51 protein-coding genes and 1 tRNA gene (1 of these 52 only partly in view) are annotated in these 56,285 nt (G+C 63.8%); 26 read left to right on the top strand and 26 right to left on the bottom strand.

The window, feature by feature from the left end; genetic code table 11:
• On the top strand, window positions 1-600 hold the 3' portion of the coding sequence (locus tag WH367_RS11720) for a VC_2705 family sodium/solute symporter (protein WP_339536212.1). 1,437 nt of this gene lie to the left of the window's left edge; 600 of the gene's 2,037 nt are visible here — the last part of the coding sequence; its start codon lies beyond the left edge, outside the window; its stop codon occupies window positions 598-600.
• A 96-nt stretch (window positions 601-696) separates the two neighbouring features.
• Here the strand turns inward: WH367_RS11720 and WH367_RS11715 are convergent, their stop codons facing one another.
• The 5 genes from WH367_RS11715 to dnaG form a co-directional block, all read right to left on the bottom strand.
• A complete protein-coding gene (locus WH367_RS11715) occupies window positions 697-1,050 on the bottom strand; it encodes an FKBP-type peptidyl-prolyl cis-trans isomerase (RefSeq protein WP_116925004.1) in 354 nt (117 codons plus the stop codon).
• Window positions 1,051-1,163: 113 nt separating this feature from the next.
• Entirely contained in the window at window positions 1,164-1,469 is a 306-nt protein-coding gene (locus tag WH367_RS11710; RefSeq protein WP_027010615.1) for a winged helix-turn-helix transcriptional regulator, read from the bottom strand.
• Between the two features lie 307 nt (window positions 1,470-1,776).
• Complete coding sequence (gene fdhD, locus WH367_RS11705; RefSeq protein ID WP_052329793.1) at window positions 1,777-2,607, bottom strand: formate dehydrogenase accessory sulfurtransferase FdhD; 831 nt, start codon at window positions 2,605-2,607, stop codon at window positions 1,777-1,779.
• A 139-nt stretch (window positions 2,608-2,746) separates the two neighbouring features.
• Window positions 2,747-5,212 (bottom strand): RNA polymerase sigma factor RpoD, encoded by a 2,466-nt coding sequence (gene rpoD, locus WH367_RS11700; RefSeq protein ID WP_339536210.1) that lies wholly within the window; start codon window positions 5,210-5,212, stop codon window positions 2,747-2,749.
• A 352-nt stretch (window positions 5,213-5,564) separates the two neighbouring features.
• Window positions 5,565-7,628, bottom strand: a complete 2,064-nt coding sequence (dnaG, locus tag WH367_RS11695; RefSeq protein ID WP_339536208.1) for a DNA primase — start codon at window positions 7,626-7,628, stop codon at window positions 5,565-5,567.
• Between the two features lie 136 nt (window positions 7,629-7,764).
• Between dnaG and WH367_RS11690 the strand changes: the two genes are divergently transcribed.
• A complete protein-coding gene (locus WH367_RS11690; protein WP_339536206.1) occupies window positions 7,765-9,411 on the top strand; it encodes an acyl-CoA synthetase in 1,647 nt (548 codons plus the stop codon).
• Between the two features lie 76 nt (window positions 9,412-9,487).
• On the opposite strand, the gene WH367_RS11685 is transcribed toward WH367_RS11690, so the two are convergent.
• Window positions 9,488-11,305: a glutamine--tRNA ligase/YqeY domain fusion protein gene (locus WH367_RS11685; RefSeq protein WP_021025117.1), complete on the bottom strand. Its 1,818-nt coding sequence runs from the start codon at window positions 11,303-11,305 to the stop codon at window positions 9,488-9,490.
• Between the two features lie 207 nt (window positions 11,306-11,512).
• On the opposite strand from WH367_RS11685, the gene WH367_RS11680 reads away from it, so the two are divergent.
• From WH367_RS11680 to gsiD, 8 genes are all read left to right on the top strand, one after another.
• Window positions 11,513-11,860, top strand: a complete 348-nt coding sequence (locus WH367_RS11680) for a hypothetical protein (RefSeq protein WP_027010469.1) — start codon at window positions 11,513-11,515, stop codon at window positions 11,858-11,860.
• A 157-nt stretch (window positions 11,861-12,017) separates the two neighbouring features.
• Entirely contained in the window at window positions 12,018-12,479 is a 462-nt protein-coding gene (gene aroQ, locus WH367_RS11675; protein ID WP_021025119.1) for a type II 3-dehydroquinate dehydratase, read from the top strand.
• An 8-nt stretch (window positions 12,480-12,487) separates the two neighbouring features.
• Window positions 12,488-13,369 carry an alpha/beta fold hydrolase gene (locus tag WH367_RS11670; RefSeq protein ID WP_339536204.1) on the top strand — a complete coding sequence of 294 codons (882 nt, stop codon included), beginning with the start codon at window positions 12,488-12,490 and terminating at the stop codon, window positions 13,367-13,369.
• Window positions 13,370-13,421: 52 nt separating this feature from the next.
• The gene (locus WH367_RS11665; RefSeq protein WP_339536202.1) at window positions 13,422-14,441 is read left to right on the top strand and encodes an isoaspartyl peptidase/L-asparaginase family protein; all 1,020 of its coding nucleotides are present in this window, start codon (window positions 13,422-13,424) and stop codon (window positions 14,439-14,441) included.
• A gap of 328 nt (window positions 14,442-14,769) precedes the next feature.
• Window positions 14,770-16,674: a dipeptide ABC transporter ATP-binding protein gene (locus WH367_RS11660; protein WP_052329684.1), complete on the top strand. Its 1,905-nt coding sequence runs from the start codon at window positions 14,770-14,772 to the stop codon at window positions 16,672-16,674.
• Between the two features lie 101 nt (window positions 16,675-16,775).
• The gene (gene gsiB / locus WH367_RS11655; protein WP_027010471.1) at window positions 16,776-18,308 is read left to right on the top strand and encodes a glutathione ABC transporter substrate-binding protein GsiB; all 1,533 of its coding nucleotides are present in this window, start codon (window positions 16,776-16,778) and stop codon (window positions 18,306-18,308) included.
• Between the two features lie 3 nt (window positions 18,309-18,311).
• Window positions 18,312-19,232, top strand: coding sequence for a glutathione ABC transporter permease GsiC (gene gsiC, locus WH367_RS11650; protein ID WP_021025124.1), 921 nt, complete (start codon window positions 18,312-18,314; stop codon window positions 19,230-19,232).
• A 15-nt stretch (window positions 19,233-19,247) separates the two neighbouring features.
• On the top strand, window positions 19,248-20,210 hold the full coding sequence (gsiD, locus tag WH367_RS11645) for a glutathione ABC transporter permease GsiD (protein ID WP_339536200.1): 963 nt from the start codon (window positions 19,248-19,250) through the stop codon (window positions 20,208-20,210).
• A 78-nt stretch (window positions 20,211-20,288) separates the two neighbouring features.
• On the opposite strand, the gene WH367_RS11640 is transcribed toward gsiD, so the two are convergent.
• The 3 genes from WH367_RS11640 to gloB form a co-directional block, all read right to left on the bottom strand.
• Window positions 20,289-20,621 carry a hypothetical protein gene (locus WH367_RS11640; protein WP_339536198.1) on the bottom strand — a complete coding sequence of 111 codons (333 nt, stop codon included), beginning with the start codon at window positions 20,619-20,621 and terminating at the stop codon, window positions 20,289-20,291.
• A gap of 113 nt (window positions 20,622-20,734) precedes the next feature.
• Complete coding sequence (locus tag WH367_RS11635) at window positions 20,735-22,282, bottom strand: transglycosylase SLT domain-containing protein (protein WP_339536196.1); 1,548 nt, start codon at window positions 22,280-22,282, stop codon at window positions 20,735-20,737.
• On the bottom strand, window positions 22,282-23,055 hold the full coding sequence (gene gloB / locus WH367_RS11630; RefSeq protein ID WP_339517579.1) for a hydroxyacylglutathione hydrolase: 774 nt from the start codon (window positions 23,053-23,055) through the stop codon (window positions 22,282-22,284). Before gloB ends, WH367_RS11635 begins: the two co-directional genes overlap by 1 nt.
• Here gloB and WH367_RS11625 point away from each other — a divergent pair.
• Complete coding sequence (locus WH367_RS11625; protein ID WP_339536195.1) at window positions 23,054-23,917, top strand: class I SAM-dependent methyltransferase; 864 nt, start codon at window positions 23,054-23,056, stop codon at window positions 23,915-23,917. The genes gloB and WH367_RS11625 overlap by 2 nt on opposite strands.
• 105 nt (window positions 23,918-24,022) lie before the next feature.
• Window positions 24,023-24,472 (top strand): ribonuclease HI, encoded by a 450-nt coding sequence (rnhA, locus tag WH367_RS11620; RefSeq protein WP_027010474.1) that lies wholly within the window; start codon window positions 24,023-24,025, stop codon window positions 24,470-24,472.
• Window positions 24,473-24,656: 184 nt separating this feature from the next.
• On the opposite strand, the gene WH367_RS11615 is transcribed toward rnhA, so the two are convergent.
• The 3 genes from WH367_RS11615 to WH367_RS11605 form a co-directional block, all read right to left on the bottom strand.
• Window positions 24,657-25,370, bottom strand: coding sequence for a Crp/Fnr family transcriptional regulator (locus tag WH367_RS11615; RefSeq protein WP_339536194.1), 714 nt, complete (start codon window positions 25,368-25,370; stop codon window positions 24,657-24,659).
• Window positions 25,371-25,704: 334 nt separating this feature from the next.
• The gene (locus WH367_RS11610; protein WP_339536192.1) at window positions 25,705-26,583 is read right to left on the bottom strand and encodes a DMT family transporter; all 879 of its coding nucleotides are present in this window, start codon (window positions 26,581-26,583) and stop codon (window positions 25,705-25,707) included.
• A gap of 236 nt (window positions 26,584-26,819) precedes the next feature.
• Window positions 26,820-27,455, bottom strand: a complete 636-nt coding sequence (locus WH367_RS11605; RefSeq protein WP_021025133.1) for an FMN-dependent NADH-azoreductase — start codon at window positions 27,453-27,455, stop codon at window positions 26,820-26,822.
• A gap of 191 nt (window positions 27,456-27,646) precedes the next feature.
• On the opposite strand from WH367_RS11605, the gene WH367_RS11600 reads away from it, so the two are divergent.
• Both WH367_RS11600 and WH367_RS11595 read left to right on the top strand, forming a co-directional pair.
• Window positions 27,647-28,573, top strand: coding sequence for a LysR family transcriptional regulator (locus WH367_RS11600; RefSeq protein WP_021025134.1), 927 nt, complete (start codon window positions 27,647-27,649; stop codon window positions 28,571-28,573).
• A 90-nt stretch (window positions 28,574-28,663) separates the two neighbouring features.
• The gene (locus WH367_RS11595; RefSeq protein ID WP_339536189.1) at window positions 28,664-29,350 is read left to right on the top strand and encodes an RBBP9/YdeN family alpha/beta hydrolase; all 687 of its coding nucleotides are present in this window, start codon (window positions 28,664-28,666) and stop codon (window positions 29,348-29,350) included.
• A 247-nt stretch (window positions 29,351-29,597) separates the two neighbouring features.
• Here WH367_RS11595 and WH367_RS11590 read toward each other — a convergent pair whose 3' ends face one another.
• From WH367_RS11590 to WH367_RS11580, 3 genes are all read right to left on the bottom strand, one after another.
• Complete coding sequence (locus WH367_RS11590; RefSeq protein ID WP_021025136.1) at window positions 29,598-29,795, bottom strand: CsbD family protein; 198 nt, start codon at window positions 29,793-29,795, stop codon at window positions 29,598-29,600.
• A 156-nt stretch (window positions 29,796-29,951) separates the two neighbouring features.
• Window positions 29,952-31,178 (bottom strand): GNAT family N-acetyltransferase, encoded by a 1,227-nt coding sequence (locus WH367_RS11585; protein ID WP_339536187.1) that lies wholly within the window; start codon window positions 31,176-31,178, stop codon window positions 29,952-29,954.
• 43 nt (window positions 31,179-31,221) lie between these two features.
• Window positions 31,222-32,295 (bottom strand): threonine aldolase family protein, encoded by a 1,074-nt coding sequence (locus WH367_RS11580; RefSeq protein WP_339536185.1) that lies wholly within the window; start codon window positions 32,293-32,295, stop codon window positions 31,222-31,224.
• A gap of 196 nt (window positions 32,296-32,491) precedes the next feature.
• Between WH367_RS11580 and WH367_RS11575 the strand changes: the two genes are divergently transcribed.
• The 3 genes from WH367_RS11575 to WH367_RS11565 all read left to right on the top strand — a co-directional run bounded on the left by WH367_RS11575 (window position 32,492) and on the right by WH367_RS11565 (window position 36,393).
• The gene (locus tag WH367_RS11575; RefSeq protein ID WP_339536183.1) at window positions 32,492-34,147 is read left to right on the top strand and encodes an NAD+ synthase; all 1,656 of its coding nucleotides are present in this window, start codon (window positions 32,492-32,494) and stop codon (window positions 34,145-34,147) included.
• A gap of 304 nt (window positions 34,148-34,451) precedes the next feature.
• Window positions 34,452-35,909: a SulP family inorganic anion transporter gene (locus WH367_RS11570; protein ID WP_339536181.1), complete on the top strand. Its 1,458-nt coding sequence runs from the start codon at window positions 34,452-34,454 to the stop codon at window positions 35,907-35,909.
• Between the two features lie 145 nt (window positions 35,910-36,054).
• Window positions 36,055-36,393, top strand: a complete 339-nt coding sequence (locus tag WH367_RS11565; RefSeq protein ID WP_021025141.1) for a P-II family nitrogen regulator — start codon at window positions 36,055-36,057, stop codon at window positions 36,391-36,393.
• 84 nt (window positions 36,394-36,477) lie between these two features.
• Here the strand turns inward: WH367_RS11565 and WH367_RS11560 are convergent, their stop codons facing one another.
• On the bottom strand, window positions 36,478-37,092 hold the full coding sequence (locus tag WH367_RS11560) for a helix-turn-helix domain-containing protein (protein WP_339517588.1): 615 nt from the start codon (window positions 37,090-37,092) through the stop codon (window positions 36,478-36,480).
• Window positions 37,093-37,291: 199 nt separating this feature from the next.
• On the opposite strand from WH367_RS11560, the gene WH367_RS11555 reads away from it, so the two are divergent.
• Complete coding sequence (locus WH367_RS11555) at window positions 37,292-38,260, top strand: ornithine cyclodeaminase family protein (protein WP_339536179.1); 969 nt, start codon at window positions 37,292-37,294, stop codon at window positions 38,258-38,260.
• Window positions 38,261-38,333: 73 nt separating this feature from the next.
• On the top strand, window positions 38,334-39,629 hold the full coding sequence (locus WH367_RS11550; RefSeq protein ID WP_021025144.1) for an MFS transporter: 1,296 nt from the start codon (window positions 38,334-38,336) through the stop codon (window positions 39,627-39,629).
• A 111-nt stretch (window positions 39,630-39,740) separates the two neighbouring features.
• On the opposite strand, the gene WH367_RS11545 is transcribed toward WH367_RS11550, so the two are convergent.
• From WH367_RS11545 to WH367_RS11520, 6 genes are all read right to left on the bottom strand, one after another.
• Window positions 39,741-40,337 (bottom strand): LOG family protein, encoded by a 597-nt coding sequence (locus WH367_RS11545; protein WP_021025145.1) that lies wholly within the window; start codon window positions 40,335-40,337, stop codon window positions 39,741-39,743.
• Window positions 40,334-40,780, bottom strand: a complete 447-nt coding sequence (locus tag WH367_RS11540; protein ID WP_339536177.1) for a diacylglycerol kinase — start codon at window positions 40,778-40,780, stop codon at window positions 40,334-40,336. Before WH367_RS11540 ends, WH367_RS11545 begins: the two co-directional genes overlap by 4 nt.
• A gap of 127 nt (window positions 40,781-40,907) precedes the next feature.
• Window positions 40,908-41,477, bottom strand: a complete 570-nt coding sequence (locus WH367_RS11535) for an RDD family protein (RefSeq protein WP_339536175.1) — start codon at window positions 41,475-41,477, stop codon at window positions 40,908-40,910.
• Between the two features lie 10 nt (window positions 41,478-41,487).
• Entirely contained in the window at window positions 41,488-42,423 is a 936-nt protein-coding gene (locus tag WH367_RS11530) for a DUF3106 domain-containing protein (protein WP_339536174.1), read from the bottom strand.
• Window positions 42,420-42,854: a DUF3619 family protein gene (locus WH367_RS11525; RefSeq protein WP_021024894.1), complete on the bottom strand. Its 435-nt coding sequence runs from the start codon at window positions 42,852-42,854 to the stop codon at window positions 42,420-42,422. Before WH367_RS11525 ends, WH367_RS11530 begins: the two co-directional genes overlap by 4 nt.
• Complete coding sequence (locus tag WH367_RS11520) at window positions 42,851-43,414, bottom strand: RNA polymerase sigma factor (RefSeq protein WP_182345611.1); 564 nt, start codon at window positions 43,412-43,414, stop codon at window positions 42,851-42,853. The genes WH367_RS11525 and WH367_RS11520 overlap by 4 nt, the downstream gene beginning before the upstream one ends.
• Before the next feature lie 305 nt (window positions 43,415-43,719).
• Between WH367_RS11520 and WH367_RS11515 the strand changes: the two genes are divergently transcribed.
• From WH367_RS11515 to WH367_RS11485, 7 genes are all read left to right on the top strand, one after another.
• Complete coding sequence (locus WH367_RS11515; RefSeq protein WP_339536172.1) at window positions 43,720-45,510, top strand: acetolactate synthase 3 catalytic subunit; 1,791 nt, start codon at window positions 43,720-43,722, stop codon at window positions 45,508-45,510.
• Window positions 45,511-45,652: 142 nt separating this feature from the next.
• Window positions 45,653-46,144 carry an acetolactate synthase small subunit gene (gene ilvN, locus WH367_RS11510; RefSeq protein WP_021024891.1) on the top strand — a complete coding sequence of 164 codons (492 nt, stop codon included), beginning with the start codon at window positions 45,653-45,655 and terminating at the stop codon, window positions 46,142-46,144.
• 353 nt (window positions 46,145-46,497) lie between these two features.
• Window positions 46,498-47,514, top strand: a complete 1,017-nt coding sequence (gene ilvC / locus WH367_RS11505) for a ketol-acid reductoisomerase (RefSeq protein WP_230773062.1) — start codon at window positions 46,498-46,500, stop codon at window positions 47,512-47,514.
• A gap of 205 nt (window positions 47,515-47,719) precedes the next feature.
• Window positions 47,720-48,607: a CDP-diacylglycerol--serine O-phosphatidyltransferase gene (gene pssA, locus WH367_RS11500; RefSeq protein WP_312990404.1), complete on the top strand. Its 888-nt coding sequence runs from the start codon at window positions 47,720-47,722 to the stop codon at window positions 48,605-48,607.
• Window positions 48,608-48,828: 221 nt separating this feature from the next.
• Window positions 48,829-50,553, top strand: a complete 1,725-nt coding sequence (gene leuA, locus WH367_RS11495; protein WP_339517596.1) for a 2-isopropylmalate synthase — start codon at window positions 48,829-48,831, stop codon at window positions 50,551-50,553.
• Window positions 50,554-50,707: 154 nt separating this feature from the next.
• Window positions 50,708-52,246, top strand: coding sequence for a 2-isopropylmalate synthase (locus WH367_RS11490; RefSeq protein ID WP_021024887.1), 1,539 nt, complete (start codon window positions 50,708-50,710; stop codon window positions 52,244-52,246).
• 117 nt (window positions 52,247-52,363) lie between these two features.
• Window positions 52,364-53,491 carry a serine hydrolase gene (locus WH367_RS11485; RefSeq protein ID WP_027010406.1) on the top strand — a complete coding sequence of 376 codons (1,128 nt, stop codon included), beginning with the start codon at window positions 52,364-52,366 and terminating at the stop codon, window positions 53,489-53,491.
• A gap of 69 nt (window positions 53,492-53,560) precedes the next feature.
• Here WH367_RS11485 and WH367_RS11480 read toward each other — a convergent pair whose 3' ends face one another.
• From WH367_RS11480 to WH367_RS11465, 4 genes are all read right to left on the bottom strand, one after another.
• On the bottom strand, window positions 53,561-54,358 hold the full coding sequence (locus WH367_RS11480) for an IclR family transcriptional regulator (protein WP_021024885.1): 798 nt from the start codon (window positions 54,356-54,358) through the stop codon (window positions 53,561-53,563).
• Between the two features lie 54 nt (window positions 54,359-54,412).
• On the bottom strand, window positions 54,413-55,171 hold the full coding sequence (locus WH367_RS11475; RefSeq protein ID WP_339536169.1) for an arginyltransferase: 759 nt from the start codon (window positions 55,169-55,171) through the stop codon (window positions 54,413-54,415).
• Window positions 55,164-55,964 carry a leucyl/phenylalanyl-tRNA--protein transferase gene (gene aat, locus WH367_RS11470; RefSeq protein ID WP_445228104.1) on the bottom strand — a complete coding sequence of 267 codons (801 nt, stop codon included), beginning with the start codon at window positions 55,962-55,964 and terminating at the stop codon, window positions 55,164-55,166. The genes WH367_RS11475 and aat overlap by 8 nt, the downstream gene beginning before the upstream one ends.
• A gap of 131 nt (window positions 55,965-56,095) precedes the next feature.
• Window positions 56,096-56,171, bottom strand: a tRNA-Asn gene (locus tag WH367_RS11465).
• Window positions 56,172-56,285 lie beyond the last annotated feature (114 nt).

Below are 56,285 nucleotides of genomic sequence, written 5' to 3'. Positions count from 1 at the left end.
TGGGGCGAGATCCACCTGGGCGCCGACCTGATCATGCTGGCCACGCCCGAGCTGGGCGGCCTGCCATTTGTAGTCTCGGGCCTGGTGGCGGCCGGCGGGCTGGCCGCTGCGCTATCGACGGCCGATGGTCTGCTGCTGACCATCAGCAATGCGCTGGTGCGCGATCTCTACCTGGTCGAGCGGGGCAAGTCGGTCACGCCGCAGCAACGCGTGATTCTGTCCAAGTTCACCTTGCTGCTGGTGGCGCTTGCGGCCGCGGCCGTCGCCTCGGTGCGCAGCTCGGGCATTTTGGTGCTGGTGTCGGCCTCGTTCTCGATCGCTGCTGCGGCCTTTGTGCCGGCCATGCTGCTGGGCCTGTACTGGCGCGGCGCGACGCGGCGGGGCGCCGTGTGCGGCATGGCTGCGGGCCTGGGCATCACCTTGTACTACATGGTCGTCAATATGCCGATCAACAGCCTGGCGCCCGGGGCGCAGGCCTCTGCCCATCTGTGGTGGGGCATCCAGCCCACGCTGGCGGCGGTGTTTGGCGTGCCGCTTGGCGTGTTCGTGACCTGGGTGGTCAGCTGCTGCACCAGGCAGTCCGCGCCCCTGGCCAAATAGCCTCCACCAGGCGGGCCCGGATATGAAAAAACTGCACAGGCTGGGCGCCATGTGCAGTTTTTGGGAAGGTGGGGCAGGCCAGGGGCCCTGCGTCGCTTAGACCTTCAGCAGTTCCACGTCAAACTTGAGCGTGGCGTTGGGAGGAATCACGCCGCCTGCGCCGCGTGCACCATAGCCCAATTCAGCGGGGATGATCAGCGTGCGCTTGCCGCCCACCTTCATGCCCTGCACGCCTTCGTCCCAGCCCTTGATGACCATGCCGGCGCCCAGGGGGAACACGAAGGGGTCATTGCGGTCCTTGCTGGAGTCGAACTTGGCGCCTTGCTCGCCATTGTTGAAGAGCCAGCCGGTGTAGTGCACGGTGACTTGTTGGCCCTTGGCCGCTTCGGCGCCGGTGCCAACTTCCGTGTCTTCGTACTGCAGGCCGGAGGGGGTGGTGACGGTGGTCATGTAAATCCTTTGTGAGTGCTTTGCTACCAGCAGCGATCATACCCGTCTGCCAAACACAGAGCCCGCACAAGGCGGGCTCCAGGGGGCAAAAAAGGGCCTCGGCGGGCGGGAATTTACTTCTTGGTCTGCGCTGCCACCCAGCGCGTGGCAAAGGCCTGCACATCGGACAGGCGCTTGAGCAGGTCCTGCCCCGAGGGGGTAACGGTGTAGCCGTCGCTGTTGTGGTCGAGGAAGCCGGCCTCGCGCAGCTCCTTGATGCGGGTGTTGAGCGTGTTGGGCGTAATGCCGCCCACGCTGTCTTGCAGCAAGCGGAAGGTCTGGGGATGTCCGTCCCGCAATGCCCAGAGCACACGCAAAGCGTAGCGGCACTCCAACCGCTCGAAGAGCTGGTTGATGGCGGTGTTTTCCTTGGCGCTCATGTAAGGGTCTCCTTGCGCTGTGTTGAGGAGCGAGGCCCAGGCCTTCGCATGCAAATCCACTGAGAGGGTGCGATCAGCGTCGCGGCAACATCTGCTACAAGTTTAATAGCTCTTCATCCACGATGTATAGGCGCAGCTGACGATTGGACCCAGGCGGCAGCGGAAGTGTTGTTCAATTGCTACGGTTTTTGAGTGTGCAAAGGCCGTCCGCAAGGCGCTGCAGCGCAGAAGTGGCACCTGTGCGCAGCCGGGCCGGCGCCCGGTTTTATAGCGGTCTGGCAGCTGTCTGGTGCCAGTCTGGAACTTGTCAGAGGGCGCTGTAGCGCACCACACGGGGGCCCCGGCACAGGCCAAACAGGCGCATGCCGGCCTGGTTGGCCACCTGGATGGCGAGCGTGGTGGGCGCGGAGATGGTGGCCAGCACCGGCAGGCCCATGCGGGCGCATTTGCGCACCAGCTCGTAGCTGGCGCGGCTGGTCATCACCACCAAGCCGGGCTGGCCCAGCATCTGCTGCTGCGCCATATGGCCCAGCAGCTTGTCCAGTGCGTTGTGGCGGCCTACGTCCTCCAGCGCCACCTGCAATTGCCCAGCCGGCGTGGCCCAGCCGGCGGCATGGACGGCGCCGGCCTGCTGGTTGAGCAGCTGCAGCTGGGGCAGCTGAGAAAACGCCGTCTGCAAGGCCGCCAGATCCACGCGCTGGGCCCAGTCGGGCAGCTGCGGCAGGGGCTCGGGCACCAGATCGAGGGCGTCCATCGAATCGATGCCGCAGATGCCGCAGCCGGTGCGGCCGGTGAGGGCGCGGCGCCGTTCCTTGAGGCGCACAAAGCAGCGGCTGGCGATCTGCATCTCCACGCTGATGCCCGGTGCTTCCGGGTCGGTGCCGCAGGGCGCCAGCGGCTGCACCTCGATGCCATAGCAGTCGGCTGCCTGGTCGATGATGCCTTCGGACAGCGCAAAGCCCAGTGCAAACACTTCCAGGTCCTGCGGGCTGCACATCATCACCGCATGCGAGATGCCGTTGAACACCAGCGCCACCGGTACTTCGGCCGCAACCGCATCCAGCCGCGAGACCGAGGCCTCCGGCGTGATCACGGTGGCGGGCAGGGGCTGGACGGCGCGGGGCAGATCGGAAGGCATGGCGCTGATTGTGACGCAAAGCGAATGACGGCGTCTGCGCCGTGGGCAGGCGCGCCCAAAAACAAACCCCGCCGAGGCGGGGTTGGGTGGGAAGACCTGGGTCTTGCGATCCGCAGGTCTTGCAGGGCTGGGCAAGCGCTTAGATGAAGCTGCGCAGCTTGTCCGAGCGGCTGGGGTGCTTGAGCTTGCGCAGCGCCTTGGCTTCGATCTGGCGGATGCGCTCGCGCGTCACGTCAAATTGCTTGCCCACTTCTTCCAGCGTGTGGTCGGTGGACATTTCAATACCGAAGCGCATGCGCAGCACCTTGGCTTCGCGCGGGGTCAGGCCATCCAAGATGTCCTTGACGACGTCGCGCAGGCCGGCCTGCATCGCCGCATCGACCGGCGCTGTGTTGGCGCTGTCTTCGATGAAGTCACCCAGGTGGCTGTCGTCATCATCACCGATCGGCGTTTCCATCGAGATCGGCTCTTTGGCGATCTTCATGATCTTGCGGATCTTGTCTTCCGGGATCTCCATCTTCTCGGCCAGGATGGAGGCATCGGGCTCGAAGCCGAACTCCTGCAAGTGCTGGCGGCTGATGCGGTTCATCTTGTTGATGGTCTCGATCATGTGCACCGGAATACGGATGGTACGGGCCTGGTCCGCAATCGAGCGCGTGATCGCCTGGCGAATCCACCAGGTCGCATAGGTCGAGAACTTGTAGCCACGGCGGTATTCGAACTTGTCCACGGCCTTCATCAAGCCGATGTTGCCTTCCTGGATCAGGTCCAGGAACTGCAGGCCCCGGTTGGTGTACTTCTTGGCAATCGAGATCACCAGGCGCAAGTTCGCCTCGATCATTTCCTTCTTGGCATTGCGCGATGCGCGCTCGCCGTCGTTCATGCGCTTGTTGATGAGCTTGAGCTCATCGAGCGGAACGACCACGCGGGCTTGCAGATCAATCAGGTTCTGCTGCAGCTCCTGCACGGGCGGGATATTGCGGCCCATGATGGCGCTCCAGCTGTTGCCCGCTTGCGCTTCCTTCTCGATCCATTGCAGGTTGAGCAGGTTGGCAGGGAACAGTTGGATGAACTTCTCCTGGGGCAGACCGCACTTCTCGACAATGATCTTGCGCAGGGCACGCTCTTTCTGGCGCACGCTGTCGACCTGCTCGCGCAGCATGTCGCAGAGCTTCTCAATGGTCTTGGCGGTGAAGCGGATGGTCATCAGCTCGGCCGACAACTGGCCCTGCACCTTGGTGTACTGGGCCGTGCCGTAGCCGCTCTTGTCATAGGCGGCGTGCAGCTGCTCGAACAGCGACTGCAGCTTGGCAAAGCGCGACAGCGCTTCGTTCTTCAGCTCTTCCAACTTCTTGGTCAGCGCCTTGGAGCCGCCCTTGCCGTCGTCGTCGTCTTCTTCGTCGTATTCGTCGAAGTCTTCTTCGGCCACGTAGTCGTCGTTTTCGTCGGCGTCGGAGAAGCCGTCCACCACGGTGGAGATGACGACCTTGCCTTCGCGGATCTCTTCGCCCATCGCCAGAATCTCGGCAATGGTCGCGGGCGATGCGCTGATGGCCAGCATCATGTCCTGCAGGCCGCCTTCGATGCGCTTGGCGATTTCAATTTCGCCTTCGCGGGTCAAGAGCTCGACCGTGCCCATTTCACGCATGTACATGCGGACTGGGTCGGTGGTGCGGCCGAACTCGGAATCCACCGTCGACAAAGCCGCTTCGGCTTCTTCTTCGGCTTCTTCTTCGGTGGTGGCGGACTGGCCGGTGTTGTTCAGCAGCAGGGTCTCTGCGTCAGGCGTCTGTTCGTAGACGGCCACGCCCATGTCGTTCAACATGGAGATCACCACTTCCAGCGTCTCGGCATCGACCAGCTTGTCGGGCAAGTGGTCGGAGATTTCGGCATTGGTCAGGTAGCCACGGGTCTTGCCCAGCTTGATCAGGGCCTTGAGGCGCTGACGGCGGGTGGACATTTCCTCTTCGGTCAGCACGGCTTCGTCGAGGCCGAACTCCTTCATCAAGGCGCGCTCCTTGGCCTTGGAGACCTTCATGCGCAGCGGCTTGACCTTTTCGGTCGGTGTGTCTGGCGATGCGGAGACCTCTACGACCTCTTCGCTGTCGCCCGCGATGTCCTCTTCGATGTCCGAGAAATCGGTATCGTCGATATCTTCATCGCCCTTGTCCTTGGCTTTGGCCTTGGTGGTCTTGGCGGCGGTCTTGCGCGGCGCCTTGGGCTTGTCGTCTTCGGCCTTGGCGGTCTTGGCCTTGGTCGCAGTCTTGGTGGCGGCCTTGGCCTTCACCGGGGTATCTTCTTCGGCGGCTTCGCTTTTCTTGGCGGCGCGCTTTTTGGGAGCACCTGCGTTGAGCAGGGCATCGGCTGCCTTGAGCAGTTCGGCCTGGGACAGGCGTTGTTTTTCGGACACGGAGCTAACCTTCTTCGTCGCTGCCTTGGCTGGGGTGGGCGCAGCACTGGCTTTTACGGTTTTGCCTGCTGCAGCAGTAGCGCGTTTGGCCGCCGGTTTGGCGGCAGGGCTGGCTGCTGTAGCTTTGGCGCTTTTGGCCGCGCTGGTGGTAGTGGACGACTTGACGGACGACTTCGCGGACTTTGTAGCTGGCATGGACACCCTCAGAGCAAAGAGAACACACAAAGAAAACTGGCAAGCGCCATCACCGGCGCATTGAAACTGCAGTGGTCGATCGCCACAAAACTGTGGCGGCCAACGCGGCTGCACGAGGCGCTAAGCCTCAAGGCAAGATGTGGGGGCGAACATTTGGAATGCAGTCCTTGCGGTATTTTGGGCACTTGCGCTGGTGGCAAATCGCATGATTCTTCATACGGGCCCGGTCCGGAGGTGCTGCTGTCGCTCTTGCCGATGTGTCAAATATTATACCTTTTTGGCCAATGTCAAGGGCCTGTACGGCAATCGGGGCAAATATTTTTATATGCCCTCTGGGTATTTGGAGCCGCGCCTATTTATTGACCTGGCGCTTGAGCAGGCCGATACGGTGGAAATTGCTCTGGTAGCGGCGCAGCGCTTGCGGGTCGGAGGCCTGGGTGACCAGCTGGCGGTTTTGCTCTTCGAGCTGGTCGAGCACGATGCGGCTGAGGGAGTCGCGCAGCTCGGCGCGGATCTCATCGAGCGGGCCGTCAATCTGGGCATGCTGGCCCCGCATCAGCGCGGTGGCGAAGGCCTCGACCGCATGGCCGCGCAGGTGCTCGCGCAGCACCGCCCAGGACTGGGCGCCGTGGGCCAGGAACTGCTGCTCCACCCAGGCGAACAGCGGTCCATGGGGGGCGGGCAACTGGGCCAGGGTGGCGGCGTCCTCGGGCGAGAAATTCTCCAAAAAGGCCATGTGCGACAGCAGCAGGCGCGCGGCCTGGTCTTCGCGGGTCACGGCTACGCTGGGCATCGGCGGTTGCGGCTCGGGGCGGGGCTGCCAGCCGCCTTTGCGGCCTCCCTGGCCGGGGCGCCACTCGCCGCTGCGCTTGATGTAGCCGTTGCCGCCGCCATGGGCGCCGCGCGGCTCGCCAAAGCTGTCGTTGCGCTGGCCGGGGTAGCGGTCCATGGCCGTGTCGCTGCCCCAGGGCGGCGCATCGCCATAGGCGGGCATGCTGTCAGCGCCCACCGGCGGCGCATCCCAGGAGGGCGCATGGCGCGGGCCGCTGCTGGCCGCTGCCTGGCCAGCGCCGCTTTGGCGGGCTTGTTCCTGGGCCGTAGTCTTTTGCCACAGGCCCTCCAGCTCGGCGGCGGGCAACTGGGCCTTGTCGGCGATCTCGCCGAGCAGCTGGCGCTTGAGGGCACCGTCTGGCAGCAGGTTCCACAGCGGGCGGGCGTTGCTCGACATACGCGCCCGGCCTTCGGCCTGGCCCAGGTCGCAGAGCTCGCTGGCTGCTTCGAGCAAGAAGCGCGACAGCGGCGTGGCGTCATGCACATGGCGGGCAAAGGCGTCGGCGCCGTATTCGCGCACAAAACTGTCTGGGTCGTGCTCGGCGGGCAGAAAAAGAAACTTGATGCTGCGGGTGTCACTGGCATAGGCCAGCGCGCCATCGAGCGCCTTGCGGGCGGCGCGGCGGCCGGCGGCATCGCCGTCAAAGCTGAAGACCACGGTGTCGGTAAAGCGGAAGAGCTTGTGCACATGGTCGGGCGTGCAGGCGGTGCCCAGGGTGGCCACCGCATTCGGAAAGCCGAGCTGGGCGAGCGCGACGACATCCATATAGCCTTCGGTCACCAGCACATAGCCATGCTCGCGGATGGCGGTGCGGGCCTCGAACAGGCCATAGAGTTCGCGGCCCTTGTGGAAGACCGGGGTTTCGGGCGAGTTCAGGTATTTAGGCTTTTCATCACCAAACACGCGGCCGCCAAAGCCGATGCATTCGCCCTTGATATTGCGGATGGGGAACATCACCCGGTCGCGGAAGCGGTCGTAGCGCTTGCCTTCGCCGTCGTCCGATTCAATCACCAGGCCCGATTCGACCAGCTTGGCATCGTCATAGGCCGGGAAGATACTCGCCAGGCTGCGCCAGCCTTCGGGCGCGTAACCCAGGCCAAAGCGCTTGGCGGTGACGCCGCTGACGCCCCGGCCTTTGAGGTAGGCAATGGCCTTGGGCGACTGCGACAGCTGCTTGCGGTAGGCGTCACCGGCTTTTTCGAGCAGATCGGTGAGCGAGGCCTGCTTTTCGCGCGCCTGCGCGGCGCGCTCGCGCTGCTGGGGCGAGACATCGTCCTCGGGCACCGGCAGGCCCACGCTCTGGGCCAGGTCGGTCACCGCTTCGCGAAAGCCCATGCCGGTGTGGTCCATCAGAAAACCGATGGCATTGCCGTTTTTGCCGCAGCCAAAGCAGTGGTAGAACTGCTTGGAGGGGCTGACGCTGAAGGAGGGCGATTTCTCGCCATGGAAGGGGCACAGCCCCATGAGGTTGGCGCCGCCTTTTTTCAGCTGCACATAGCGGCCGACCACGTCGACAACGTCGACGCGGGAGAGCAGCTCCTGGATAAATGACTGGGGGATGGACACCCGGCTATTGTCGCGCATGCCGGGCTGCGCCGCCGCAGCGCCACCCCAATCTGCCCCCGGGTCAATGGCCAATCCCGGCTATCGATCGTGTGACAGCGCGCAATCTTCGCGTCAGCCGCTTGTGGCACAGTGTTTGCAGAGGAGACAAGCACTGATGAACAGCATTTTTGACACCGGGCTCGAGCAAAACGGGGCCAACCACACGCCGATGACCCCGCTGGGCTTTATCGCCCGCAGCGCCGAGGTCTACCCGGAGCGCCTCGCCATCATCCATGGCGAGCTGTGCCAGACCTGGGCGCAGACCTATGCGCGCTGCCGCCAGCTGGCCAGCGCCTTGCAGCAGCATGGCATTGGCAAGAACGACACGGTGGCGGTGATGCTGCCCAACACGCCGCCGATGGTGGAGGCGCATTTTGGTGTGCCGATGGCAGGGGCCGTGCTCAACACCCTCAACACCCGGCTCGATCCGCAGACGATTGCCTTCATGCTGGACCACGGCGAGGCCAAGGCGCTGATCGTCGACCCCGAATACGCCGGTGTGGTGGCCAAGGCCCTGGCGCTGCGCCAATCGCAGGCGCCCATCCTGCTGGTGGATGTGGAGGATGCGCTCTACGGCAAGGCCAGCGAGCGGCTGGGCAGCCTCAGCTACGAGGCCTTGCTGGCCCAGGGCGATGCCAGCTTTGACTGGCAGCTGCCTGCCGATGAGTGGGACGCGATTGCACTGAACTACACCAGCGGCACCACCGGCAACCCCAAGGGCGTTGTCTACCACCACCGGGGCGCGGCGGTGAATGCCATCAGCAACGTGCTGGAATGGGACATGCCCAAGTTTGCGGTCTACCTGTGGACCCTGCCGATGTTCCACTGCAATGGCTGGTGCTTTCCCTGGACGGTGGCGCTGCGCGCCGGCGTCAATGTCTGCCTGCGCCGGATCGATGCGCAGGCCATTTTTGCGGCGATCAAGCGCCATGGCGTGAGCCACTACTGCGGCGCGCCGATTGTGCACAGCCTGCTGGTCAATGCGCCGGCGGCCTTGAAGGAGGGCGTGCCCGCTGGCGTCAAATGCATGGTGGCCGGTGCTGCGCCGCCTGCGGCCATGATCGAGGGCATGGAGCAGCTGGGCTTTGACCTGACCCATGTCTATGGGCTGACCGAGGTCTATGGCCCGGTGATGGTCTGCGCGCAGCAGCCCGACTGGCAGGGCATGGATGTGGGCGAACGTGCCCGCCTCAACGCCCGCCAGGGTCTGCGCTACCACCTGCAGCGCGATGCCCAGGTGCGCGACCCGGAGACGATGGCAGCCGTGCCGCAGGACGGCCAGACCATGGGCGAGATCATGCTGCGCGGCAATATCGCGATGAAGGGTTACCTGAAAAACCCCGAGGCCACGCAGGAGGCGTTTCGCGGTGGCTGGTTCCATACCGGTGACCTGGCGGTGCAGGACCCCGATGGCTATATCAAGATCAAGGACCGCAGCAAGGACATCATCATCTCGGGCGGCGAAAACATCTCGTCGATCGAGGTCGAGGATGTCCTCTACCGCCACCCCGCCGTGCTGGCTGCGGCCGTCGTAGCCAAGCCCGATGCGCGCTGGGGCGAGACGCCTTGCGCCTTTGTCGAGCTCAAACCCGGTGCCCAGGTGAGCGCCGAGGACATCGTCGCCCACTGCAAAAAGCATTTGGCTGGCTTCAAGATCCCGCGTGCGGTGGTGTTTGGCGAGCTGCCCAAGACCAGCACCGGCAAGATCCAGAAGTTCGAGCTGCGCAAGCAGGCCGGCTCGGCCGATGCGATTGACAGCTGATCCAGCCTGAACATCCATGAAAAAACCCGCCGCAGCTTGCTGGGGCGGGTTGGGTTCGGCGGATCAGGCCTGGCGCTTACTTGCCCCAGGAATCCTTCAAGCCGGTGATCTTGTTGAACACCGGCTTGTCGCTGCGGTGGTCATGGCGGTCGGCCACAAAGTAGCCAAAGCGCTCGAACTGGAACTTGTCGTCAGGCTGCGCGGCCTTGAGCGAAGGCTCGACATAGGCGGTCACGACCTTGAGGCTGTCCGGGTTGAGCAGCGCCAGGAAGTCCTTGCCGCCGGCATCGGGCTGTGGATCGGTGAACAGGCGGTCGTAAAGGCGCACTTCGGCTTGCACGCCATCGGCCACGCCCACCCAGGTGATAGCGGCCTTGACCTTGACGCTGTCCGCACCAGGCGTGCCGCTCTTGGTGTCGGGCACCACGGTGGCCAGCACCTTGGTGATCACGCCATCGGCATCCTTCTCGCAGCCGGTGCACTCGATCACATAGCCGCCCTTGAGACGTACCTTGTTGCCGGGGAAGAGGCGCTTATAGCCCTTGGGGGGTACTTCGGCAAAGTCTTCGCGCTCGATCCAGACCTCGCGGCCCAGGCTGAAGTGGCGCTCAGGCGCGACCTGGCCTTCTGCCGGGTGGGGCAGGGCGGGCAGGCTGCAGGCTTCGAGGTGCTCGGCACTGCCAAACACCTCGGCCCAGTTGCTCAGCTCCAGCTTGACCGGGTCCAGCACCACCATCGCGCGATGGGCCTGGTTTTCCAGGTCTTCGCGCAGGCAGCCGTCCAAGGTGGCGTAGTCGATCCAGGCGTAGTCCTTGGTCACACCAATGCGCTCGCAGAAATTGCGGATGGATGCGGGCGTGTAGCCACGGCGGCGCAGGCCGACGACGGTGGGCATGCGTGGGTCGTCCCAGCCGCTGACCAATTGGTTGTCCACCAGGTGCTTGAGCTTGCGCTTGCTGGTGATCACATAGGTCAGGTTCAGGCGCGAGAACTCGTACTGGCGCGGCTGCGGCGCATCGATCAGGCCGCCCGTGCGCAGGTGGTCCAGCAACCAGTCGTAGAAGGGGCGCTGGTCCTCGAACTCCAGGGTGCAGATCGAGTGGGTGATGTGCTCGTAGGCGTCCTCGATCGGGTGCGCAAAGGTGTACATCGGGTAGATGCACCATTGGTTGCCGGTGTTGTGGTGCTCGGCATGGCGCACCCGGTAGATCGCAGGATCGCGCAGGTTGATGTTGGGCGCCGTCATGTCGATCTTGGCGCGCAGCACGGCCGCGCCATCGGGCAGCTTGCCCTCCTTCATGTCGGCAAAGCGCTGCAGGTTCTCGGCCACGCTGCGGTCGCGGAACGGGCTGTTGACGCCAGGGCGCGTGAAGTCGCCCCGGTTGGCGCGCATCTCTTCAGCGGATTGCTCATCCACATAGGCCAGGCCTTGCTCGATCAGGTAGACCGCGCAGCGGTACATGAAGTCGAAGTAGTTGCTGGCGTAGTAGAGGTTTTGCTCGCCGCTCGGGTCCTTCCAGTCAAAGCCCAGCCAGCGCACGGCATCGATGATGCCGTCCACATATTCCTGGTCTTCCTTTTCCGGGTTGGTGTCGTCAAAGCGCAGGTGGCAGACGCCGCCAAAGTCGCGTGCGAGACCAAAGTTCAGGCAGATCGACTTGGCGTGGCCCACGTGCAGGTAGCCGTTGGGCTCAGGCGGAAAGCGGGTGCGGATCTTGGCCTGGTCGATGGGGCCCTGCTGGTGGTGCTGGGCATCGCCAGGCGTGCCACCCCAGTGGCGCTGGGCGTAGCTGCCTTTTTCGAGGTCGGACTCGATGATTTGTCGCAGGAAATTGGTGGGTTTGACCACTTCGTCACTACCGTTGTGCGAAGCGCTCGGGGCAGATGCATTCATAGTTGTGTATTCTAAGGGAGTACCCTGATGGCTGGAACGTATTGCGGTTTCTGGGGCTCTGACCCAGTGTTGGGCATGCCATTTACGCTTTGCAACAGGATATCTTGTCTTGAAACCATAATTTGCAGCGCCTTTGGTATCTTTCTGCCTGCTTGCCGCGTTGAAAGTCCAATGACATTTTTCAGGGATTCTCGCAAGGAGATCAATATGCGCAATTCGATGCTGAAACAAGGCTCTCGCTGGGCCGCTGCTGCGGTGCTGACTGGCTTGGCGCTGATGAGTGCTGGCGCCCATGCCAGCCGGGTGTCCTGGTCGGTGGGCATCAATGTGCCTGCACCGGTGTACGTGGCCCCCGCGCCGGTGTACGCACCCCAGCCCGTGTATGTGGCGCCTCCCCCTGTGTATGCGCCTCAACCCGTGTATGTGGCGCCTCCGCCCCCTGCCGTCGTTTATCGCCCCGCACCGGTCTACCGCCCAGCGCCCGTGTACTACGGCCCACCTCCCGGCCGCTACTACCGCCACCATCGCCACGACCGCGATTACTACCGCTATTGAGCTGCCTGGCAGCTTGCGCAACCGATGCCCTGGCCCGCCAGGGCTTTTTTTATGCGCGCTTGCCGGGGCTCCCAACCGCCCAGCTGTCGCTTGGGCTGTGCACTGGGGTGCCGAATGCTCGGATAATCCACAGCTGTTGTCCGTTGTGGAAGCTGAGATGAAAACTGTTTTTGTACTGAACGGCCCGAACCTGAATCTGCTGGGCCTGCGCGAGCCCACCATCTATGGTGCCCACACCTTGGCCGATGTCGAGCAGCTCTGTGCCCAGGCGGCTGCCCGCAACCAGCTGGCGCTGCGTTTTCACCAGAGCAACCATGAAGGCGCCTTGATCGACTGGCTGCACGAGGCAGGCCAGCTGCAGCGCGAAGGCCGGCTGGCCGGCGTGGTGCTCAATGCCGCCGCCTACACCCACACCAGCGTGGCCTTGATGGATGCGATCAAGGGCGCGGCGCTGCCGGTGATCGAGCTGCATATCAGCAATGTCCATGCCCGCGAGGCCTTCCGCCACCATTCCTATATTGCGCCCGTGGCCAAGGCGGTCATCTGCGGCCTGGGCGTGCAGGGCTACAGCATTGCGATCGATGCGGTGGCCCAGGTGCTGCTGGCGCCCACCGCCTGAGTGCTGCGATGTCCGATGTTCTAGACACCCGCGCTGCGGGCTTGCTGCCGCTGCCGGCGCTCTACGAGACGCTGCTGGCCAAGGCGGCGCGGCGGACCACCGTTTTTGAAGGCCAGACCGTCGTTTGGCATAGCTGGGGCGAGCGCCGCCCTGGCACGCTGCCCTTGGTGATGCTCCATGGCGGCAGCGGAAGCTGGACCCACTGGATCCGCAATATCGATGCGCTGCTCGCCCAAGGCCATGAACTCTGGCTGCCCGATCTGCCGGGCTTTGGTGATTCCGACCCGCCGGCCGTGGGAACGGACGCCGATGCCATGCTCGCACCTTTGCATGCCGGCATGGCGCAGCTGGATCTGCTGCCTTGCCAGCTGATGGGTTTCTCTTTCGGCGGTATGACGGCGGCCATGCTGACCGCTGCCTACCCGCAGGCGGTAGAGCGCCTGGTGCTGGTGGGGGCCCCCGCCATGGGCGTGGTGCCGGAGAAGCAGTTCAGCTTGAAGGGCTGGCGCCATCTGAGCGACCCGGCCGAGCAGCTGGAGATGCACCGCTACAACCTCGGCGCGTTGATGCTCTGGGATGCCGCCAAGATCGACGACCAGGCCCTGGCCGTGCACCAGCACAATGTTGTGCGGGACCGCCTGCCACGCCGGCGCCTGGCTAACACCGATATCCTGGCGCAGTCGCTGCCGCAGATTGCCTGCCCGGTCGCTGCGATCTATGGCGCCTATGACGCGCTGTACAAAAGCTATATGCCCGCGCTGGAGCACCAATACCGCGCGGTCACGCCCCATCTGCAGGCCTTTGTGCGGCTGCCCGACGCCGGCCATTGGGTGCAGTATGAGCAGCCCGAGGCCTTTATGGCCACGCTGCTGCCGCTGCTCTCTTCCTGATTGACCCACCTGGAACCGGCTGGCCGCGCAAGACGCGACCGGCCCAAGCACTATGACCACCTCTACCTCTTCCTTTCGCCCCGCGATCGCCATCCATGGCGGCGCCGGCACCATCACCCGCGCCTCCATCACCCCCGCGCAGCAGCAGGCCTACCGCGATGCCTTGCGCGATGTGCTGCAAGGCGCGCAGCAAAAACTGGCGGCAGGCGCCCCTGCCGAAGCAGTGGCGGTGGAGGCCGTGCGCCTGCTCGAAGAATGCCCGCTGTTCAACGCCGGGCGCGGCGCCGTGTTCACGGCCGATGCCACGCATGAGATGGATGCCTGTGTGATGCGCGGGCGCGATCTGGCCTGCGGCTCGCTCGCCGGTGTCAGCACCGTGCGCAACCCGGTGCGTGCGGCCCTGGCGCTGATGGAGGCGGGCGGGCCGGTCTTCATGATTGGCGAAGCGGCCGAGCGCTTTGCCCAGGCCCAGGGCTGCGAGATGGTGGCGCGCGACTGGTTCTCGACCGAGCAGCGTCTGGCCCAGCTGCGCACCGTGCAGGCCGCAGCGCTGGCATCGGGCCGCGAGCAGGTGGCGCTGGACCACAGCGCGCAAAGCCAGACCCAGGCCCAGGCCGCGCCGCTTGATGAGCGCAAGAAGATGGGCACGGTCGGCGCCGTGGTGCTGGATGTGCATGGCCAGCTGGCTGCCGCCACCTCGACCGGTGGCCTGACCAACAAGAAGCCCGGCCGTGTCGGTGACTCGCCCGTGGTGGGTGCGGGCACCTATGCCAAGCATGGTGTGGTGGCTGTTTCCTGCACCGGCGTGGGCGAGGCCTTTATCCGGGGCTCGGCCGCCCACACGGTGGCCGCGCGCATCGAGCTGCTGGGCGAGTCGGTGGCCCAGGCCACGGCCGAGGTGATCCACCGCGTGCTGCCGCCGCTGGGCGGCGATGGCGGCCTGATCGCCGTGGGTGCCGACGGTGAGGTCTCGCTGTGCTTCAACTCCGAGGGCATGTACCGGGGCCAGATCGGCATCGATGGCGAGGCGCTGGTCGCCATTTATGCCAACGACGCCTTGGCTCCAGCGTGATCGTGCATCGCTGAGCCAGGGGCCCACCAACGGGCTCCGGCCCGACCCCGGCGATGACGGAGTGGTTTGCCTGCAACGGGCAGGCCGCCGCACCACAATGGTGCGCGCCTCTGCGGGAATTGCGTAGGTGAAAACCATAGGCCGTTTTGCATCCAAACCCGCCCCCCGGCTTTCTACAATTGCAAACACTGTCACCCAGGTGAATATCTATGCCTCAGTGTTCTTGCCAACACGGGGATTTTTCTCAAGGATTTGTCCCAACCCGGGTGCCTGTCCTGCATAACGGCTTGTGCCTTCTTCGCGAAGCCCCGCACTGCCCCTTCTACCTATGTCCAACCCCAGTTCTACTCCCGTGCACGATGACCTGACGCCGCCCGTTTTGCAGGTGCGCGATCTGTCCGTGAGCTTCAAGACCGAGCAGGGGCGGGTGCAGGTGGTCAAGAACCTGAACCTCGATGTCTACGCCGGCCAGACCCTGGCGGTGGTGGGCGAGTCGGGCTCGGGCAAGTCGGTCACGTCGCTGGCGTTGATGCGGCTGGTGGAGACCGGCGGGGGCCAGATCGACAGCGGCTCGATGCTGCTGCGCGGCCGCCATGCCGGCACGATCGACCTGGCCAAGGCCACGTCCGCCCAGATGCGCCAGGTGCGCGGGGCCGATATGGCCATGGTGTTCCAGGAGCCGATGACCTCGCTCAACCCGGTGTTCACCGTGGGCGAGCAGATTGCCGAATCGATTCGCTTGCACCAGCGCAAGTCCAACAGCGCGGCGATGGCCGAGGCGCTGCGCATGATGGAGCTGGTGCGCATTCCCGAGGCCCGCAATGTGCTCACGCGCCACCCGCACCAGCTGTCGGGCGGCATGCGCCAGCGCGTGATGATTGCGATGGCGCTGTCCTGCAAGCCCTCGCTGCTGATTGCCGATGAACCGACGACGGCGCTGGATGTGACCATCCAGGCCCAGATCCTGGCGCTGGTGCAGGAGCTGCAGCGCGAGATGTCCATGGGCGTGATCTTTATCACCCACGATATGGGCGTGGTGGCCGAGGTGGCCGACCGCGTGCTGGTGATGTACCGCGGCGACAAGGTCGAAGAGCAGGACTGCGTGCAGCTGTTTGCCAACCCGCAGCAGACCTATACCCGCAACCTGCTGGCCGCCGTGCCGCAGCTGGGCGCCATGCGAGGCAAGGATTTGCCCGAGCGCTTCAGCCTGCTGGGCCAGGGCACGCAGGCCGAGGCCGCCGCGCCCGAGACATCGACCGTGCAAGCCGGTGAGCCGGTGCTGCAGGTCAACAAGCTCGTGACGCGTTTCCCGATCAAGGAAGGCCTGTTTGGCGGCGTCAAGCGCCAGGTCTATGCGGTCGAGCAGGTGAGCCTGAGCCTGCAGCCGGGCGAGACCTTGGCGGTGGTGGGCGAATCCGGTTGCGGCAAATCCACCACGGGCCGCGCGCTGGCCCGTTTGATCGATTTCCAGTCTGGCGATGTGCAGGTGGCCGGGCGCGATATTGCCAAGCTGCAAGGCGCGCAGCTGCAGGCACTGCGCCGCGATATCCAGTTCATTTTCCAGGACCCGTTTGCCTCGCTCGATCCGCGCCTGACCGTGGGCTACAGCATTCTGGAGCCCATGCTGATCCACAAGCTGCTGCCGCGCGAGCAGGCCGAGAAAAAGGTGGAGTGGCTGCTGGAGAAGGTCGGCCTGCCCCCGGTTGCCGCCAACCGCTACCCGCATGAATTCTCGGGCGGCCAGCGCCAGCGCATCGCCATTGCCCGCGCGCTGGCCCTGAACCCCAAGGTGGTGATTGCCGATGAGGCGGTCTCTGCCCTTGATGTGTCGATCCGCGCGCAGATCATCAACCTGATGATGGACCTGCAGCGGGAGTTTGGCATTGCCTTTTTGTTCATCTCGCACGACATGGCCGTGGTCGAGCGTGTCAGCCACCGCGTGGCCGTCATGTACCTGGGCCAGATCGTCGAGATCGGCCCGCGCCGTGCGGTGTTCGAGAACCCGCAGCACCCCTATACCAAGCGCCTGATGGCGGCCGTGCCGATTGCCGACCCCACGCAGCGGCGCCAGCACACCTTGAATGTGGCCGAGATCCCCAGCCCCGTGCGCGGGGTGGACGACCCGCCGCGCGTGCTGCCGATGCGCGAGGTGGGCCCGGGCCACTGGGTGGCCCAAGAGATGCCGCAGCCCGCGGTGCCTGCCGGCCAGGTGCAGGATCTGCAGCCGGCTTGAGCCTGCGCAGGAGTGCCCAGCTGAGTAACGCCAAGAATGTAGTGGGTCTGGTCGCCGCCGTGGTGGGCCAGCCGATGCAAAACCTGAAGAGGAGAGTTGATATGCAACGACGTTTGACTTCGATCGCCGCAGCCATGCTGATGGCGGGTTCGGCTTTGCCGGCGTTTGCCGCCAAGGATGTGACGGTGGCCGTGTACTCGTCTTTCACGACGACGGACCCCTATGACGCCAATGACACCGTGTCGCAAGCGATGGCCAAGTCCTTCTATGAAGGCTTGTACAGCTTCGACAAGGACATGAAGATGATCCCGGTGCTGGCCACCGGCTTCGACGTGAGCAAGGACGGTCTGGTCTACACCTTCAAGCTGCGCAGCGGCGTGAAGTTCCATGACGGCACCCCCTTCAATGCCGAAGCGGTGAAGGCCAACTTTGACCGCGTGACCAACCCAGACAATAAGCTCAAGCGCTACAACCTGTACAAGAACATCGCCAAGACCGAGGCGGTGGACGAGCACACTGTCAAGTTCACGCTCAAGGAGCAGTTTGCACCTTTCGTCAACTCGCTGGCCCACCCCTCGGGCGTGATCATCTCGCCCGCTGCGCTTAAGCAATACGGCAAGGACATTGCCCAGCATCCCGTGGGCACCGGCCCCTTCAAGTTCGTCGAGTGGAAGCCTTCGGACTATGTGAAGGTCAGCAAGTTTGACGGCTACTGGCAGCAAGGCCTGCCCAAGGTGGATTCGATCACCTGGCGCCCTGTGGTGGACAACAACACCCGCTCGTCGATGATGCAGACCGGTGAGGCGCAGTTCGCTTTCAGCGTGCCGCCCGAAGCCGTTGAAAACCTCAAGAAAAATGCCAACCTCGACATCGTGGTGGCGCCTTCGATCATTGCGCGCTACATCTCGCTGAACACCACCCAAAAGCCTTTTGACAACCCCAAGGTGCGTGAGGCGCTGAACTACGCGATCAACAAGGAAGCACTGGCCAAGGTCGCATTTGCCGGCTACGCCATCCCTTCCGAAGGCGTGCTGCCCAAGGGTGTGGAATTTGCCACCAAGCTGGGCCCCTGGCCCTACGATCCAGCCAAGGCCAAGGCCTTGCTGAAGGAGGCGGGCTACCCCAATGGCTTTGAGAGCACCCTGTGGTCGGCCTACAACCACTCCACCGCCCAGAAGGTCATCCAGTTTGCCCAGCAGCAACTCGCCCAGGTAGGAGTGAAGGTAACGGTGCGCGCCCTGGAAGCAGGCCAGCGCGTCGCTGAAGTGGAATCGGTGCAGGATCCAGCGAAGGCTGCGGTGCGCATGTACTACGTGGGCTGGTCCTCGTCCACCGGCGAGGCAGACTGGGCGATGCGTCCGCTGCTGGCCGGTGAAAGCCAGCCTCCACGCGGCTTTAACACCGCCTACTACAACAACGCCGAAGTCAATGCTGACATTGCCAAGGCGTTGGTGACCACCGATGCGGCTGAGCGCGGCAAGATCTACGCCGATGCTCAGCAAAAGATCTGGAAGGATGCGCCCTGGATTTTCCTGAACACCGAGCAACTGGTGTCGGCCAAGTCCAAGAAGCTGACGGGCTTCTACGTGATCCCGGATGGCAACTTCAATTTCACCGACGTCGACCTGAAGTAATCCATGTATCGCTACCTGCTCAAACGCTTGCTCGGGCTGATACCGACACTGCTCATCGTTGGCGTGCTGGTCTTTGGCTTCGTGCACATGCTGCCCGGTGATCCCGCGCGCCTGGCTGCTGGCCCCGAAGCTGGCCCGGAGACGATCGAACTGGTCCGCAAGGACCTGGGGCTGGATCTGCCCATGCACCAGCAGTTCATCCGTTACTTCAGCAATGCGTTGCAGGGCGATTTTGGAAAATCCATCCGGACCAAGCGCCCGGTCTCGCAAGAGATTGCCGAGCGCTTTGGCCCCACTTTCTGGCTCACCGTGGTGGCCATGGCCTGGTCGGTGGTGCTGGGCATGTTTTTAGGCATTGTCTCGGCGGTCTGGCGCAACCAGTGGCCTGACCGGCTGGGCATGACCCTGGCGGTGTCGGGCATCTCCTTCCCGTCGTTTGCGCTGGGCATGCTGCTGATGCAGTACTTCTCGGTCAAGCTCGGCTGGCTGCCCACCGTGGGTGCGGACAGCTGGAAGCACTATGTGCTGCCATCGCTGACCCTGGGTGCGGCCGTGGCGGCCGTGATGGCGCGCTTTACCCGCAGCTCCTTCATCGACATCCTCAAAGAGGATTACGTGCGCACCGCGCGTGCCAAGGGCTTGAAGGAGACCGTGGTCGTCATCAAGCATGGCCTGCGCAATGCGATGATTCCGGTGGTGACCATGATGGGCCTGCAGTTCGGCTTTTTGCTGGGCGGCTCCATCGTTGTCGAGGTGGTGTTCAACTGGCCGGGCATGGGCCGCTTGCTGGTCGACGCCGTCGAGATGCGCGACTACCCCATCATCCAGGCCCTGGTGCTGCTGTTCTCGCTGGAATTCATCCTGATCAATCTGGTGGTCGACCTGCTTTATGCATGGATCAACCCCACCATCCGTTACCGCTAAGCAGGTGCTTTGGCCATGACTACTCCGAACGCTCCTGAATCTGCCGACCGCGCCGTGGCGGCCGCCACCACGGTCTCTACCGCTGGCGCTGCTGCGCCCTCCCTGCCTGCCAACCTGGCCGCATCAACGCGCATGCGCACGCCGATGGCCGAGTTCTGGCGCAAGTTCAAGCGCCAGAAGCTGGCCTTGTTCGCTGGTATCTTCATCATCGCACTGGTGCTGGTGGCCGTCCTGGCGCCCTGGATCGTGCCCTACGACGCCGAGAACTTCTTTGACTACGACGCGCTGAATTCGCCCCCCACGGCCAAGCACTGGTTCGGTGTCGATTCGCTGGGCCGCGATATCTTCAGCCGCATCCTGGTGGGCGCGCGCATCTCGCTGGCGGCCGGCTTTGTGTCGGTCGCCATTGGCGCGGTCATTGGCGCCATCCTGGGCCTGCTGGCCGGCTACTACGAAGGCTGGTGGGACCGCTGCGTGATGCGCATGTCCGATGTGCTGTTTGCCTTCCCCGGCATCCTGCTGGCCATCGGTATCGTTGCCATCCTGGGCAACGGCATGATCAATGTGATAATGGCCGTCGCGGTGTTCAGCGTGCCCGCCTTTGCCCGACTGGTGCGCGGCAATGTGCTGGCGCTCAAGCAGCAGACCTATATCGAGGCGGTGCGCTCCATTGGTGCGCCCGATCGGGTCATCATGCTGCGCCACCTGCTGCCGGGCACCGTCTCGTCGGTGGTCGTCTACCTCACCATGCGTATCGGCACCTCGATCATCACGGCCGCGAGCCTGTCCTTTCTGGGCATGGGCGCGCAGCCACCAACGCCGGAGTGGGGCGCGATGCTGAACGAGGCGCGCAGCGATATGCTCAACGCCCCGCATGTGGCGCTATTTCCGAGCCTGGCGATCTTTGTGACGGTGCTGGCCTTCAACCTGCTGGGAGATGGCCTGCGCGATGCGCTGGACCCCAAGCTGGACAACTGAGCACCTGGGCAGATCATCTGCCAAGCAAAAGCGGCAAGCGCCTTGGGCTGCTTGCCGCTTTTTTGTTGGCCGGCCAACTTAGGCCGGTGAGGCACCCAGTTTCTGGAGCCGCTTCAAGAACACCGTGAGCTCCTTGGCGGTCTGCGTATCACCCTGCTGCTCTGCCACCTGCAGGCCTTGCTGCCAGCTGGCCTGCGCTTGCGCGCGGGCATCGGCTGCGCCTGATTCGAGCTGGGCCTTGCCCAGCAGCTTCCAGGCGGCCGAGTAATGCGGGTTCTGGGCGACGGCCTGCGCCAGGTGCAGCGCGGCGGCCGCATAGTCTTCGTCCTTCAAGCAGGCCTGGCCCAGGCCAAAGCGCAGCACCGCGCTGTCTTGCCCCTTGGCCAGCAGTTTTTCCAATCCTTCGCGCATGCGCTCTCCTTTGTATTGCGCTCAGCATAGTGCGCGGCCTTTGTCCGCAGAGTCTGTGCGCATAAAAAAAGACGCTCCGGGGAGCGTCTTGTGCTGGTGTGGCGCGGGCTGCCTCAGCGCTTTTTCTTCGTGGTGCTGGTGCTGCGCTTGGACGGGGCCTTCTTGGTGGCCGTCTGGCGCACGGCAGGCTTTTTGGCATTGCTGCTGCGGCTGCCACGGGCTGCATGGCCGCTGGTGGCGGGTGCTGCGCCTACGCGCACGGGCATGTACAGGACGACCTGGTGGCCCACCTTGAAGGCAGTCTTGACGCCGACATCGTTCCAGTCGGCCACCTGCGCGGCGGTGACGCGGTAGCGCTGGGCTACGCGGGCGACGGTGTCGCCCTTGCGCGCCTTGACGGTGGTGCGGCGGGTGACCACTTCCGGGGTCAGCGCGATGTGGGCGTTGTCGGCCAGGTGGCTGGAGACATCCTGCTTGACAGCGGCCGAGCGCGGCACCATCAGCGACGAGCCGCCCTTGACCATCATGCGCGGCGGAATATTGTTGACCGCGCGCAGGTCGTTCTCGCTCATGCCGACCATGCCGGCAGCGGTGGCCACGGTCATGGTGCTGGGCACGGTCCAGACGGTCCAGCTCGCGTACTGGCCTTTTTCATGGGCCTGCAGGTTGCGGCGGAACACATTGGCATTGTCCCAGGGCAGCAGCACCTGCGGCGTGCCGGCCTTGAAGATCACCGGGCGGTTGAACGAGGGGTTGAGCGACTTCAACTCATCCATCGTGACGCCGGCCATCTCGGCCACCTGGGCGGTGTCGATGTCGCGGTCCAGGGTCACGGCCTGGAAGTAGGGGTGGTTCTCGATCAGCGGCAGCTCGGCCTGGAAGCGCTCGGGGTGGGCAATGATGTTCTTGACCGCCTGCAGCTTGGGCACGTAGTTGCGCGTCTCATCGGGCATGCTCAGGTCGGTGTAGGCGCCGCCCAGGCCTTGCTTCTGGTTGCGCGCAATGGCGCGGCCCACGCTGCCTTCGCCCCAGTTGTAGGCGGCCAGTGCCAGGTGCCAGTCGCCAAACATGTTGTAGAGCTTTTGCAGGTAGTCCAGGGCTGCGCGGGTCGAGGCCAGCACGTCGCGCCGGTCGTCGCGGAACATGTTCTGCTTCAGATCGAAATAGGTGCCGGTGGCGGGCATGAACTGCCACATGCCGGCCGCCTTGGCGCTGGAGACCGCCTGCGGGTTGTAGGCGCTCTCGATGTAGGGCAGCAGGGCCAGCTCGGTGGGCATGCCCCGGCGCTCGAGCTCCTCGACGATGTGGAACATGTACTTGGAGGAGCGCTCGGTCATGCGCTGGATGTAGTCGGGCCGGCTGGAATACCACTGCTCCTGGTTGCTGACCAGGTCGTTTTCCAGATCGGGCATCGCAAAGCCCCGGCGGATGCGGTCCCAGAGGTCATCGGGCACGGCCAGGCTGGTGACGGCGCCATTGCCCTGCAGGCTGGCCGCATTGATGGGGCTCAAGGGGCCGCTGGGGTAGTTGGGGGTGTGCGGTACCGAGCTGATCTTCGGTGCATCGTTCGCATTGGCGGTGGGCGGGCCGCCGGTCTCGGTCGTGGCGCAGCCAGTCAGGGCGAGCAGGGCGCTGAGGCTCCACAGGTACAGATACTTCATCAGAATTGGTTCTTCCAGCGACGCAGCGCGGCAAAAACGGCGACCGGGTCGCTGCCAGGGGTGGAGGGATCAAACTGCTGCGCAGCGCGGGCCACGGTGGCCAGGCTGCAGCGCAGGAAAGGGTTGATGCGCAGCTCGTTGCCAAGTTGCGCAGGCAAGGTGGGAACGCCGCGCTCGCGCAGCTGCTCGCAGTGCGCCAGGTAATGGGCGATGTCGGGGTTGTCGGGCTCTACCGCCTGGGCAAAGCGCAGGTTGGACAGCGTGTACTCATGGGCGGCGCAGACCCGCGTGTTGGCGGGCAGCGCAGCGAGCGCCGACAGCGATGCATGCATCTGCGCGGGCGTGCCTTCAAAAAGGCGGCCGCAGCCGCCTGAGAACAAGGTGTCGCCACAGAACAGCACCGGCTGCCCGGCCACATCGGCGCAGTAATAAGCGATATGCCCGGCGGTATGGCCGGGCACATCGATCACCTGCCACGGCAGGTCCAGCAGCTCCAGCCTGTCGCCGCCCTGCATGGGCTGGCAAGGCTGGGGAATGTCCTCGGTGGCCGGGCCGTAGACCCGGGCGCCGGTGGCCTCGCGCAGCTCGGCCACGCCGCCGGTATGGTCGCCATGGTGGTGGGTCACTACAATGGCTTGCAGCTGCAGACCCAGGCGGCGCAGCGCATCCAGCGCGGGCGCGGCCTGGCCTGGGTCGACGACCAGCGCGCGCTGTCCGTCGTGCAGCAGCCAGATGTAGTTGTCGTTGAAAGCGGGCAGAGGTAACAGATGCATGAATGACCAAATTATAGGCACGCAAAATTGGTGGCAGACGCCGCTGGGCAGCTACATGCTGTCCTGGGAGCAAACATGTTACGACGATGCCGTGGCCGATATTTTTGGCTTCCATAGCCTGCAGATCGGGCTTTTCCCGCTGCAGGGGCTGCGCAACAATCGCACGCCCCACCGCTGGCTGGCGCTTGACTCGACCGAGCAGGCCGCGCAGTGGCAACAAAGCCGCCTGGCAGATGTACAGAGCTTTGCACCGCCTTTACAAAGCGAGCCGGGCCTGGCCACAACCGCCGCAGAGGCCACCACCGCCAGCCTGCTGTGTGATGCCCATGCACTGCCGTTTGGCCCCGATACCCTGGACCTGGTGCTGCTGCCCCATACCTTGGAGCTGAGCGCCGACCCGCATGCGGTGCTGCGCGAAGTGGCCCGTGTGCTGGTGCCCGAGGGCCGGGTGCTGATCAGCGGCATCAATCCGGCCAGCCTCTGGGGCATGCACACCTGGAGCCGCCGCATTCCGGGGCTGCAAAAGCTCCCGCCGATGCCCGATGACCACAATCTGATCGGCTATGGGCGTTTGCGCGACTGGCTCAAGCTGCTGGGGCTGGAGCTGCAAAGCGCCAGCTTTGGCTGCTTTCGCCCTGCGCTGCGCAGTGACACCTGGCTGAGCCGCTGGGAATGGATGGACCGGGTCGGGCCCACGGCCTGGCCGGTGCTGGGCGGGGTGTATTTTGCCGAGGCGGTGAAAAAAGTGCCCAGCATGCACAAACTGGCTGCGCCGTGGAAGGCGCCGGCACCCAGCGGCGCTGCGCGCCCTGCAGTGGCCGCCCGTGAGCGGCTGAGCCAGACGCAGCACCGCGTGGAATAGCGTTGCGGTGCCAGGCGGCAGTGCGCTGCGCACCGGGGCCGAACATGGCGAGCAAATGCGCTTATAGTGGCCCCCTGTAATTGCGGCAAGTGCCAAGGAGTGGGTGTGAACCAAGTGGTGATTTATACGGACGGTGCCTGCAAGGGCAACCCTGGCCCTGGTGGCTGGGGCGCTTTGCTGAGCGCTGGCACTGCGCAAAAGGAGCTGTTTGGTGGGGAGCTGGGCACGACCAACAACCGCATGGAGCTGATGGCGGTGATCCAGGCGCTCGAAGCCTTGAAGCGCCCCTGTGATGTGCAGCTGTATCTGGACAGCCAGTACGTGCGCAAAGGCATCACCGAATGGATCACGGGCTGGAAGGCCAAGGGCTGGCGCACTGCCAGCAAGGAGCCTGTGAAGAATGTCGATCTCTGGCAGCGCCTCGATGCGCTGGTGCATGGCGGCGAGCACCGCATCACCTGGCACTGGGTCAAGGGCCATGCCGGTGACCCCGGCAATGAACGGGCTGACGCGCTGGCCAACCGGGGTGTGGCGATGGCGCTGGGCCGGGGCTGAGCCCTTTTAGTATTGCAAGCAGGGAGAACAAGCAATGGGACGCATCATGCGCATTCTGGCCGTTGTCGGTGTGTTGGCCGCTTTGTATGTGGCCTACCGCTACGGCGTGTTTTAAGCCGGGCGTTGCGCCCGTGCTGTACGGCGCCCACCCGCCCGTGCGGGTGGTGGGCGAATGCGCGGTTTTTTACTCAGACGCAGCAATGCGGCGCAGCGCATTGCTGTCGCGCACCGTCAGGCCCGAGGGCTCGATACGGATGGAGGATTCGCGCTCCATCGATTTGAGCTCCTGGTTCACGCGCTGGCGCGAGGCGCCCAGCAGCTGGGCCAGCTCTTCCTGGGCCAGTTGCAGGCTGATGCGGGTTTCGCTGCTTTCCTTGCCGGGCACGCCGTAGCTGCGCGAGAGGTGCAGCAGCTGCTTGGCCAGGCGCGCACGCAGCGGCAGGGTGTTGAGGTCTTCGACCATGCCGTAGAGGCTGCGGATGCGGCGCGCATGCATGCGCGCCAGAGCCTGGTAGAACTCCACATGGGTCTGCAGAATGCGCTGGAAGTCGGCCTTGCTCACGCAGACCAGCGTGGTCTCGCCATGGGCATAGACGTCATGGGTGCGGCTGTCGTCGTCGAACAGGCCCACATCGCCAAACCAGGTGCCTGGCTCGACATAGGTCAAGGTGATCTGCTTGCCGGTGAGCGATGCCGAGCTCACGCGGGCGGAACCTCGGGCCACGGACACCCACTCTTCGGGCTCATCGCCACGGGAGAAGATCAACCCGCCATCCTTGAAGCGCTTGACATAGGCACAGCGCAGAATGTCATGGCGCAAAGTCGGCGATAGGGTGCTGAACCAGCGCCCTGTGTTGATGGCTTCGCGCTCTTCGGGGGTCAGGATTGGATCGTCCATGGCATGTCGTCTCGGTGACTGGAATTATGAATTTTGTCGCTTGTGCGACGGTCATCACCGAATGTATAGCATTGCCGCCAAATTGTTAATTGTCACCCGAGCCCCTCAGGCGTGCGGCAATCCAAGTTGTCCGTTTTTGCAACCTGCGCAGCAGCAAGGAATAGGCGCTATATGCTCATTGGGTTTGCATATATCGCTATCAATTTGATATTTGGGTTTCCCCGGTGTGCGCGAATGACGAAGGGGTACTTCTTCAATGGTGAAGCTGGTCTTAAATGCTGGGGTATTGGGGCCAACGCTCCCAGCGCTTTCCCTCTTGTTTGAGGCCGTTTTTTCAGGCTGCCAGGCGCTTGCGCAGGCGCTGCTGCCACACTTCGACCAGCACCACACCCAGGCCTGCGCAGCAGATCAAGGCCATGCCGGCGGCCGTGGCCGCATCGGGCAGCTGGCCAAAAATCAGCCAGCCCAAGGTGGTGGCCGAGACGATCTGCAGGTAGTTGAAGGGCGCCAGCAAGGTGGCGCTGGTCTTGCTGTAGGCAGTGATCTGCAGCCAGTGGCCGACAAAGCCGGACAGACCGGTGGAGGCCAGCAGCAGCCACTGCCAGATGCTCAGATCGAGCTGCTTCCAGAAAAAGGGCAGCAAGGCGCTCAGCACCAGTGCGCCAAACAGGCCACCGTAGAGGCTGCTGGTGAGCGGGTCGTCCGCTGCCACGCGGCGCGTGCTGATCTGGAACAGTGCAAAGGTGCTGGCCGTCACCACGCCCCAGATGGCCCCCTCGGTGGACAGCTGCCCGCCTGGGCGGATGACCACCAGCATGCCGACAAAGCCCAACAGCACGCCTGCCCAGCGGTGCCAGCGCGGCCGCTCGCCCAGCAGCCAGGGCGCCAGCACCATCAGCAGCAAAGGGGCCATGAAGTTCATCGCCGTGCCCTCGGCCAGTGGCACCATGCTCAGCACATGGAAGAACAGCAAGGTGGTGGCAATCATCAGCACCGAGCGCTGGACCTGGCGCGCGAGCGACTGCGTGCGAAACAGCCCCATGCCGCGCTTGGGCAGCACAAACACCCCCATCAGCACCACATGACCCACATAGCGGAACCAGGCCACCATCAGCACCGGCACCCCCGCCAGGACCAGCAGCTTGCCGCTGGCATCGAGGCTAGAGAGAATCCACAGCCCGCAAACATGCAAGGCGATACCGAGTTGGCTCATGAAAAAGCAGTTTTAGCGCAGCAGAGGCGGCCGATTGTAACCACGGGTTGACCATTTTTCAGTCACCGTTTGAATAGGCTGATTCAGCGGCTTGCCTTGTCATGCAGACGCAAAAAAGCCGATCGGAAGGTTCTTCTTTGATCGGCGATAAAGCCCGGGCACTGGGTGGTGGGTGCCGGGCCGCAGTCGGAGGGGGCGCTGGGCGCCCGGCCTCCTGCTGTTCAAGCGCGTAGCAATCAGGCCGCAATGGCTTGCTGCATGGGCGTGGCCACGGCCTGGGCGATCTCGGCTTGGGCCTTGCTGATGGCGGCGGCGCGGGCTTCAGGACCCATGGCCAGGCCTTCGGCGCGGGCAAAATGCACATCGGTGATGCCGATAAAGCCGAAGATGGTTTGCAGATAGGTTTCCTGGTGCTCCATCGCACGGCCGCCTTCGCTGGTCGAGTAGATGCCGCCGCGCGATTCGACCACGATCACCTTCTTGCCACCGGCCAGGCCTTCAGGGCCGTTGGCGGTGTAGCGGAAGGTGCGGCCGCCCTGCAGCACGCGGTCGATCCAGCTGCGCAGCTGGGTGGGGATGCTGAAGTTGTAGAAAGGCGCGCCGATGACGATCACGTCGGCTTCGAGCAGCTGGCTCACCAGGGTTTCGGAGATGGCATTTTGCTCGCGCTCGGCTTCGGTCTTGGCATCCTGGCCGGTGCGAAAGCCGAGCGCGTCAGCGCCCAGGTGGGGTGGCGTGTTGACGGCCAGGTCCAGGTACTCGACCTGGGTGTTGGGGTGTACCGCGACCCAGGCCTTGACGGCTTCGGCGCTCAGTTGGCGGGAGACGGAGTTGGCGCCCAGGATGGACGAATCGATATGCAGCAGTTTCATGGTCAGTCCTTCAATCAGGTGACGGCTTTTGCTGCACCCGCAGCATTTTTGCCAATGGCTGAATTCTGTCACTGCTGGCGGGCCGGATTGAGGGCTGGAATTGGGTTGGATTGTTCTATTTTTAGAACTATGATGGGCAGACTTTTTTGCCGCCTGTGCCCGCGCAGACCGCGCTAACGCTGCCTCTCACGATGAAATACGACCTCAACGACATGTACTACTTTGCCGAAGTGGTCGAGCGCGGCGGCTTTGCTGCAGCGGGCCGCGCGCTGGGCGTGCCCAAGTCGCGCCTCTCGCGCCGCATTGCCGATCTGGAGGCGCAGCTGGGCGTGCGGCTGCTGCAGCGCACGACGCGCAGGCTGTCGTTGACCGATGCGGGTGAGACCTTTTTGCGCCATGCGCAAACGGCGCGCGAGGCGGCGCAGAATGCCCAGGCCGAGATGGAGCAGACCCAGCGCGAGCCCTCGGGCACGGTGCGCGTGTCCTGCCCTGTCACCCTGGCCCAGGGCGCGGTGGGCAAGCTGCTGCCGGCCTTTTTGCGCACCTATGCCAAGGTGCGCATCGAGATGCTGGTGACCAACCGCACTATCAACCTGATCGAAGAGGGCATTGATGTGGCGCTGCGGGTGCGTGCCAATCTCAATGACAGCGGCAGCCTGGTGGTCAAGCGTCTGGGCATGACGCGCCAGCGCCTGGTGGCCAGCCCCGAGCTGCTGGCCGTGCATGGCGTGCCGCAGACCCCGCAGGACCTGGGCAGCAAGATCCCGACGATGTCGCTGACCAGCGCCGATGGCAACAGCACCTTGCAGCTGGTGGGCCCCGAAGGCGAGCATGTGACCATCCACCACCAGGCCCGCTATGTGGCCGATGACCTGGTGACCTTGAAATATGCGGTGCTCGACGGCATTGGCGCCTGCTGGATGCCCGCAGCCATGGTGCGCGATGAGGTCGCCAATGGCGACTTGGTGGAGCTGCTGGCCGGCTGGAGCATCCCCGAAGGCATCTTGCATGCGGCCTTTGTCTCGCGCCGCAATATGGCGCCAGCGCAGCGCGCGTTTCTGGACTTCATGGGCGAGAACCTGCCGCTGCAGCGCATTGGCCAAACCGATGGGACTTGAATGCCTGGCGCTGCTTCATATTAGTTTTAGAAATAACAATACTAAAAAATAGTCGTTGTTGATCTAAGAGCCTGCTTTGACAATGCATGCATGTCCGGTGCCTGTCTTGTCACGATCAACCCCTCCACCCCGCCACGCCATGCGGCCATTGCGGCCGCACAGCGCAATGGCCAGCGGCCTGTGCAGCCAGGGTGGCGTGGTGAAGCCGAGACGGGTGCGCCGGTCTCGGTGGTGATCGTGCCGGGCTGGCGCAACTCCGGCCCCGGCCATTGGCAAAGCCTGTGGGCCGAGCGCATTGCCGGTGCCTTGCGTGTGGAGCAGGAGGATTGGTTGCAACCCCACCGCAGCCCCTGGGTGGCCAGTGTGCAAGTGGCCATTGAGGCCGCGCCGCACCCGGTCATCCTGGTAGCCCATTCGCTGGGCTGCATCACCAGCGTGCATGCGGTTGAGCAACTGCGCAACCAGCAAAGCGGCCGCATTGCCGGGGCCTTGCTGGTGGCACCGGCCGATCCGGAACGCCGCGCGCTGTTTGAAGACTTCACACCCGTGCCCGCGAACCCGCTGCCCTTTGCCAGCATTGTGGCTGCCAGCAGCAACGATCCCTATTGCCCCATCCGCATGGCCAGCGCCTATGCCAAAAGCTGGGGCAGCACCTTTGTGCGCGTGCCCTCGGCCGGCCATATCAATGTGGAATCGGGCCATGGCGAATGGCCGCTGGGCTGGGCCTTGCTGGGTGCCTTGGCATCGTTGGCGCCGGTGCAAGCGCAAGCAGCCTGATTCGCGCCCCAGTCCCTTTTTCCGCCTCCATGCCTGGCATTTCTGCATAGGTGCATGCAGTCAGCTTTTGCGCTGCCTGCACTTTGGCTGCGGGCAAAAAAATGCCAGCAACGAATGCTGGCCAAGGAGGGGTTCGGTTGAATCAATAGGCTTATATTGCCTTAAATTGAGCGCCTCAATGTCGGTAATTTGTATGTGTTAGTGACGTTCATCAAGGCCGCTGTTACACCCCGGCGGTCGATCAGGCTCAGAGGCGCTTCTTGGCCGCGTCGGCGGCGTCCTTCAAGCTCTCTTTCACATCACCGGCCTTTTTCTGGATTTCGCCTTCGGCCTCCAGTGCCTTGCCCTTGGCGATCTGGCTGGGGCTGTTGATGGCCTTGCCGACACCGGCCTGTGCTTCGCCTGCCAGGTCCTTGATCTTGCCTACGACTTGGTCCTTGTTCATGGTGTCACTCCTTGCGTGCTTGGTTAAGGTGTAGCCATTGTGCGTAGCCGCCGTGCCCGGCCTTGTCAGTGCAGCCTTGTGCTTGCTGTGCGGCTTCGCCGACAGCCGTAACGCGCTACGCAGGAGCGACAAAATTAATTACAACTTGGACAGGGCTTATGACGAGTGTTTGAGCGGGCTGTGGTCCTGCAGCGCACGCTGGTACTCGGCCATGCCCTGGGACTCGCGCGCCAGATAGCGCTCCACCGCCTGGGCAAAGCCGGCATGGGCCAGCCAGTGGGCGCTGGGGGTGCGCACCGGCAGGAGGGCGCGTGCCATCTTGTGCTCGCCCTGCGCGCCGCCTTCAAAGCACTGCAGGCCATGGCGTATGCACCATGCAATGGGCTGGTAGTAGCAGGCCTCAAAGTGCAGGCAGTCCACCCGTTCCAGCGCACCCCAGTAGCGTCCATAGGCATGGCGTGGCCCGCTGCCTGGCACATCGATGGCGATCAGACTGGCGGCGATGGGGCGGCCCTCGCGCTCGGCGATAAAGAGCAGCCAGTGCTCCGCCATCTCGGTACGCATCGCGGCAAAGAAGGCCGGGGTCAGGTAGGGCGCGTTGCCATGCTCCAGATAGGTGCGCTCATAGCACTGGTAGAAGAAGTCCCAATCGGCTGCGCTGATCTGCGCACCACGGGCATGGCGGAAGGTGACGCCAGCGGCCTGCACCTTGCGCCGCTCCTGGCGAATCTTCTTGCGCTTGTCCTGCTGCAGCTCGGCCAGAAAATCATCGAAGTCGGTGTAGGGCCTGGCATCACCGGCCTGCGCAGCATCGCGGTTGCGCCAGTGGAACTGCACGTTCTCGCGCTGCATCAGCGCAATGTCATCCGCCGCCTGCAGATCAGGCGCAGCGCCAAACAGCAGGTGCAGCGACGAGACCTGCTGCTGCTCGCAAAACTGGGTGGCGGCATGCAGCAAGGGCGCGCGAAAGCGGCCATCGGCCACCAGCAGGCGGCTGCCGGGCACGGGGGTAAAGGGCACGGCGATGACCGCCTTGGGGAAGTAGTCCAGGCCATGCTCGGCATAGGCCCGCGCCCAGGCAAAGTCAAACACGTACTCGCCATAGGAATGGCTCTTGAGGTACATCGGGCAGGCGCCCACCAGCGCGTCGTCCTGCCACAGGCTCAGGTGGCAAGGCTGCCAGCCGCTCTCCACAGTGGCGCTGCCGCTGTCCTCCAGCGCCTGCAGGTAGGCGTGGCGCATGAAGGGGGTGGGGCGCTCTTGCAAGGCCAGCAGCCCATCCCAGGCGGTGGCATCGAACTCCGCCATGCTGGGCAGAATGCGCAGCTCCAGGCTGGGGCCGGGGTGGGGTGCGGGCATGGGGTCAGCGGGCAGCGAGGTCATGGCCCGATTGTGGTCTGCCTGCAGCGCCGCTGCAGGGGGCAGGTTATGCGGCTTGGCGCTGGTGGCTGTGCACCAGGTCCATCAGCGCGGCGATCTCCTCATCGGTGCTGGACCAGGAGGCGACAAAGCGCACCACCACCTCGCCCGCCTGCAACTGGGTGCCTGCCGGCACGCTGGTCGCATACCAGTCGGAGCAGCGCACGCCCTGGGCGCGCAGATGTTCATAGAGCGCAATGGGCATCCGCACAAACACTTCATTGGCCTGGGTGGGCCAGCTCAGGCGCACGCCGGGCGTGGCGACGAGTGCGGCCGACAGCTTGGCTGCCATTGCATTGGCATGGCGGGCCAGCTCCATCCAGTGGCCGCCCTCCAGCCAGGCGCAGAACTGCGCGCCGATGGTTCGGCTCTTGGACACCAACTGGCCGCTGCGCTTGATGCGCAGCGAGAAGTTCTGGGCCAGCGCCGGGTCGAAGAACACCACCGCCTCGGCCATCAGCGCGCCGTTCTTGGACGCGCCCAGGCTCAGCACATCGACACCTGCGCGCCAGGTGATATCGCCCGGGTGGCACTGCAGCGCGGCAATCGCATTGGCCAGGCGCGCGCCATCCATATGCAGGCGCAGGCCCAGCGCATGCGCCTGGGCGGCCAGTGCGGCAATCTCTTGGGGCTGGTAGACCAGGCCGTTCTCGGTCACCTGGGAGATGCTCAAACCGCTGATCACCATGTTGTGGGGCGCGTCATGGGGGGTGCGTTCCACAAACGCGGCCAGGTCTTCGGCGCTGATCTTGCCGTTGTCCGTGGCCATCGGCAGCAGGCTGGCGCCGCCGGTAAACAGGGCCGGGGCGCTGTTCTCATCGACCGCGATATGGGCCATGTTGTGGCAGACCACGGCGTTCCAGGGCTGGGCGATGGTGGACAGCGCCAGGCAGTTGGCCGCTGTGCCGGTGGTGACGAAGAACACTTTCACAGGGGTGCCAAAGGCCTCGCCCAGCATCTGCTCGGCGCGCTGGCTCCATTCGTCGTTGCCGTAGGCGGACTGGATGCCGCTGGCGGCCTCCACCAGGGTTTGCAGGATGCGGGGGGAGACGCCGGCTTGGTTGTCGCTGCCAAAGTTCATGGGACGCTGCAGGTAGTGGTGCAAAAGCCTGATTCTGCCCGCAAACCGCGCGCCAGCTGTCCCGGATTGGCGGGATTTGCGCGCCGCTTTCCAGCCCTGGGGCTTTGTAGGCTAGACTCTTTGGCTGCGCCAGGTGCGGGCCCTGCCCAGCCCCCTTGTGGCCCTTGTGCACTGCCCCTTTGCCATCGAGTCATCCATGTCCCATTTTTCCATTGCAAGCGCCCAGCTGAACTTTGTTGTGGGCGATATGCCGGGCAACGCCCGCAAGATCATTGATGCGGCGGCCCAGGCTGCGGCCCAGGGGGTGCAGCTCTTGCTGACCCCCGAGCTGGGCATTTGCGGCTATGCCGCCGAGGACCTGTTCCAGCGCCCCTCGTTCCTGGCGGCCTGCGATGCCGCCGTGGCGCAGGTGCTGGAGGCCAGCCGCCAGTGGCCGGATCTGACGGTGGTGTTGGGCCACCCGCAGGCGGCGCAGCATGCCGCCCATGGCCGCTGCTACAACGCCGCCAGCGTGCTGCGCGCCGGCCAGGTGCTGGATTGCTACCGCAAGCAGCTGCTGCCCAACTACCGTGAATTTGACGAGACCCGCTACTTTGTCGAAGGCACGCAGACCTGTGTGTTCGAGGTGGCGGGCAGCCGCATTGGCCTGCTGATCTGTGAAGACGCCTGGGCCAGCCAGCCCGCGCGGGCGGCCAAGGCGGCCGGCGCGCAGTTGCTGGCGGTCATCAATGCCTCGCCGTTCCAGATGGACAAGCCCGGCCACCGCGAGGCCCTGCTGGCCGAGCGCACGCGCGAGACCGGCTTGCCGCTGGTCTATGCCCACCTGGTGGGTGGGCAGGATGAGCTGGTGTTCGATGGCCACTCGTTTGCGTTGAATGCCGATGGCCAGGTGGCCGCCCGCGCGCCGGGTTTTGACGAACATCTGCTGTCGGTGCAGGTCGAGGCCACGGCCACGGGCCTGCAGCTGTCCGGCCTCATCGCCCAGCCTGGCGACACCAACCAGCAGCTGTGGCAGGCCTTGGTGGTGGCGGTGCGCGACTACCTGGGCAAGACCGGTTTCCCCGGTGCGGTGCTGGGTTTGTCGGGCGGTATCGATTCGGCCCTGGTGCTGGCCATTGCGGTCGATGCGCTGGGGGCCGACAAGGTCCGCACGGTGATGATGCCCTCGCCCTATACTGCCGACATCAGCTGGATCGATGCGCGCGAGATGGCCGAGCGCCTGTCGGTGGCCTATGAAGAGATCTCGATTGCGCCCCAGTTCGAAGCCTTCAAGGCCGCACTGGCGCAGGATTTTGCCGGCCGTGCCGAAGACACGACCGAGGAAAACCTGCAGGCCCGCATTCGCGGCACCTTGCTGATGGCGCTGTCCAACAAGTTTGGCTCCATTGTGCTGACCACCGGCAACAAGAGCGAGATGGCCACTGGCTACTGCACCTTGTACGGCGACATGGCGGGCGGCTTTGCGGTGCTGCGCGATGTGCCCAAGACCCGTGTGTTTGAGCTGGCGCGCTGGCGCAATGCCCATGACCCCTATGGCACTGGCCGCAACCCGATCCCCGAGCGCATCATCACCCGCCCGCCCAGTGCCGAGCTGCGCCCGGACCAGAAGGACCAGGACAGCCTGCCGCCCTATGAAGTGCTGGATGCGATCATTGCGCGCTATATGGAGCAGGACGCCGACATCGACAGCATTGTGGCCGCCGGCTACCCCCGCGCCGATGTGGAGCGGGTGGTGCGCCTGATCCGCATCAACGAATACAAGCGCCGCCAGGCCGCCGTGGGCCCGCGCCTGTCGGCCCGGGGTTTTGGCCGCGACTGGCGCTACCCCATCACCAACGGTTTCCGGGGCTGAGCGGTCAGGCCACTACCCGTGCCTGTGACCCACCCCTTGCCCATGCCCTTGATGCGCTGCGCCTGCCCACCCCTCGCGCCTGACGCGGGGCGGCTGGGGGCTGCGCGTTTCCTGAGCTTTGTGCGCGCACGCATCGCGCGCCAGGTCGCCACGCGCCAGTCGGGCTTTTCGCGGCTCAATCCGCCATAGCGCGGCGCGCGTCCCTCAATTCCTTTGATCGCGGCATCGCGCGGCCCGCCTGCGCCGCCGCCCTTCCTTCGTATTTTTGGAGCTGTACCCGGCGCTGCCGGGTGCGGGCTTTGCCATGTCCCCTTTTGTTCATTATTTTCGCGCCCAGTGGGCGCCGAGCGTGCCGCGCGAGCTGATGGCCGGCGCAGTCGCCACCTTTGCGCTGATCCCCGAGGTCATCGCCTTTTCCTTTGTCGCCGGGGTTGATCCATCGGTGGGCCTGTTCGCCTCCTTTGTCATCAGCATCGTGATTGCCTTTGCGGGTGGGCGGCCGGCCATGGTGTCGGCCGCTGCCGGCTCGGTGGCCCTGGTCGCAGCACCCTTGGTGCAGGCCCATGGCCTGCAGTACCTGTTGGCAGCGGGCCTGCTCGCTGGCGCCATGCAGGTGCTGTTTGGCTGGCTGCGCCTGGGCGTGCTGCTGCGCTTTGTCTCGGGCTCGGTGCGCACCGGTTTTGTCAATGCGCTGGCCGTGCTTATTTTTGCGGCCCAGCTGCCGCACCTGGTGGGGGCCAATGGCGCGACCTGGGCCATGCTGGCGCTGGGCCTGGTGGTCATCTACGGCCTGCCACGCATCAGCACGGCCATCCCGTCGCCGCTGATCTGCATCCTGGTGCTGACGGGCACAGCCCATGCGCTGGATCTGCCCCTGAAGACCGTGGCCGACCTGGGCCACCTGCCCGCTACCTTGCCCAGCTGGGCGCTGCCCGATGTGCCGCTGTCGCTGCAGACCCTGCAGCTGATTGCGCTGCCGGCGCTGGCCATTGCGATGGTGGGCCTGCTCGAATCCTTGATGACGGCCAGCGTGGTCGATGAGCAGACCGATACCCCCAGCGCCAAGAACCGCGAATGCAGCGGCCTGGGCCTGGCCAATATCGCGGCCAGCTGCTTTGGTGGCATAGCAGGCTGCGGCATGATTGGCCAGAGTGTGAGCAATGTGCGCTATGGCGGGCGTGGCCGGCTGTCCACCTTGTTTGCCGGTGCCTTTTTGCTGGGCTTGATGGTGCTGCTCAAACCCTGGGTGGCCCAGGTGCCGGTGGTGGCGCTGGTCGCAATCATGGTCATGGTGTCGGCCTCGACCCTGGACTGGGGATCGGCCCGCGCGCTGCTCAAGCATCCCAAGCTGTCGAGCCTGGTGATGCTCGCCACCGTGGTGGTCACCATCGCCACCCACAACCTGGCCGCTGGCGTGGCGGTGGGCGTGCTGCTGAGCGGCGTGTTCTTCATGTTCAAGGTGTCCAGGCTGCTGCAGGTGCAGCGCAGCGGCGATGCCGAGCTGGTCTACGCCGTGCGCGGCCAGCTGTTCTTTGCGTCGGCCGATCTGCTGGTTGATGCCTTTGATGTGCGCGAGATCGAGGGCCGGCCGGTGCGCATCGACATGGCGCAGGCGCATCTTTGGGACATCACGGCGGTGCAGGCGCTCGCCAAGGTCTGCGCGCGGCTGCGCAAGCATGGCAGCGCCGTGCGGGTGACCGGCCTGAACGCCCAAAGCCAGGCGCTGGCCGCCCGTTTGGACCTGCGGCTGGACGGCGTTTAGAGATCTGATGGGGCCAGGGCCTGGGAAGCCAATGCCTGGAGATTTGGCCCCGGAGGTGCCGAAGCCGGAATCTTGACGCACAATAGCCCCAGTTGCTGCGCGCATCGCCTGCGCAGCGTGTATATGCCCATCCCAGGAGAGCTTTATGAAAATGATTACCGCCGTTATCAAACCTTTCAAGATGGACGAGGTGCGTGAAGCTCTGGCGGATGTGGGCGTGACCGGTCTGACCGTCAGCGAAGTCAAGGGTTTTGGCCGCCAGAAGGGCCACACCGAGCTCTACCGTGGTGCGGAATATGTGGTGGACTTTCTGCCCAAGGTGAAGATCGAAGTCGCCGTGAAGGACGAGGATGTGGACCGCTGTGTGGACGCGATCGTCAACGCCGCCCGCACCGGCAAGATCGGTGATGGCAAGATTTTCGTCACCGAGGTCGAGCGCGTGATCCGTATCCGTACCGGTGATCTGGACGAAGCGGCGGTCTGATCGGGGCCCCACCCGCATCCGCACAAGCGCCTTGGCAAGCCAGGCGCTTTTTTCATGCCTGCTACCGGTTGCTGGGCAGCGGGTTCAGGGTTTGATCGTGGTGTGCGAGCAAATCCACAGCACCTGCGCATCCTCATCGCCGCCCGAGATGCAGGCATGGCCCATGACGCTGTCGAAATAGCAGGAGTCGCCAGCGGCCAGCTCCAGCGGCGCATAGCTGTCGGTATGGATGACCACGCTGCCGCGCATCACATACAGCATCTCCTCGCCATCGTGGCTCAGCAACTGGGGAAAGGCGCTGCGCTCATGGGCCTTGATGGTGGTGAGCAGCGGAATAAAGCGCTTGTCGGCCAGGTCGGCATGCAGCAGCTCATAGACGTATTGCGGCGTGCGGTGCACCAGGCCATCGCCCTGGCGGGTGATGCTGCGCCGCGCGCGCAGGCCCGTTTGCTGCAGCGGGCTGAAGAGCTCGCCCACGTCCACATCCAGCCCGCGTGCGAGCGCCGCAATCTTTTCATAGGTGGGCGAGAGCTGGCCGTGCTCGATCTTGGACAGCGCCGAGGCCGAGATGCCGCAGCGCTGGCTCAGCTGCTGCAAGGTCAGATCGGCATCGCGCCGCAGCAGGCGCAGCTTGGTGGCCAGCACATCGGTGGTGGCATCGGCGCCGGCGTTGTGGTGGGGCAGGGGGGCGTGGGGCATGGCAGGCTCTTGTGGTGCTCGCCAGTGTAGGGGGCGCTGCGCTGGCCCGTGGCGCAGCGCAGCCGTGGCGGCCGCGTTTTAGGCCCAATTCTCGGGTAAACCCTAGACAGAAAGAACAGATTTAAGAAATTTATTGTCTCAAACTGCATTAAATTTCGTATACGAAAATTAATTCTCTTTAGTAGATTTATTGCGCCACATGCAGATCCTGGACTCCACCCACACCACGCAACACCTGCCCATGGCGGCCCTGATCGACTGTCTGGAACAGATGTTCATCGCCGGCTGCGAAGTGCCACTGCGCCACAACCACCAGATCGCCAGCCAGACGGGCGCCGACGACGGCATCCTGCTGCTGATGCCCGCCTGGCAGACCGGCAAGCGCATGGGGGTCAAGACGGTGTCCATCTTCCCGGGCAACCAGTCGCGGGGCCTGCCGGGTCTGCATTCGGTCTTTATCCTGTATGACGCGACCACCGGCGCCCCGCTGGCGGTGCTCGATGGTGATGCCATCACTTCGCGCCGCACCGCTGCGGCATCGGCCTTGGCCGCGCGCTGGCTCAGCCGCCCCGATGCCCGCCGTCTGCTGGTGCTGGGCGCCGGCCGCGTGGCCAGCCTGCTGCCCGACGCCTACCGCTGCGTGCGCGATATCCAGGAGGTGCAGGTCTGGGATATCCGCCCCGAGGCCGCACAAGCGATGGTGGCGCGCCTGCAGGCGCAGGGCCTGCAAGCCTCGGTCGCCACCGACCTGGAGCAGGCGGCGCGCCAGGCCGACATCATCAGCTGCGCTACCTTGTCCAACGCGCCCCTGGTGCGTGGCGAGTGGCTGCAGCCGGGTGTGCACCTGGACCTGATCGGCAGCTTTACCCCGGCGATGCGCGAGAGCGATGACGCCTGCTTTGCCCGCGCCACCGTTTTTGTCGATACGCCTGAAGCGCTGATGAAGGCGGGCGATATTCTGGCGCCCATCGCCAGCGGCGCCTGGGAGGCCAGCGGCCTGGCTGCCACCTTGGAGCAGCTGTGCCGCAGCCAGCATGCGGGCCGCCGCAGCGCCGAGGAGATCACGCTGTTCAAGGCCGTGGGCACGGCGCTGGAGGACCTGGCCGCCGCCTCGCTGGCCTTTGACGCCTTTGCCGCTGCGGGTACCTCGGGCGCCTCGGCCACCTGATCTGCTGCGCCGGGCCCTGTGCGGGCCCGGCCACTCTTCCCCCTTTCCTTTGCTACCTGTTCACATCCCTTCCATGCGCACATCTTCGACCGAGCCAGCAGCGTCTGCGGCCACCAACAAGCGAGTACTGATTGCCAGTCTGATGGGCAGCTCCATCGAGTGGTTTGACTATTTCCTCTATGCGACCACGGCGGCGCTGGTGTTTGGGAAGGTGTTCTTCCCAACCACCGACCCGGTCGTGGGGCTGATGCTGTCCTACCTGACCTTCTCGCTGACCTTTTTCATCCGGCCGCTGGGCGGCTTTATCTTCTCGCACATCGGTGACCGCATCGGGCGCAAGAAGACCTTGGTGATCACCTTGTCGCTGATGGGCGGCGCCACCGTGCTGATCGGCCTGCTGCCGGGCTATGAGCAAATTGGCATATGGGCGCCGATCCTGCTGATCGTGCTGCGCCTGGTGCAGGGCCTGGGCATTGGTGGCGAATGGGGCGGCGCGCTGCTGCTGGCCTACGAATACGCGCCCAAGAACCGCAAGGGCCTGTTTGGCAGCGTGCCGCAGATGGGCGTGACCATCGGCATGGTGCTGGCCACCTTGGCCATCACCGTGATGAGCACCCTGCCCGATGACCAGTTCCTGGCCTGGGGCTGGCGCGTGCCGTTCCTGCTGAGCGCCATCCTGGTGTTCCTGGGCCTGTGGATCCGCAAGGGCATTGATGAGACCCCCGCGTTCAAGCAGGCCAAGGCCAGCGGCAATGTGGCCAAGATCCCGCTGGTCGAAACCCTGCGCTACCACTGGCGCGCGGTGCTGGTGGCCGTCGCCATCAAGTTTGTCGAAACGGCGCCGTTCTATATCTTCTCGACCTTTATCGTCAGCTACGCCACGGCTACCTTGGGCTTTGAGCGCATCTCGGTGCTCAATGCGGTGACCATCGCCACCCTGCTCACCACCTTGATGATCCCGCTGATGGGGCGGCTGTCGGACAGCATTGGCCGCAAGCGCATGTTTGTGGCTGGCACCCTGGTAATGGCCGCCTTCACCTTCCCGTACTTCATGCTGCTCGAGCAGCGCACGATGACCAGCCTGGTCATCGCCACCGTCGTCGGCCTGGGTCTCGTTTGGGCGCCCATCACCGCCGTGCTGGGCACCTTGTTCTCGGAGATTTTCTCGACCCGTGTGCGCTACACCGGCATCACGCTGGGCTACCAGATTGGCGCGGCGCTGGCCGGCGGCACTGCGCCCCTGCTCGCCACCTGGCTGCTCAACAAATACAACGGCTCCTGGGTGCCGGTGGCCTGGTACATCGTGGGCACCGCAGTGATCTCGCTGATCGGCATTGCGTTTGCCAAAACGGTGGCGGACAACGACTAAGCGGTCGGTCCCCAGCACCGCTGCCGCTTCATTCCAAAGCGGCGGTGCTGACCCCGCAAAAGCAAAGCGGCCCGTTCAACGGGCCGCTTTTTGGTGTCTGCGGGGCGCGGTTTAGATCACGGCACGCAGCGCATCGCTTTGCTGCGACAGACCGGCTTCTTCGACCAGCTGGGCGAGCAGTGCGGCATGGTCGTCGCCACTCTTGATCAGGCCCATCTGCCACTCGTCCATAAAGCCCTGGCCCACGCACTGCTGCAGGAACTGCAGCATGCCGTCGTAGTAACCATGGGCGTTGAGGATGCCGATGGGCTTGTCGTGGTAGCCCAGCTGGCGCCAGGTCCAGATTTCATACAGCTCTTCAAAGGTGCCGATGCCGCCGGGAATGGCGATAAAGGCATTGCTGCGCTCGGCCATCATCGCCTTGCGCTCGTGCATCGTGGTGACCACATGCAGCTCGTCGCAGAGCTCATTGGCCAGCTCGCGGTCCACGAGAGCCTTGGGGATCACGCCGACCACGCGGCCGCCAGCCTCGCGCGTGGCGCGGGCCACCGTGCCCATCAGGCCGGATTTGCCGCCGCCATAGACCAGTTGGCCGCCGTGGCTGCCAATCCAGTGGCCCACGGCCTGGGCGGCCTCACCAAAGGCGTCGGCCTTGCCGGGGCGTGAGCCGCAGTAAACGCACATCGAAAAGCTTGGGGAGTTGGTCATTTCAGCAATCTTTCATACAAGGCAGGCAGCCACACCGCCGCGCACAGCACCAGCGCCAGGAACACGGCAGCACTGCCCATGTCCTTGGCCTTCTTGGCCAGTGCATGCCACTGGGGGCCAAAGCGGTCCATCGCCATCTCGATCCCGGTGTTGAGCAGCTCAGCGATCAGCACCAGGAAAACCGGGGTGATCAGCAAGGCCCAGTCGCGCCAGTCACGTGCCAGCCATACGGAGGCGGGCAGCATCAGCAGCGCGAGTAGGGCTTCCATGCGGAAGGCCTTTTCGCCCCAGCCGGCCCGCAGGCCTTGCAGCGAATAACCAGCGGCATGCCAGACCCGTGTCAGGCCCGTGCGGCTTTTTTGCGGGTTGGCGGCGTGGATGTCGGCCAGGCTGTGCGCTGGCGCGGCGGGCTCGGAGGGGGGGCGGGGATCGGGCTGGTTCATAGGGAGCGTGGTAGTCGCCCATCATGGCACAGCGCGGGCGACACAAAGCATATTATTGCACTGCAGCATTTGATCGGCGCGCTGCGTGGCTCTTGCGCCCAGCATCGCCGGCGCAACAGGGGTCCATCTAGTCCGACGGATCAGGCGCCGTGCTTTTTGGCGCAGGGCGCTCGGCGCTGACCAGGCGGGTACCCGCGAGCGCATCGTGCCAGAACTGCTGCAGCGGGTGCAGCCGGCTGGCCAGCGCCCAGACCACGATCCAGCCGCTCAGCAGCACGACGATTTCGCCCACCGGCAGGCCAAAGGGCATGCTGACGACCAGCGGCGGCAGAAACCACAGCCAGCTGCAGACATAGCGCAGCAGCGCGCGGCCCTGGGTCAACGGCTGGCCATTCCGATCCACGATGCGGATCTGCCAGGTCTTCATCGCCAGGGTCTGGCCCTTGTGCCAGAACCAGGTGAAATAGATGCCAAAGATGATGAACAGGAACAGCTGCAGGCCATGGCGGTTGTCCATCGCATTGCGGGTCTGGCTCAGCGAGCTGTAGAGGTAGCCCGACATGAAGACCACGCCAAACATCAGCATGCCCTCGTACAACCAGCAGGCCATGCGCCGCGCCAGGCGCGGTGCGCGCAACAGCGCGCTGGTGGCGAGAGGGCCCTGGGAGAGCGCTGTTGTGCTGGAGGGGGTCTGCATGCGAACAGTATCAGGTCGGCGGGTGCACCGGGCTGTCGCTGTTGCGCGACTGTGATTCGCCCGCTGGTGGCCGGCTGGGGGCGTCGAGCGGGGGCAGCGGCGAAGAGGTAACAGGCGCGGGCATTTGCACCGGCGCGGTCTCCACCACCGGGGCAGGCGGCAAGGCCGGAGGGGGCGCCGGTGGCAGCGCGGGGGCTGGGGCATGCGCTGCGCCATTGGCCGCCGGGGCGGGCCCGCTGAGCGGCCCCACTTCCACCGGTGTCACCATGCCGCGCGACTGCACACGGATCTCGGGCGGCGGCAGGATCTTGGGCGGGTTGGCGCGGTTGGGGTTGATGGCGGCAGCGGGCACCTTGACCAGGCGCCCGGTGCTGCGGGCGGTGGGGCGGGGCGCCAGCGCCACGCCACCGTGGTAGAGCACGCCGCCCTGGGCCAGGCGCTTGCGCTCACGGGCGCTGAGTGCCTGGTAATCTTCCCAGAGCTTGCGCTTTTCCTCGGCCGACAGGCTGCTGATGTTCGAGTAGTTGAGCCGCGCCTGGCTTTGGTCGGACAGGCTGAACTTGGCCCATTCCTTCATGTGCTCGGCAATGCGCAGCTGCTCTTCGGGGGAGAAATCGTCAAAGCTGTCGGCGATCATCGTCCAGCGGCTTTTTTGCTGGGTGGTCAGCCAGTTCCACTGCTCTTCGAGCGGCGCGAGCACGGTGCGCTGGTCGTCATCGAGCGCTTCCCAGCTCGGGCCTTCATTGCGCGGGCTGCTCGAGCGCGTGACGCTGTTGGCGCTGACCAGATCGCTGGCGGCGCTGCCGTAGATGTTGGCGGCCTTGTTGCCGGCGTAGATGCCCACAACAGCAAAAGCAGCCAGCAAAAGACTGGCTGCCAGGGCGGGGATGCTCGAAGGGGCGGGCGAGTTGCCGGCTACCTCGTCGTTATCGTAATCGTGTCTCAACGCTTGTCAGTGGGCTGCTTTTGGGCAGCAATCTTCAGAAACTGGGTAAAACCAGGATCAGTATAGGCGCTTGGCGGCAGCTCGTCAGCCAGCAAGGTGGCATCGTACTCGGCCATTTCGCTGGCGCCTTCGTCCGCCTGAACACCGTTGAAGAAGGCCAGGCCGGCCACCATCGCGCTCAGCGGCACGGCCGACACCACGGCGCGCCACCAGTTGCGTTTGCCAGAAGGTGCAGCCTCCTGCTGGGGCTGGCGTGCAATCGCGGGCACAGCCACCACCTTGCGGCGGGACAGCGCGCGCTCGCGGGCCGCTCGCAAACGTTCGCTGATGTCGTAGTCGAGATCAGCCTCGGCTTCGCTCAGCCGGGCGGTGACGCGGCGGGCAAAAATTTCAGCATTGACAACGGTTTGGGCGGTGTTTGAGCGGTTCATAGCACGATTCCTTTGGCCTTAAGCACTTTACTCAAGGTTTGGATGGCGCGAAAGCAGTGGGTTTTTACACTTCCCTCTGAGCAACCCATGGCTGCTGCAGTCTCTGCGATGTCCATCTCTTCCCAATAACGCATCAGAAACGCTTCGCGTTGACGCGCTGGCAACTGTTGTATCTCTTTTTCTATTAATGCAAGGGTTTGTTTGCGGTTGGTGTGGTCCTCGGCACTCTGCTCGGCCTCTCCATTGTCGGCGTTGTAGATATCGAGGAGGTTGAATTCCCCCTCGTCATCCGGGCCTTCGAAGTCGCTCATCGTCGTAAAGAGCGCGTTGCGCGTCTTTTGCCGGCGAAACCAGTCGAGCGTGCTGTTGGACAGAATGCGCTGGAACAGCATCGGCAGCTCGTTGGGCGGCTTGTCCCCATAGTGCTCGGCCAGCTTCATCATGCTGTCCTGCACGATGTCGAGCGCTGCTTCCTGGTCGCGCACATGAAAAAGCGAGCGCTTGAAAGCTCGCTTTTCAACGCTTTTCAGAAAGTCGGACAGTTCTCGTTCTGTGGCCAAATCGTACCCAACACCGTGGTTATTCAGAGATTTCTCGCTTTTTACCCGGGCAAATAAACCAAGTGTGGCAAAAAACACCGCATCAAGCCCTAGATTATCGCATCCTATCGAAAAAAAATCCGTGGTTTGTCGCAAAGCAATGCTGCAGTGCGATAATGTATAAGCATCAAAAAGCAAAAGGGTCACGGTCCGGCGTCGCAAGCATCTCGCCCATGTCCGTTGGCCTCAAGTTCCAAGCAGGCTCCACAAGAGCTGGGCGAGGAGCACCAGAGGTTTTTCGTTAGAGAAATTCACAAAGGTTGATCATGGAAATGTCCAAGGCCGAGCAGAACTCGGCGCAAGCGGCGCATCAGTCCGCGCAGAAATCCCAAGAACTCATGGGCGCTGAAGTGCTGGTCAAGGCACTGCAGGCCGAAGGCGTCAAGCAGCTGTGGGGCTACCCCGGCGGTGCAGTTCTCTACATCTACGACGCGCTCTACAAACAAGACACCATCAACCATGTGCTGGTTCGCCACGAACAGGCAGCAGTGCATGCGGCAGACGGCTTTGCCCGTGCCACCGGTGAGGTGGGCGTGGCCCTGGTCACTTCCGGCCCCGGCCTGACGAATGCAGTCACCGGTATTGCCACTGCTTACACAGACAGCATCCCTATCGTCGTGATCTCCGGTCAGACATCCACGACGGCCATTGGCTCGGATGCTTTCCAGGAATGCGATACCGTCGGTATCACGCGCCCCATCGTCAAGCACAACTTCCTGGTCAAGGATGTGCGCGACCTGGCGCTGACGATGAAAAAAGCTTTCCATATCGCACGCACGGGCCGCCCTGGCCCCGTGGTGATCGATATCCCCAAGGACGTGTCCTTCAAGAAGGTGGCCTACAGCGGCTATCCCTCGACGGTGGAGATGCGCTCCTACAACCCGGTCAAGAAGGGCCACAGCGGCCAGATCCGCAAGGCCTTGCAGCTGCTGCTGTCGGCCAAGCGTCCCTATATCTACACCGGTGGCGGCGTGCTGCTGAGCGGCGCCGAGCAAGAGCTGCGCACCCTGGTGGACCTGCTGGGCTACCCGGTGACCCACACCTTGCTGGGCCTGGGCGCCTACCCGGCCAGCGACAAGAAATTCCTGGGCATGCTGGGCATGCACGGCACGATCGAAGCCAACAACGCGATGCAGAACTGCGATGTGCTGCTGGCCGTCGGTGCGCGCTTTGATGACCGGGTGATCGGCAACCCCAAGCACTTCATGTCGGTGGAGCGCAAGATCATCCATGTCGATATCGACCCTTCGTCGATCTCCAAACGCGTCAAGGTGGATGTGCCCATCGTGGGCGACTGCAAGGAAGTGCTGACCGAGCTGATCGCGATGGTGCGCGAGAGCGTGGCCAGCCCCGATGCCGAGGCACTGCAGAACTGGTGGAAGACCATCGAAGGCTGGCGCAGCCGTGATTGCCTGCGCTATGACCGTGGCAACAAGGACGTGATCAAGCCCCAGTTCGTCGTCGAGACGCTGTGGCAGATGACCCGCGATGCGGACTGCTATGTGACCTCGGACGTGGGCCAGCACCAGATGTGGGCGGCGCAGTACTACCGCTTTGAGGAATCGCGCCGCTGGATCAACTCGGGCGGCCTGGGCACGATGGGCGTGGGCATTCCCTATGCGATGGGCATCAAGCTGGCCAAGCCCGATGCCGAGGTGTTCTGCATCACCGGCGAAGGCTCGGTGCAGATGAACATCCAGGAGCTGGCCACCTGCCGCCAGTACGAGACGCCGATCATCATCTGCGCGCTCAACAACCGCTTCCTGGGCATGGTGCGCCAGTGGCAAGAGATCGAGTACTCGGGCCGCTACAGCCACAGCTACATGGATTCGCTGCCTGACTTCGTCAAGCTGGCAGAAGCCTATGGCCATGCGGGCATTCTGATCGAGAAGCCCGAGGATGTGGAGCCCGCGCTGCGCGAGGCGCGGCGCATTGCCCGCGAAGAGCGCAAGAGTGTGTTCCTCGATTTCCGCACCGATCCGACCGAGAACGTCTTCCCGATGGTCCAGGCCGGCAAGGGCATCACCGAGATGCTGCTGGGCGCGGACGATCTGTAAACGCCTTTCTGGCTTGGCGCGCCTTGTGGCAAGCGCGCGTCCAGCCTTCCCTTGGGTTTTCCCTTTCTGACGAATCTATTGTCTACCGAGCCCTGCGCTTACCGGCGCCGGGGGAGGGTAGCGAAAAGAGGAATCTGTTCTTATGAAACACATCATTGCGGTTCTCCTGGAGAACGAACCAGGCGCCCTGTCGCGCGTGGTGGGCCTGTTTTCGGCCCGTGGCTACAACATCGAGTCGCTCACTGTGGCGCCCACCGAGGATGCCTCGCTGTCGCGCATGACCATCACCACCACCGGCTCGGACGACGTCATCGAGCAGATCACCAAGCACCTCAACCGACTCATTGAAGTGGTCAAGGTGGTCGATCTGACCGAAGGCGCCTATACCGAGCGCGAGCTGATGATGATCAAGGTGCGGGCGGTCGGCAAGGAGCGCGAGGAGATGAAGCGCATGGCCGATATCTTCCGCGGCCGCATCATCGATGTGACCGAGAAGAGCTACACCATCGAGGTGACCGGCGACCAGGCCAAGAACGACGCTTTCCTGAGCGCGATCGACCGGTCGGCCATCCTCGAGACCGTGCGTACCGGTGCCAGCGGCATCGGGCGCGGTGAACGCATCTTGCGCGTGTAATGCGCTGGTGTCACCGGCTGCGACGCCATGCCCGCCAGGCGGTGGGGGTGGTGCTGCTGCTGGTGGGGCTTGTGCTGGTGGTGGCCTGGGTGCAGACGGATGACCCTGATTGCAGTCTGTCCCAGGACCTTTTCACACAGCAGCGCTTGTGTGATGGCATCTTTGGCGAGCCCGACGAAAACGCTTCGAGGCGCACCAACCCCTGGCTAGTACTCATAGTAGGATTGGGCGCTTTTGTAGCGGGAGCTTATTTGCTGGCTTCAGGACCTGCGGCAAGGCCCCCTGACGACGCAGATTCTTGAGAATGTTTGTTTGAATTTCTGAATTTTTGACTGATACCAACGGAGCGAAGCATGAAAGTTTTTTACGACAAGGACTGTGACCTGTCCCTCATCAAAGGCAAGACCGTCGCCATCATCGGCTACGGCTCGCAAGGCCATGCGCATGCGCAGAACCTGAACGACAGTGGCGTGAAGGTCATCGTCGGTCTGCGCAAGTCTGGCGCTTCCTGGCCCAAGGCCGAGAAGGCTGGCCTGACCGTGATGGAAGTCAACGATGCTGTCAAGGCCGCTGACGTGGTCATGATCTTGCTGCCTGACGAAGACATCGCCAAGGTCTACAACGACAACGTCAAGGACAACATCAAGCAAGGCGCTTCGCTGGTGTTCGCGCACGGCTTCAACGTGCACTACAACCAGGTCGTGCCCCGCGCCGATCTGGACGTGTGGATGGTGGCGCCCAAGGCCCCTGGCCACACCGTGCGCAACACCTACAGCCAAGGCGGCGGCGTGCCCCACCTGATCGCTGTGCACCAGGACAAGTCCGGCAAGGCCCGTGACCTGGCTCTGTCGTACGCGATGGCCAATGGTGGCGGCAAGGCCGGCATCATCGAGACCAACTTCAAGGAAGAAACCGAGACCGACCTGTTCGGCGAGCAAGCCGTTCTGTGCGGCGGCGCGGTCGAGCTGATCAAGATGGGCTTCGAGACCTTGGTGGAAGCCGGCTACGCGCCTGAAATGGCCTACTTCGAGTGCCTGCACGAGCTCAAGCTGATCGTGGACCTGATCTACGAAGGCGGCATTGCCAACATGAACTACTCGATCTCGAACAACGCCGAATACGGCGAGTACGTGACGGGCCCTGAAGTGATCAACGAAGAGTCGCGCAAGGCCATGCGCAACGCTTTGAAGCGCATCCAGAACGGCGACTACGCCAAGATGTTCATCCAGGAAGGCCGTCTGAGCTACCCATCGATGACCGCCCGCCGCCGCAACACCGCCGATCACCAGATCGAGCAAGTCGGTGGCCAGCTGCGTGCCATGATGCCTTGGATCGCCAAGAACAAGCTGGTCGACCAGACCCGCAACTAAATCCCGATGGCTGCCGCTGCCCTGCTGCGGCGCCGAGGTGATGCGCAAAGGACTGCCTTGGCAGTCCTTTTTTCATGGGCATGCCAGGCGGGCCCCTATTGGCAAAAGCTACACTGTAGGCCATGGCCGGCCGGGCCCGAGCCTGCCGGAAACTATAAAATATGTAGCTGATTGCGCAGAGATAGCTGGCGCTGGAGTGGATTGAATGCTGGACGAAAACGAAACCAAGCCCAAGGCCGCAGCGCATGCACTGCAGCCTGCGCAGCGCAAGTGGCGCAAGGGCATCTATGTGCTGCCCAACTCGTTTACCTTGGCCGCCTTGTTTGGCGGTTTTTACTCGATCGTGATGGCCATGAATGGCCGTTTCGAGGCTGCGGCCGTGGGCGTGTTCTGCGCGATGGTGCTCGATAGCCTGGACGGCCGCGTGGCGCGCATGACGCACACGCAAAGCGCCTTTGGCGAGCAGATGGATTCGCTGTCGGACATGGTGTCCTTTGGCGCGGCGCCGGCGCTCATTGCCTATGAGTGGGCGCTGCGCCCGCTGGGCCGCTGGGGCTGGATCGCAGCCTTTGTCTATTGCTCCTGCGCAGCGCTGCGCCTGGCGCGCTTCAATGTGAACACCGGGGTGGTGGACAAGCGCTACTTCCAGGGCATGCCATCGCCCGCTGCTGCAGCCTTGGTGGCGGGCTTTATCTGGCTGACCAGCGCGCTCCTGGTATCGCACCGCGATGTGCCGATTTTCGGCCAGGTGATTGCGCTGTTTGGCGGTTATCCGGCCAGCCGCGATGACCTGTCCTGGATCATGTTTGCCATCACCTTGCTGGCGGGCCTGACCATGGTCACCAATATCCCGTACTACAGCTTCAAGGATGCGGGCGCTGCCAAGAGCGTGCCCTTCATCTCGCTGGTGGTAGTAGTGCTGCTGCTGGCGGTGGTCAGCATCGAGCCGGCCACGATGCTGTTCCTGATCTTTGTGGCCTATTCGCTCTCGGGCTATGTGATCTATGCCTGGCGCCGCTTCAAGGGCCAGCATGTCTCGATCGTGGCGACCTCGACCGACGAGCCCGAAGAGCGCGGCTTGCACCACGATTGAGTTTTTTGCAGACACCAGGCAAAACCTGTGTTAGAGTAAACGCCATGCAAAACCTGTCCCTAGCTCTACTACTAGCATGTCCAACGGGCAGGTAGAGTAGCGCGCAGTTTTTCACCCCTACACCTCGGCCCGTTTGCACCAGCAACGGGCCGATTCTGTTTTAGCAGGTTGCTGGTTTCCAACCCCGAACTTTTTGTTCCGATGAGAAAGACCAGACAACCATGTTGACCCAACCTTCCAGCAAGTACCGCGCTTTTCCAGCCATTGCGTTGCGTGACCGCACCTGGCCTGATGCACAGATCACCCAGGCGCCCATCTGGCTGTCCACCGATCTGCGCGATGGCAACCAGGCGCTGATCGAGCCCATGGACCTGGCGCGCAAGCTGCGCATGTTCGACATGCTGGTCAAGATTGGTTTCAAGGAAATCGAAGTCGGCTTTCCCGCGTCCTCGCAGATCGAGTTCGACTTTGTGCGCCAATTGATCGAGGAAAAGCGCATTCCCGCCGACGTCACCATCCAGGTGATGACCCCCGCCCGCCCTGAGCTGATCACGCGCACGGTCGAGGCCCTGCAAGGCGCGCCGCGCGCCATCGTCCACATCTACAACGCAGTGGCCCCGGTCTGGCGCAAGGTGGTGTTCGGCATGAGTGTGCCCGAGGTGATGGCCCTGGTCAAAGACCAGGTCAGCCACCTCAAGACCTTGACCGATGCCCAGCCCGCCACCGAATGGGTCTTGCAGTACTCGCCCGAGACCTTCTCGCTCGCCGAGCTTGAGGTGTCCTTGCAGGCCTGCGAGACGGCGATTGCCGCCTGGGGCCCAGGCCGCGACATCATCCTGAACCTGCCCACCACGGTAGAGAACGCCACCCCCAATGTGTTTGCCGACCAGATCGAGTGGATGGTGCGCAAGTTCGCCAGCCGCCCTGAGGTGGTGGTGTCCGTGCACCCGCACAATGACCGTGGCACCGGCACGGCCAGCGCCGAGTTGGCCTTGATGGCTGGCGCCCACCGCGTCGAAGGCTGCCTGTTTGGCAATGGCGAGCGCACCGGCAACCTCGATATCGTCAACGTGGCCTTGAACATGTATGTGCAGGGCGTATCGCCCCAGCTCGATTTCTCGGACATCGATGCCATCCGCGCTGAAGTCGAGTACTGCAACCAGCTGCCCGTGCCAGCGCGCCACCCCTATGCCGGCGACCTGGTCTACACCTCGTTCTCGGGCTCGCACCAGGACGCCATCAAGAAAGCCTTTGCCGCCCGCCAGGATGCCGATATCTGGGAGATCCCTTACCTGCCGATCGACCCCAAGGACCTGGGCCGCAGCTATGAGGCTGTGATCCGCGTCAACAGCCAGTCGGGCAAGGGCGGCATCTCCTACCTGCTCGAAGAAGCCTATGGCCTGGCGATGCCACGCCGCTTGCAGATCGAGTTCAGCCAGGTGGTGCAGCGCGCGATGGACACGGCCGGCACCGAGTTCACCGCCAAGGATCTGTGGCAGATCTTCGAGCGCGAGTACCAACTCAGCGCCAACCATGCGCTGGCCCAGTACCGCGTGGAATCGAACGACAGCGATGACGTGCGCATCAGCGGCAAGGTGCAGTGGGCCGGTCAGGCCGTCAGCATCGCCGGCCACGGCAATGGCCCGATCGATGCCTTTGTGCAAGCGGTCAGCAGCGCCATCGGTATTCCTGTGCGTCTGCTCGATTACAGCGAACATGCCGTTGCCGCCAGCGATGCCCGTGGCGACAAGGGCGCCAATGCCACGGCCGCTGCCTATATCGAGCTGCGCGTGGGCGACAGCCAGAGCCTGTACGGCGTGGGCATGGACAGCAACAGCACCCAGGCGGCTTTCCGCGCGGTGATGAGCGCGGTAGCACGTAGCGGTGCTGTCGCCAGCGTGCAAACGGCAGCGCCACAAGCGGCTGCACAAGTAGCTACCGCCTAACCACAGGCGGAGCAAAGCACGTAAACTGTAGCGCGGTTGAAGCAGGCTGCAGGAGGGCGAGCAGATCGCTTTCCTGCAGCCTGTTTTAGAGATTCCACTCACCCACGGTGGTAGCACGGCGGCAGCGCAAGACCAATGCAATGGAGAACACACGATGAGCGACCAACTGATTATTTTTGATACCACCTTGCGCGATGGCGAGCAATCGCCCGGCGCCTCGATGACCAAGGACGAAAAGCTGCGCATTGCGCGCCAACTCGAACGCCTGAAGGTGGACGTCATCGAGGCCGGTTTTGCCGCCAGCTCCAACGGTGATTTCGATTGTGTCCAGAGCATCGCCTCCATCATCAAGGACTCGACCATCTGCTCGCTGGCCCGCGCCAATGACCGCGATATCGCCCGCGCGGCCGAGGCCTTGAAGCCCGCCAACCGTGCGCGTATCCACACCTTCATTGCGACCAGCCCGCTGCACATGGAGAAAAAGCTGCGCATGTCGCCCGATGAGGTGTTCGAGCAGGCCAAGATGTCGGTGCGCTTTGCCCGCAACCTGGTGGGCGATATCGAGTTCAGCCCGGAAGACGGCTACCGCAGCGACCCTGATTTTCTCTGCCGCGTGATCGAGGCCGTGATTGCCGAAGGCGCCACGACCATCAATGTGCCCGACACCGTCGGCTACGCGATCCCCGAGCTCTATGGCCAGTTCATTCTGAACCTGCGCGAGCGCATTCCCAACAGCGACAAGGCCATCTGGTCGGTGCATTGCCACAACGACCTGGGCATGGCCGTTGCCAATTCGCTGGCCGGCGTCAAGATCGGTGGTGCACGCCAGGTGGAATGCACGATCAACGGCCTGGGTGAGCGCGCGGGTAACTGCTCACTCGAAGAGGTGGTCATGGCCGTCAAGACGCGGCGCGACTACTTTGGCCTCGATGTCAACATCGATGCCCAGCACATCGTGGCCGCCAGCCGCCTGGTGAGCCAGACCACCGGCTTTGTGGTGCAGCCCAACAAGGCCGTGGTGGGGGCCAATGCCTTTGCCCATGCCTCCGGCATCCACCAGGATGGCGTGCTCAAGGCCCGCGACACCTACGAAATCATGCGTGCCGAAGACGTGGGCTGGAGCGCCAACAAGATCGTGCTGGGCAAGCTCTCGGGCCGCAACGCCTTCAAGCAGCGCCTGCAGGAGCTGGGTGTGGTGATGGACAGCGAAAGCGAGATCAATGCCGCATTCGCCCGCTTCAAGGACCTGGCCGACCGCAAGAGCGAAATTTTTGACGAAGACATCCTCGCACTGGTGCACATGGAAGGCGCCGAGGCGCAGGCCGAAACCTACCGCTTTGTCTCGCTGTCGCAATCGAGCGAAACGGGCGAGCAGCCCAAGGCCAGCGTGGTGCTGATTGCCCATGGCCAGGAGGTGCGCGGCGAGTCCACTGGCAACGGCCCGGTCGATGCCTCGATGAAGGCGATTGAGTCGCAGGCGCGCAGCGGCGCCGAGATGGTGCTGTATGCCGTCAATGCGATCAGCGGCTCGACCGAGAGCCAGGGCGAGGTGACCGTACGCTTGCAGATGGGCGGCCGTGTGGTCAATGGTGTAGGCGCAGACCCTGATATTGTGGTGGCGTCAGCGAAGGCTTACATCGCTGCACTAAACAAGTTACAAAATCCTACGGAGCGAGTAGCTGCACAAGGTTGAGACTTCGGAATATAATTTCACTTAAATAATTGAAGAATCGCGTAAGTTAATGAATTTGCGCGATTTTTTAAATCCAAATTTCCGCTGTCAGCTATCGTATTTGTAGGGAGCAGAATAATGGCGCTACGTCATCGCAGTGTTTTGCGTCGTTTTTCACATTTGTTTGCAATTTGTACCTTGGCCTTTGGTTTGTCCGCTCCCAGCGTGCAGGCCAGCACCAAGAACAAGCCCGCTCCCAAGGCCCATGTGCAGGCCAAGGCCGGCAAAAAGCAGGCGGCTGTGGCCTCCAAGGGTGAGCGCAATGGCCGCCACAAGCAGGCCGCTGCTGCCCCCGCTTCTAAAAAGGTCGCCGGCAAAGCCAGCAAGGGCAAGACCACACTGGCCAAGGCAGGGCGCCACGCAGGGCGCGCTGCCGTTGCCGCCGCCGTCATCATCCCCGAGCGCCAGTCCTTTGGCCAGATGGCCGGTCTGCATGATGTGACCGATCCGCTGGCACTCAAATCCAGCGTGGCCCTGGTGCTCGACCAGGACACCCATGAAGTGCTGCTGTCCAAGAACGACCATGCCGTGCTGCCGATCGCCTCGCTCACCAAGCTGATGACCGGCCTCATCATCTCCCAGGCCCAGCTGCCGATGGACGAGATGATCACCATCACCCAGGACGATGTGGATACCGAAAAGCACAGCAGCTCGCGTCTGCGCGTGGGCACCACCTTGATGCGTGGCGAATTGCTGCACCTGGCGCTGATGTCCAGCGAGAACCGCGCAGCCCATGCGCTGGGCCGTACCTACCCCGGTGGCCTGCAGACCTTTGTCGGCATGATGAACATGAAGGCCAAGATGCTGGGCATGGCCGATACCCGCTATGTCGAGCCCACCGGTCTGTCGAGCTCCAACCAGTCCAGCGCCTTTGACCTGGCCACCTTGGTCAATGTCGCGCACTCCGATCCGCTGATGCGCGATCTGACCACCTCGCCGTCCTACCAGGTGGAAGTGGGTGAGCGCACCCTCCAGTTCAACAATACCAACCGCCTGGTGCACAACCCGGACTGGAATATCGGCCTGCAAAAGACTGGCTACATTTCCGAAGCAGGACGCTGCCTGGTGATGCAGACCCAGGTCGCCGGCCGCAAGCTCATCATGGTGTTCCTGGATTCGGCCGGCAAGTTTGGCCGTCTGGCAGATGCCGAGCGCGTGCGCCACTGGGTCGAAGGCTCGGGCGCGCAGCTGCTGGCCAAGCACTGAGCGCGCTGCGCCCACAAAAAAACCTGCCTCGGCAGGTTTTTTTGCGTGGGGGTGATGGCCTGCCCGGGCTCAGCGTGCGTTGGGCTGGCGGTGCTCGTCAAAGCCCAGTGCGGACGAGATCTCGCTGGCTGTGGCCTGCAGGCGCGTGGTCCAGGCGTCTTCCAGGCGGTCGGCGGGGGCCGACACCGACAGGCCGGCGACCAGGCGCCCCTGGTCGTCATAGATGCCTGCTGCCATGCAGCGCACGCCCAGCTCCAGCTCCTCGTTGTCGCGCGCCACGCCGTACTGGCGGGTCTTGGACAGCTCGCGCTCGAGCACCGCCAAATTGGTGATGCTGTTCTTGGTGTTGCCGGCCAGGCCCGTGCGCATCGCGTAGGCGCGTACGCGCTCGGGCTCGTCATTGGCCAAAAAGAGCTTGCCCGTCGATGTCAGGTGCAGCGGCGCATGGCCGCCGATGGCGCGCACCACCTGCATGCCCGAGCGCTCGCTGAAGCTGCGCTCCACATAGACGATCTCATCGCCCTGGCGCATGCTCAGGTTGATGGCCTGCTGCGTGGCCAGGTGCAGCCGGCGCATCGGCAGCAGGGCGACTTCGCGCACATTGATGCGCGCCTTGACCAGGTTGCCCAGCTCCAGAAGGCGCATGCCCAGGCGGTAGCTGCCCGATTCGGGGCGGTCCACAAAGCGGCCAATGGTCAGGTCGTTCAAGATGCGGTGCGTTGTCGACGGGTGCAGGCCCGTGATCTCGCTCAGCTCCTTGAGTGACACCGCTTCCTCGCGCGTGGCCAGGACGTCCAGCAGCGTGAACATGCGCTCTAGCACTTGCACGCTGGGCTTGGTGACGGTGTCATGTGTGGTTTTGGTCATGCGTAGACTGGCGCTCAAATAACAAAAAGAGGGGGAGCCGCTTGATCGGAGCGATCAAGGGGCGCAATGGTTGGCGAGCTGGCCCGGTTGCCAGCGCTGGTCGATATAGACCTCATAGGGCTGGTAATCGGCCTTGTATTGCATCTTGGGGCTGGCGGCAATCCAGTAGCCCAGGTAGAGGTAGGGCAGGCCCATCGCGCGGCACTGTTCAATCTGCCACAGCACGTTGTAGGTGCCGTAGCTGGTGTGGGCCTCGGGCTCGTAAAAGGTGTAGACGGCCGACAGGCCGTCGTTGAGGATGTCGATGATCGAGACCATCTTCAAGGCGCCGGGCTGCTGGCCTTGCGCGGGCTCGCGAAACTCCACCAGGCGGCTGTTGACCCGGCTTTGCAGCATGAACTGCGAATACTGCTCGACGCTGTCCTCATCCATGCCGCCACCGGTGTGGCGCGCCGACTGGTAGCGCAGGTAGAGCGCGTAGTGCTCGCGCAGAAAACCCAGCGGCAGCACGCGCACCTCCAGCGCCTGGTGCTGCTTGCGCGCGCGGCGCTGGTGGCGCTTGGGTTTGAAGTCCTGCACCTGCACGCGCAAGGGCACGCAGGCCTGGCAGCCGTCGCAATAGGGGCGGTAGGTGAACAGGCCGCTGCGGCGAAAGCCCTGCTGGATCAGCTCGGAGTAGACATCGTTCTGGATGGCGTGGCTGGGCGTGGCTACCTGAGAGCGCGCCATGCGCGCTTCGAGATAGCTGCATGGGTAGGGCGCTGTCGCATAAAACTGCAAGCTGTGCAGCGGTAGTTCGTTCAGCCTACTCATCCGGATGCGGAGATGTCATTTCAGATAGTGGGATTATGTCAGTCCCATCGCGAGATGCAAACTCCCAGCGCATAGGGGGCAGCGCTATTTGCGTGCGCACATTCTCTAAAAACCGGCTGCGCGGCACTTCGGCAGCGCCCATGAAGGCCAGATGCCCGGTGTTTTGCTGGCAGTCGATCATCGGCACCTGTTCGCGCCGGCAGATCTGCACCAGCGCGGCCAGTGCGATCTTGGAGCCGTTGGGCACGGTGGTGAACATCGATTCGCCAAACACCGCGCGCCCAATGGCCACGCAGTACAGGCCGGCCACCAGCTGGCCGCCTTGCCACAGCTCCACGCTGTGGGCACAGCCATCCCGGTGCAGCTGGGTGTAGGCCGCCTGGATGTCGTCGACGATCCAGGTGCCATCCTGGCCCGGGCGGTCCTGCTGGCTGCAGGCGGCAATCACGGCGGCAAAGTCGCTGTCGATGCGCAGCTCGCTGCTTGGATCCTGCTCGAACTTTCGGATCGCCTGTTTGAGTGAGCGGTGCAGCCGGAAGTTGGCCGGTTGCAGCACCATGCGCGGATCGGTGGACCACCACAGAATGGGGGAGCCCTCGCTGAACCAGGGGAAGATGCCCTGGCGGTAGGCCTGCTGCAGGTGGGCGCTGTCAAGCACGCCGCCGGCGGCCAGCAGGCCGGGGTGCGGGGTGTGGGGCCCCCAGGCCATGTCCACGGGTGGAAAGTCGTCATCGGCTTGCAGCCAGGCAAGCGGGGGCGTGTGGTGGTTGGCGCTCATGGTGTTGCCTGCCATGGTAGCGGCCAAATGGCGCGCTGCTGACCCCCAAGGCTACGCGGGGGTGACAAATACTGCAGTTCTGCCGCCGCTGCGGGCCGGGGGCGGCAAAAACAAAAAAGCCTGCACGGCCGTGCAGGCTTTTTGAATGGCTCCTCAACCTGGGCTCGAACCAGGGACCTACGGATTAACAGTCCGGCGCTCTACCAACTGAGCTATTGAGGAATAAACAGTGAACAGGCTTTGTGCGATTGCAAAGCCAAAAAATTCTTTGGCTCCTCAACCTGGGCTCGAACCAGGGACCTACGGATTAACAGTCCGGCGCTCTACCAACTGAGC

It is taken from the genome of Comamonas sp. MYb21, assembly GCF_037479395.1.
Lineage (GTDB): Bacteria > Pseudomonadota > Gammaproteobacteria > Burkholderiales > Burkholderiaceae_C > Comamonas.
The sequence above is the reverse complement of the archived record's forward strand: the minus strand, read 5'-3'. Positions and strand labels throughout refer to the sequence as shown.

Coding starts and splice junctions, on each gene's coding strand:
- WH367_RS11715 (WP_116925004.1), bottom strand. CDS start 1,050: ATGACCACCGTCACCACCCCCTCCGGCCTGCAGTACGAAGACACGGAA.
- WH367_RS11710 (WP_027010615.1), bottom strand. CDS start 1,469: ATGAGCGCCAAGGAAAACACCGCCATCAACCAGCTCTTCGAGCGGTTG.
- fdhD (WP_052329793.1), bottom strand. CDS start 2,607: ATGCCTTCCGATCTGCCCCGCGCCGTCCAGCCCCTGCCCGCCACCGTG.
- rpoD (WP_339536210.1), bottom strand. CDS start 5,212: ATGCCAGCTACAAAGTCCGCGAAGTCGTCCGTCAAGTCGTCCACTACC.
- dnaG (WP_339536208.1), bottom strand. CDS start 7,628: ATGCGCGACAATAGCCGGGTGTCCATCCCCCAGTCATTTATCCAGGAG.
- WH367_RS11690 (WP_339536206.1), top strand. CDS start 7,765: ATGAACAGCATTTTTGACACCGGGCTCGAGCAAAACGGGGCCAACCAC.
- WH367_RS11685 (WP_021025117.1), bottom strand. CDS start 11,305: ATGAATGCATCTGCCCCGAGCGCTTCGCACAACGGTAGTGACGAAGTG.
- WH367_RS11680 (WP_027010469.1), top strand. CDS start 11,513: ATGCGCAATTCGATGCTGAAACAAGGCTCTCGCTGGGCCGCTGCTGCG.
- aroQ (WP_021025119.1), top strand. CDS start 12,018: ATGAAAACTGTTTTTGTACTGAACGGCCCGAACCTGAATCTGCTGGGC.
- WH367_RS11670 (WP_339536204.1), top strand. CDS start 12,488: ATGTCCGATGTTCTAGACACCCGCGCTGCGGGCTTGCTGCCGCTGCCG.
- WH367_RS11665 (WP_339536202.1), top strand. CDS start 13,422: ATGACCACCTCTACCTCTTCCTTTCGCCCCGCGATCGCCATCCATGGC.
- WH367_RS11660 (WP_052329684.1), top strand. CDS start 14,770: ATGTCCAACCCCAGTTCTACTCCCGTGCACGATGACCTGACGCCGCCC.
- gsiB (WP_027010471.1), top strand. CDS start 16,776: ATGCAACGACGTTTGACTTCGATCGCCGCAGCCATGCTGATGGCGGGT.
- gsiC (WP_021025124.1), top strand. CDS start 18,312: ATGTATCGCTACCTGCTCAAACGCTTGCTCGGGCTGATACCGACACTG.
- gsiD (WP_339536200.1), top strand. CDS start 19,248: ATGACTACTCCGAACGCTCCTGAATCTGCCGACCGCGCCGTGGCGGCC.
- WH367_RS11640 (WP_339536198.1), bottom strand. CDS start 20,621: ATGCGCGAAGGATTGGAAAAACTGCTGGCCAAGGGGCAAGACAGCGCG.
- WH367_RS11635 (WP_339536196.1), bottom strand. CDS start 22,282: ATGAAGTATCTGTACCTGTGGAGCCTCAGCGCCCTGCTCGCCCTGACT.
- WH367_RS11625 (WP_339536195.1), top strand. CDS start 23,054: ATGAATGACCAAATTATAGGCACGCAAAATTGGTGGCAGACGCCGCTG.
- gloB (WP_339517579.1), bottom strand. CDS start 23,055: ATGCATCTGTTACCTCTGCCCGCTTTCAACGACAACTACATCTGGCTG.
- WH367_RS11615 (WP_339536194.1), bottom strand. CDS start 25,370: ATGGACGATCCAATCCTGACCCCCGAAGAGCGCGAAGCCATCAACACA.
- WH367_RS11610 (WP_339536192.1), bottom strand. CDS start 26,583: ATGAGCCAACTCGGTATCGCCTTGCATGTTTGCGGGCTGTGGATTCTC.
- WH367_RS11605 (WP_021025133.1), bottom strand. CDS start 27,455: ATGAAACTGCTGCATATCGATTCGTCCATCCTGGGCGCCAACTCCGTC.
- WH367_RS11600 (WP_021025134.1), top strand. CDS start 27,647: ATGAAATACGACCTCAACGACATGTACTACTTTGCCGAAGTGGTCGAG.
- WH367_RS11595 (WP_339536189.1), top strand. CDS start 28,664: ATGTCCGGTGCCTGTCTTGTCACGATCAACCCCTCCACCCCGCCACGC.
- WH367_RS11590 (WP_021025136.1), bottom strand. CDS start 29,795: ATGAACAAGGACCAAGTCGTAGGCAAGATCAAGGACCTGGCAGGCGAA.
- WH367_RS11585 (WP_339536187.1), bottom strand. CDS start 31,178: ATGACCTCGCTGCCCGCTGACCCCATGCCCGCACCCCACCCCGGCCCC.
- WH367_RS11580 (WP_339536185.1), bottom strand. CDS start 32,295: ATGAACTTTGGCAGCGACAACCAAGCCGGCGTCTCCCCCCGCATCCTG.
- WH367_RS11575 (WP_339536183.1), top strand. CDS start 32,492: ATGTCCCATTTTTCCATTGCAAGCGCCCAGCTGAACTTTGTTGTGGGC.
- WH367_RS11570 (WP_339536181.1), top strand. CDS start 34,452: ATGTCCCCTTTTGTTCATTATTTTCGCGCCCAGTGGGCGCCGAGCGTG.
- WH367_RS11565 (WP_021025141.1), top strand. CDS start 36,055: ATGAAAATGATTACCGCCGTTATCAAACCTTTCAAGATGGACGAGGTG.
- WH367_RS11560 (WP_339517588.1), bottom strand. CDS start 37,092: ATGCCCCACGCCCCCCTGCCCCACCACAACGCCGGCGCCGATGCCACC.
- WH367_RS11555 (WP_339536179.1), top strand. CDS start 37,292: ATGCAGATCCTGGACTCCACCCACACCACGCAACACCTGCCCATGGCG.
- WH367_RS11550 (WP_021025144.1), top strand. CDS start 38,334: ATGCGCACATCTTCGACCGAGCCAGCAGCGTCTGCGGCCACCAACAAG.
- WH367_RS11545 (WP_021025145.1), bottom strand. CDS start 40,337: ATGACCAACTCCCCAAGCTTTTCGATGTGCGTTTACTGCGGCTCACGC.
- WH367_RS11540 (WP_339536177.1), bottom strand. CDS start 40,780: ATGAACCAGCCCGATCCCCGCCCCCCCTCCGAGCCCGCCGCGCCAGCG.
- WH367_RS11535 (WP_339536175.1), bottom strand. CDS start 41,477: ATGCAGACCCCCTCCAGCACAACAGCGCTCTCCCAGGGCCCTCTCGCC.
- WH367_RS11525 (WP_021024894.1), bottom strand. CDS start 42,854: ATGAACCGCTCAAACACCGCCCAAACCGTTGTCAATGCTGAAATTTTT.
- WH367_RS11515 (WP_339536172.1), top strand. CDS start 43,720: ATGGAAATGTCCAAGGCCGAGCAGAACTCGGCGCAAGCGGCGCATCAG.
- ilvN (WP_021024891.1), top strand. CDS start 45,653: ATGAAACACATCATTGCGGTTCTCCTGGAGAACGAACCAGGCGCCCTG.
- ilvC (WP_230773062.1), top strand. CDS start 46,498: ATGAAAGTTTTTTACGACAAGGACTGTGACCTGTCCCTCATCAAAGGC.
- pssA (WP_312990404.1), top strand. CDS start 47,720: ATGCTGGACGAAAACGAAACCAAGCCCAAGGCCGCAGCGCATGCACTG.
- leuA (WP_339517596.1), top strand. CDS start 48,829: ATGTTGACCCAACCTTCCAGCAAGTACCGCGCTTTTCCAGCCATTGCG.
- WH367_RS11490 (WP_021024887.1), top strand. CDS start 50,708: ATGAGCGACCAACTGATTATTTTTGATACCACCTTGCGCGATGGCGAG.
- WH367_RS11485 (WP_027010406.1), top strand. CDS start 52,364: ATGGCGCTACGTCATCGCAGTGTTTTGCGTCGTTTTTCACATTTGTTT.
- WH367_RS11480 (WP_021024885.1), bottom strand. CDS start 54,358: ATGACCAAAACCACACATGACACCGTCACCAAGCCCAGCGTGCAAGTG.
- WH367_RS11475 (WP_339536169.1), bottom strand. CDS start 55,171: ATGAGTAGGCTGAACGAACTACCGCTGCACAGCTTGCAGTTTTATGCG.
- aat (WP_445228104.1), bottom strand. CDS start 55,964: ATGGCAGGCAACACCATGAGCGCCAACCACCACACGCCCCCGCTTGCC.